Below are 55,443 nucleotides of genomic sequence, written 5' to 3'. Positions count from 1 at the left end.
GGTTTTATTATTGCGCTGGCGGTTTTGCTTTCGCATTAATTTGTCATGCCTTCCGCTTTTGAGTCAATATAATCGGAAGTAAATTTCACTAGTCAAAACACCATAGCAGCATAAGGCACAAAAATGAAAAATAACCTGAGCGACATGCCGGTGTACGCACCTATAACCCAGAACGAACCCATGGAGGCCATCGGACACCGGATACAGGCGTTTGCGTTCTCCCGCCCAGACCACCCGGCATTGATCAGTGAACAGGGCACGGTGAGCTGGCGAGCCCTGCTGGACCAGACCAACCAGATCGCCAACCGCCTGCGAGATGCCGGCCTGCAAACCGGCGACTCAGTTGCCGCGCTGTCGGAAAACAGTGCTGACTACGTTGCGCTGTATCTCGGTGTACTGACTGCCGGCGGCTGCATGGTGCCGCTTTCAGGCATGGCCAGTGCGGAAGCGCTGAACCTGATGCTGTCCGATTGCAGCGCGCAATTCCTGTTCGTGTCGCGGAAAAATCAGGACCTCCTTCGCAGCTTCCGGCCCGGACTGAAGGGATTATCGGGCGACCGCATTATTGCTCTGGATGAAGAGGGGGACGGGATTGGCGAGACACTGAGCTCCTGGTCAGGCCATGCCTCAGCATTACCCGCGCCCGCGGAGGTAACAATGGACGATGCCTTCAACATCATCTACAGCTCCGGTACTACCGGCACACCGAAAGGCATCCTTCACGATTATCGTTTCCGGCAGAGACAAATGGTACGCATGAGCCGCTTCGGGCTCGATGGGGAAGCAATTAACCTGGTCTCAACACCGCTGTACTCCAACACCACACTGGTTTCGGTATTACCCACGCTGTTCCATGGCGGCACCCTGGTCATCATGGCAAAGTTCGACGCCCGGCGGTTTCTGGAACTTGCCGAGGAACACCGTGTGACCCACGCGATGCTGGTGCCCGTTCAGTATCAGAGGATTCTGGCTGACACGGAGTTTGAGCGATTCGATCTCTCCAGTTTCAAACTGAAGCTCTGCACCAGCGCCCCACTGAGGCCGGAAGTAATAGCGGATGCCATGGCGCGCTGGCCCGGCAATATACGAGAAGTGTACGGCCTGACTGAGGGCGGCATTTCGACCAGTCTTGACTGTGCTGCGCACCCGGACAAGTGGAACACGGTAGGCGTACCCACAGAAGGTGCAGAAGTGCGGGTTATTGACGACGCTGGTCATGAGCTACCGCAAGGCGAAACCGGCGAACTGGTCGGCCGCGCCATTTCAATGATGCGGGGCTACGTCAACCGCCCTGAGCAGACCCGGGAAATGCTATGGAAAAGCCCTGAAGGTGATGTGTTTTATCGCAGTGGAGACATGGGGCGGATCGATGAGGACGGCTTTATTCATATTCTCGATCGCCGGAAGGACATGATCATTTCCGGCGGATTCAACATTTATGCGGTTGATCTTGAAAAGGCACTGCTGGCGCATCCGGCGGTGGACGATGCGGCGGTTATCGGCATCCCGAGTGAGCAATGGGGTGAAACACCTCTCGGCCTGGTCGTTCTCAAGCCCGGACACAAAGACTCCGGGCCGGCGATACTGGCATGGGCCAATAACAAACTGGGCAAGAGCCAGCGCATCTCTGCTATCGAATTCCGGGAGGAGCTGCCCCGCTCCACCATCGGCAAGATCCTCAAACGGGAGCTGCGCGAGCCTTACTGGCCAGCTATCCACCGCTAGTGTCCCGTCTGGCTAATTCCTTAATCTACTGAGCCAGTGGGAGCTTTGAGAGCTAGGCGTGGTGGCGAAGATTTGGTGGTTCCAAATCGAGACGACGCAACGCGGCTATCAAAGCTCCCAGTGGCTCCCGAAGGGCGCAGCGCTGAGGCTTCTGGCCGGTGTTGCCTGGCCTTGATATGGAGCCACCATACCTGCGGACAGGCGCCTTGGCCAGAAGCCTCAGCGCTACGCAGTAGGTTAAGGAATTAGCCAGACGGGACACTAGCCCACACTCATTCCGCTCAGCGCCGGGACAGCCTATTCAATGCGGCCCGGCAATCCTCGGAACGAAGCCGCTCCGTAAACACCGCTCTTTCCCGCTCCAGCGCTTGCTCTATCTGCTCTCGCCAAGGCGCCCGGATCAGTCGCTTACTGGCCCGCAGAGCCTCGCGGGGCTTACTGACCAGGTTTCCGGCAATCGCCAGCGCTTCAGACAAAGCCTGTCCATTACCCGCAATACGGCTGACAAGACCGCAATCCCTCGCGTCACTGCCGCTGATCACCTCACCCAACAGTAAAAGATCGGTGGCTTTGCGAGCCCCCAGATGCAGAGGCATGGTGACTGTTGAAGCAGCTTCGGGTACCAGCCCGAGATCCACAAACGCTGTCTTGAATTTTGCATTTTCTGCAGCGACCACAACATCCACGTGCAACAGCAAAGTGGTGCCGATTCCTATCGCCAGGCCTTCAACAGCAGCTATAACCGGCGTGTCGCAATTCATCAACGCCGTGATGAACGCCAGCCCCGCAGAGGGCTTTGGGTATTTATCTGTGGCGCGAGCCCGGAAATCATCCAGATCGTTTCCCGCCGTAAATACGCCACCGGCTCCGGAAATGACAATAGCGCTCACGCTCTCATCCTCGTTGGCACGGGTTACCGCGTCACTCAGTTGCTGGTACATATCCCGTGTCAGTGCATTTTTCTTTTCAGGGCGATTTATAACAAGCTGGAGCACGCCTTGAGACTGCTGAATGTCAATCATTGAACTATCCTTTTAAGAATATTCTGCTGCCTACACAGCAAACATCCTATTGCAAAAGTCCGATCTTGTGTTAGATTCAGAAAACATAAATTCACCCTGCAGTCGCCAGTTCTGCAGAGCGAAACAACAAGAAGCTTCACTACAACAACGAACGAGGCACAGTCATGAATCTCTTCGCTAAAACACGTAAATCCTTCACCATTTATGCGTCAGCCCTTACCCTCGGGGTTTCTGCCGCCCTAGCCGCTGCTCCTGCCGCAGCACAGGAAACTTTCACCTGGAAGGTACAGTCCCACTGGCCGGGTGCCAGTAGTTCCTACACTGACAGCCTGGTGAGACTGCAGCGAGTTCTGGACGAGCGCACCGACGGGCGCCTGAAGCTCAAGCTTTATGAAGCCGGCGCGCTTTTCAAGGCTCAGGAAACGTTCAATGCCGTTAGTCGCGGCATCCTTGAGATGGGCACGATTTCACCATCTTACGCTCAGGATAAAATCTCCCTTGCCGGCATTGCCTCCGGTCTGCCTTTTGCGTTCCGCAACGTCTGGGAAGCTGAGTACTTTCATCAGGGCATGGGTTTTGAGCAGATGCTCCGTGACGAAGCGGCAGAGCACAACGTCTACTGGGCGACCGACAAGGTCTACCCCACCGAGATGGTGATCAAAAAGCCCATCAACAACTGGGAGGATTTCACCAGCCTGAAGATTCGCTCCTCGGGTGTTCTGCAGAAATTCCTGACCGAAGCCGGTGCTGCTGCGTCTTATATTCCAGGCAGCGAGCTATACTCGGCACTGGACTCGGGCATTGTTGACGGTGCCCACTGGGGTGCTGCTCAGGGCGCCGCCAGCATGGCGTTGTATGAAGTGGCCAAGTACCACGTTCAACCAGCCCTTAATATCGCGGGCACTGACGTCATCATTGTCAGCATGAAGGCGCTGAACAAGCTGCCGGAAGACATGCAGAAGATCGTCAAGGATGCTCTCGATGAGCAATTCTGGATTCGTACCAACGAATACCTTTACAAAGAGCGCCTTACCCTGGCCAAGGTCATCGCAGAACAGGGTGTGCAAGTGAACGTTCTGCCCGATGAGGTTCAGGACAAGCTGGTAAAGGCCGCTCAGGGAATGTGGGACGAGGAAGGCGAGCGCAGCGACAACGCCAAGAAAGCGCTGGACATGCTGAAGGGCTACCTGGCCGAGCTCGGCTACCTCTAAGCCGCGAGATCAGATAAGTGACACAGGCCGGAGTCTTTGACGTCCGGCCTTTTTATCCCTGAAGAAACCCAACATCCTCCTGGAGAATGCCATGAGTGTGCTGACCGCATTCATAAGCGGGGTCACCCGTCTTAACGACTTTGTCGGGCGCTGGATAGCCTTGCTCGTTTTTGCAATGTTCGCGTTCCTGTTGCTGGAGGTGGGTTTCCGCTATCTGCTGAACGCACCCACAGTCTGGACCAACGAGCTCACCCAGATGGTGTTCGGCGTTTATGCGGTCATGTCCGGAGGTTACATCATGGCTCATCGGGGCCACGTCAATGTCGATCTTCTGCACTCGCAACTGCCCCCTCGCAAACGGGCAGTCATGGATATATTCACCTCACTGATCTTTTTCATTTTTACCCTTGCCCTGCTCTGGTTCGGCATTGATATGGCCAGCGAATCCATATCGAACTGGGAGACCTCCTACTCAGCCTGGAACCCTCCAATCTGGCCAGTCAAGCTGGCCATACCCGTCGGTACGGGGCTGCTGGTATTGCAGGGCCTGGCCAAACTCCTTGAAGACATTGCCATTGCCTTCAACCTGGACTACTACCGCCCTGATCAGAGCACTACCGAAGGAGAGCAGTCGTGAGTATTGAAATCCTGACCCTGCTGTTTTTCGGCTCGCTGCTGTTCTTCCTGATACTGGGCTTACCGCTGGCTTTTGTGCTCGGCGGCGTTTCGGTGATCTTCCTGTATTTCACCTGGGGATTTGATTCCTTCTACATGGTGGCCTCGCAAATCTGGGGCACCATGGGCAGCTTTACTCTGGTGGCCATACCCTTGTTCGTTTTCATGGCCATGATTCTGGAGCGAACGGGTGTCGCAAGGGATTTGTACCGGATGATGCACCTTTGGTTTGGTGGTCTTCGCGGCGGCCTGGCCATAGGAACCCTGGTTATCTGCGCGATATTTGCTGCCATGGTTGGCATCAGCGGCGCAGCCGTGGTTGCCATGGGGACCATCGCACTGCCCTCCATGCTGGAGCGGGGCTATGACCGCAAGATGGCACTGGGCGTAATCAATACCGGTGGCGGCTGGGGCATTCTGATACCTCCCAGCATCCTGATGATCCTCTATGCACTGATTACCGGCGTATCCGTAGGCCAGATGTTTGCTGCCGGCATCATGCCGGGTGTGCTGCTGATGGTCATGACCGTTATTTACATTCTCGTGCGATCTACCCTCCAGCCGCACCTGGCGCCCGCACTGCCGCCGGAGGAGCGTGGCACCTGGCCCGAAAAACTCCGGGCTCTGAGGGCTGTACTGCTGCCCATTGGTGTTGTTTTCATGGTGTTGGGCTCCATCATTGGCGGCATTACCACGCCAACGGAAGCCGCGGCCATGGGCGTTCTCGGCTCGCTGATTTCGGCGGCTGTTTATCGCCAGCTCAAATGGAGCATTCTGCAGGAAGCTGCCATACGCACGTTCAAGCTCACTGGCATGATCATGTGGATCCTGTTTGCCGCTCACGCCTTCAGCGCGGCATATCAGAGCATGGGTGCACAGGAGCTTATAGAAGGGTTGATGCAATACATTCCCGGCGGACCCTGGGGCATCATCATCGCGATGATGGTGATCATCTTCTTCCTGGCCATGGTGCTCGACCCGGTTGGCATCATGCTGATCACCCTGCCGGTATTCATGCCGATCGTGAAATCCCTTGGCTTCGATCCGATCTGGTTCGGCATCCTGTTCGTGATCAACATGGAGATCGGCTACAAGACGCCACCTTTCGGTTTCAACCTGTTCTATCTGAAAGGCGTGGTACCACCGGAAATCACCATGAAGGACATCTACACATCAGTGGTACCCTTCGTGATCATCGAGATCATCGCCATCGGTATCATTATGGTGTTCCCGGAAATTGCTACCTGGTTGCCAGGTGTGTTTTTCTGACCAGGCCTCAGACCAAAGGCAACAAAAGAGCTCTGGTCAAGGGCTGAACCGACAGCAAGGATGCCGTTCCAGCTGTGGCAAATAACCTATTTGTCGCCGGTCACGTAGTTTGAAACCTTGGCATGCCGATGCCAGGGTTTACTGTCAATAGCAGGTTGCACTGGCAAAGGCGTCCCGTGAACAGCCCATGTTTTTCACCCCCCCGCTCCATAAACATCCGGCGCCTGGATCTCGGCAATCAACCACTCTTTAAACGCTTTCATAGCCGCCGTTAATGGGCGGTGCTTCTGATGAACGAGGTAGAAGGCCTTCCGGGTGTCGAGGGGGATATTAAAGGGCACCACCAAATTCCCGGAACTGATTTCTCTTGAGGTCAATGTGAGGTCAGCAAGAGCAACGCCAAGATTTTCTTGCGCAGCGGCAGTAGTCAATTGGCTGCTAGACAGTTGAAGGCTGTCTTTTGGCGTAATGTATTCCGAACTGGCCACCTGAAACCAGTTCTCCCACTCCCACATGCGGGTGCTGACATAAATCAATGTGTGATGTCGCAAATCGGCTGGATCCAGCAAAGGATTTCTTCCTTCCAGGAGTTTGGGGCTACACACAGGTACGAGCATTACTTTTTGCAGGAAGTAGACCTCAATGTCGTCCCACTCCCCATTGCCGTAGTAGACCGCCATATCCGTACTCGACTGATTGAAATCGAGCAATCCTACAGAGGCACTTATCCGTAGCTCAATATCCGGAAACATCTCTCTGAAACGCGACATACGGGGCATTAGCCAGCGCGTCAGGAAATTGGGTGCGACGCTGATCTGGACCACATTCGTTTCTTTGCTGGCCGTCAGCCTGTGGGTTGCCACCTCAATTTCGTTCAGCGCATGCTTCACAGACACCAGGTACTGTTTTCCAGATGGCGTTAGCTCAACCGTGCGTTTGCTCCGGGTGAACAGTTTTATCCCCAAATACTCCTCAAGAGTCTTTATCTGGTGACTTACTGCGGATGCCGTGACAAACAATTCTTTTCCAGCGGCCGCAAAGCTGCCGTTTCTGGCGGATGCCTCAAACATTCTAAGGGCGTTTAGAGGGGGGAGTTGCCTCATAGGGCTTACTACCTATCATGAGTTTTTCTCAGCATTTTCGTTAGAAACGATCGCTTTCCCAAATATTAAGACTTAAGTAGCCTACCTCCCATAGCACTAATGTGGTGAAAACTCAGGAGACCATACAAATGAACACTCAAGCATCACACATTCCCAGCATTACAGAAATCAATCAGGCTGTAGAACTGGCTAAAAAAGAGCGCAGCGAATACATGGCAGAGCTGATAAGCGCGTTGCCTGCAAAGCTGAGCGCGATCTTTCGCTCTTTAGCTCAATCTGCAGCGTGCAAGGTTTCTCACAGCCACTAATAACGACAATCTCAGAAACTGAGTTCGTCCAGCAACTGGATGAAAGTAAATTTCATGTTGCGCGGCTAGTTGTTTAAGCTCGCCCTTTCAGGGCGGCATGCATGTTCAAAGTGACCAGCACCGTGTTCAGGTGTCGCTCTGCAATACCACGGTGCTTGGCTATGGCCGCCGCTACCTCCATAACCTCGCGCATCATTGCCCGCATTAGCTCCGCGCCTCCATCTGTGTCTACCAGGGTTCGCGTATCCGCACCATTGGCGATGACCGACAAGGTGTTAAACGGAGCATTCCAGAGACATTTCCGCCAACGCTTGCCCACCAGGCGCTCGGGCAGCTCGACATTGATCCCGCCATAACGAAACAATTCAGCATGCTTGGCTTTTTGGTCTTATTTTTTCACCATTTCCACAGCGAAGCTTGAGGGAGGCAAGGGGCCCAGCCTGCAAACGAAAGCCTTACACTGCCTGATACCACCGCACCCCTTCTGCATCAACCGAACAGGTGATTTCACCCAGCTCATACAAATAATTCAAACATGCTACGGCTTCTCCGGTCGCAAGATTAAGAATCAGAAGATTGTCTTCAGCTATGGGCCTTGAAAACAGCACTTCGAATAGGTCGTAGGCGCGTTTCGGGGACTCCTGGAGTGATTCCAGCAAGGCAGCAAACACTCGCGTCTGGGAATCAATCAATTCATCAATGCGGGCGTGCAGTCCGATAAAGCACTCTTGGTGGGCGGGCAGCACCATCACGTCATCCGGTATTTCCGTTTTCAGCTTTTTCAGTGAATCAAGCCAATCCGCCATAGGGTTAGCGAAGGGATCCAGTGGAGTGACGGACACATTTGAAGAAATTCGCGGCAGTACCTGATCGCCGGATATAAGCAGTTTTAGCTCCTCGGAGTAGAAGCAGGCATGCTCGGGAGAGTGACCGTTACCGACGACGACTTTCCAATCGGTGCCGCCGATTGCGTGGCGCTGCCCTTCAACCAACCGGCGATACGAAAAGGGAGGTTGGGATACTCTCCTCCGGTAGGAGCCATACCCCCGGGCGTAGGTTCCGATCGCTTTCTCGGGCCAGCCTGCACTGCGGTTAAACGCATCAAACTCCGGGGGCACACCGTCCTCGTTGATCTGGCTATACACGATGCGACATGTCATGTATTCCAGCTGAGTCATCCAGAACTGCCCTGAGCCTTCACGCACCAGCCAGCCCGCCATACCCACATGATCCGGATGGAAGTGCGTTGCATACACGGTTCGGACAGGCGCATTGTCAGGCAAATTACTCATCAGTTGTTGCCAGGCACTCACCGCTTCCTGGGTGTACATTCCGGTATCAATTACTGCATAACCGTCATCATTTTTCAGGAGCCAGATATTAATGTGATCCAACCCACCTGGCAGAGGCATACGGCTCCACAGCACATTGGGTGCGACTTCCCGCAACTCTCCAATATCAGGGGCGCGTTCCAGTGGATAGGCTATTCTGCCAGCGGTGATTATGCTCAATGCAGGTTCCTCTATAACGGTGTTCAGTGTTTTGCGCGTGCCTGATCCTGAAGCTTGCGCCACAGCACTTTTCCAGCTGCGGATTTGGGTAGCACATCAAGAAACTCAACGTGCGTGGGCACTTTGTACGTCGCCATGCTCTGTTTGCACCAGTCAATAATGCTCTCTTCCGTAATCGCAGCGCTGGCTTCGGGCTTTAATACGATCAAAACCTTGGCCGTTTCCCCGCGCTTTTCGTCCGGTATGCTAATCACGCAGGCCTCTTGAATATCAGGGTGGCCGTACATAATGCTTTCGACTTCGGCAGGCCAAACCTTGTACCCGGAGGCGTTGATCATGCGTTTGAGGCGGTCGACCATAAAGAAGTAGCCTTCTTCATCCAGGTAAGCGAGATCGCCGGTGCGCAGATAGCGCTTGCCATCACGGTGGATAAACACGCCTTCATTCGCCGCTGGCTTTTGCCAATACTCAAGCATCACTTGCGGGCCATTGAGGATGATTTCGCCGGTTTCCCCCTGGGGTAATTCCTCAAACGTGGCAGGGTCTATGATGCGGGCATCCACGTTAAACGTGGCGATACCCAGGCACTGCCGCTTTCCTCGCTCCACCGGGTTGGCGAGCACAAAGCCTGCGCTTTCGGTTAGCCCGAAGGCCTCGTTGTAAGTGAGCCCATACTCTTCGTTGAGCCTGCGGGATACAGCTTCCGGCATCGCCGCGCCACCGCCCATCAAGCGATGAAGGCTCGAAATATCGTGATCAGCCAGCGCCGGGTTGGCAAAGAATTCAACAAACATGGCCGGGGTTCCCGACCAGCTGGTAACCCGGTATCGCTCGATGAATTCCAGCGCCATTTGTCGATCCCAACGCTGCATGACAACCACCGTTGAGCCGCAAAAAATTGGCGTGTTCATTCCTGCCTGCATGCCCAACACATGGAACAAAGGGGCTATCGCTAACACAGTGGTTGCCGGGCTGTTGCCACGCCAGGCAGACGTTCCTGCGACAGCGGCCAATATCGTGTGATGGTTATGGACGCAGCCTTTCGGATTGCCGGTTGTTCCTGATGTATAGGCAATCAGGCACACATCTTTATGAGTGCCGGTGTAGGGCAGAGGCTGGCGCCCTGAATCCAGCGCGTCGCCCCAACCCACAACATTCTCACGAGCGGGGATGTTTCGAGGCTCGGTCAAGCTACCCGGTAGACGCGTCGCTTCCTCCGCACTCAGGTTGCCCAAATAGTCTGAGTATGTGTGAATAATCACACGGTCCAGACTTCCCGAATCCAGCACTGTCGCTGCATTCTTGTGGAGTTCCTGAGCTGCCAGAAGTGTCCGGGCGCCACTGTCAGTAATGCAATACTCGAGTTCGCCTGCCAGGTTCATCGGGTTGACGGGTACAACCACGCCCTGGGCACGCAAAATGCCATAGTACCCAACCACAAACTGGGGGCTGTTCTGGGAATAGAGCGCTACCCGATCACCTGGCTTCACCTTGCATTCTGCCTGCAAATAACCCGCTAAAGCCTCCGCCTGTTGCAGTAACTCGCCGTAGGTAAGCACTGAATCGTAGAAAACCACCGCGGGCTTGTCCGGATAACGGCTTGCGGACACTTCCAGGTTGTCGAAAAGGCTCGTCTCAGGAATGTCTAAAACGTGGGGAAGTCCTTGGGGCCAATATTTCTTGTCGCTCATTGCGTCTTATTCCTAAAGTCAGCAGCACAACCAGCACGTTGTTCAATGTCGTATGGAACTGTTTGGCAAACGGCACTCCAAGAGCTCACTGAGTGGTTTCCGATCAAAGCCTATAAAACGTGCCATACAAGTTATTAACTGGGCAACCGGAAAAATAACCGACCACTTGTTTTCACTGTTCAGAGCCCCTGATTTCATTCACTGAATAAAAGGTTTAACACTTTTAATTCAGCACCTTATATTACGCATGCAACATAAACTTGGTCGAGATATACAATCTGAACATAAGCTCTATCTAAATTGTGCTTTTCTCACCTTGTAACCAACTTGCTATGGTTTTGACTCAAAACATAAAAACTGACCAGCACCAGCCGAGCACAAGCACCCCAAACGAACTCTATACCTTCGGCTTTTTTCGGAGCCTCAAATGAATAAAGCTAACAATCCGGCGATGTCTTTGGCAGACGCAATCAATCACAGGCGTTCCATACGAGGCTTTCTGCCAAACGCGGTACCGGCAAAAACGATGAAGGCAATATTCGAGCTGGCACAAATGGCGCCATCCAATTGCAACACGCAACCCTGGCAGGTAGCTGTCGCCTCTGGCGGGTTGCGCGACCGGTTGCGCGACCAGTTCGTGGAGCGTGCCAAGTCAGGCACCCCGTCGACACCGGATTTCAATTACGTGTCGAGGTTTGAGGGTGACTATCGCGGCCGGCAGGTTGAGTGTGCTGCGGCGCTGTACGGTGAAATGGCAATTGCCCGTGACGACAAAGCAGGGCGCAATCGCGCTGCCCTGCGCAACTTTGAACTTTTTGACGCGCCACACGTGGCTTTTTTGTGCATGGACCGTTCTTTTGGCGCCACCATCGCTGTGGATGTGGGGATTTATGCACAAACCCTGATGCTGGCCATGACAGCCCATGGTGTGAGTTCCTGCGCCATGGGTAGCTTACGCTCGCACCCTGATCTTGTTCGCGACGCATTCGATCTCGATGACAACATGGGCGTGCTGTTTGGTGTGTGTTTCGGCTACGAGGATCCTGAAGTCCCAGCCAACAACACCCGCACCAGCCGGGTTCCTGTCAGTGAAGCCGTTACGTTCAAAGATCACTGACAAAGTGTTTTCCATGATTTTTAAACTGCAGTCATGCAACCGAGGGGCTAAGCAATGGATATCTCATTTTCTGCGGAAGAGCTGGCGTTTCGCGATCAGGTTCGGGACTTTTTCAAGCAGGCCCCTGTATCGGAAGTCACCGCACTGATAGCCCAGCCAGATACCTACAAAGAGGGAACAATTCGGTGGCAGAAACATCTGTTTGCCCAAGGCTGGATTGCCCCCACATGGCCAGTTGAGTACGGCGGGGCCGGGTGGACGCCAACCCAGATGCACATTTTTGAGAATGAGCGGGTGGCTGCCAATGCTCCCGATGTGCTGCCCTTTGGCCTGAAAATGGTCGGACCGGTCATCTACACCTATGGCACTGAGCAGCAAAAGCAACGATTCCTGCCACGCATTCTCGAATCCGATGACTGGTGGTGCCAAGGCTATTCTGAACCTGGCGCCGGCTCCGACCTGGCATCCCTGAAGACCCGTGCTGAACTGGACGGTGACCACTACGTTGTTAACGGATCCAAAACCTGGACCACTGGCGCGCATCATGCTGACTGGATCTTCTGTCTGGTCCGTACCAGCAACGAAGGTCGCCCCCAGCAAGGAATTTCTTTTTTACTGATCCAAATGAAAAGCCCGGGAGTCACGGTTCGCCCCATTCACACGATTAACGGCGAGCACTCACTCAATGAAGTGTTTTTCGACAATGTTCGGGTACCCGTGGAAAACCGGATCGGTGAAGAGAACAAAGGCTGGACCTACGCCAAATCCTTGCTGGCACACGAACGAACGGTTATTGCCCGGGTTGCCGATTCCAAACGTCGTCTTGAGAAGCTCAGACAGTATGCACTCAAGGAAACAGAAGGCGGCCAGGTTATGGCACAGGACCCGGTTTTCAGAGCCCGTTTTAGTGACATTGAAGCCGAATTGATGGCGCTGGAATACACAGGGCTGCGGGTACTGGCGGCCCAGGCCAGTGGCCAGGGGCCGGGAGCAGAGTCTTCATTGCTGAAGATCAAAGGCACGGAGGTTCAACAGGCCATTCATGAGCTGACCATTGATCTGGCTGGCCCCTATGGCGGCATTATCAATGACAGCCTTAGCTCGGGCGACATTGGCCACGAATTCGGGGATCAGGCACGGAAAGATTACATGTATGGCCGGGCCACCACTATTTACGGTGGCTCCAATGAAATTCAGAAAAACATTACTGCCAAGCACGTGCTTGGCCTGTAACCGGACTGATCTAACGCTGAGGAGTCATATCCGTGCACTTTAACCTTTCTGAAGAACAGGCAATGCTGCAGGCCAGTACTGCTCGTTTCATTGATCAGCAGTATTCATTTGAGGTCCGCGAAAAAGACGTAAGGCTGCCCGAGGGATTTAATCGAGATACCTGGGCAACGTTTGCGGAGCTTGGCTGGCTATCCGTGCCTATTTCAGAAGCCGGCGGTGGGTTCGGCGGAAACGCAGCAGACACCATGGTGATAATGGAAGAATTGGGCAAAGGCCTGGTGGCGTCGCCTTATATTCCTACGGTTATGCTATTCGGCAGCCTCGTCGATCTTGGTGCGCCGGAGGCATTGAAGCAAAACCTGCTTGAGCCCCTGATTGCCGGGCAACTGCAAGGCGCCTTCGCCTACCAGGAACGCCAAAGCCGTTACAGTATTACCGATATCAAAACAGCGGCCACCCGTGAGGGTGAAGGTTATGTGCTCAATGGTGAAAAGACGCTGGTAATAAATGGTGCTGCAGCAGATCAGCTAGTGGTCGCAGCACGCACAAGCGGGGAACAGTTCGACACCGCAGGCATCAGCTTGTTTGTGATTGATGCCAATGCCACCGGTGTACATAAGACAGCTTACCGGCTTATGGATGGGCAACTGGTTGCCAACATCCGGTTTGAAAGCGTGAGTGTAGCCAGCAGCCAGTTACTTGGCGATGAAGGCGACGGTTACAGCCTGATTGAAAAGGTCGTCAACAGCACCGTTCTTGCCTTGTGCGCCGAGGCGCTGGGCATTATGAACAAGCTCACCGACACCACACGGGAATACACCAAGGCCCGAAAGCAGTTTGGTGCGCCTATTTCGTCATTCCAGGTGTTGCAGCATCGCATGGTGGATATGTTCATGGCCTGCGAGCAGGCCCGCTCATTACTCTTCAGGGCTGTTTGCTCGGTAGGGACCACCGATGCCGATCGCAGCTTGCACGCCTTGAAATACATGATTGGCCGCAACGGCCGAATGGTTGGCAATGAAGCGATACAGTTGCACGGAGGCATGGGCGTTACAGATGAACTGGACGTTGGTCATTACGTAAAACGCTTGATGGTGATCAACACCTTGTTCGGTGATGCGGACCATCACCAACAGCAACTTGCTCAAATATCCTTACCCACGTGAGCACAACGACGGCCACCATAGAGAAACAGAGCGGCACTCTATGGCCTCTTAACCTCTCTGCCTTGTGTCTGGTGGCCGTTTCCCTGAGTGCCGTCGTTAGCGAATTCGGCGCCTCGCAAAGGGCTAGCCCCCTTGCAGCCGCATCTATTCTGTTATTTCTGGCACTTCAGTGGCGGCAAATACACAGGACCTTTCAGTTTTTTGTGGTGCTGGCGATAGGCCTTGGGCTTACACTCTGGTTCAATCATGACATCACTTGGCAAGAGCTGGCGGCAGCCATCGACCGAGGTGCTTTCTTTACATTTTTCCTGACATCCCTCGCGGTGCTCAGAGAAGCCGCAGGTAGTTCGCCCTTGGTGCGCCGGTGCGGCATTATTATGGTCAACCAGCCACCGGGACGGCGCTACCTGCTGATGTCCTTCGGGTCTCACTTGTTCAGTGTAATGCTGAATCTGGGCGCACTGAACGTGCTCGGCACCATGGTAAAGCGCGCCATTCACTATGGTGATACAGACGAGCAACACCGCATTGCCGGCATTCGCAGCCGGCGAATGCTGACAGCAGTACTGAGAGGCTTCAGCAGTATCCCACTGTGGTCACCAACCTCCGTTACCATGCTACTTGTGTTGTCCGCTATTCCGAGCCTGCAGTGGGAGCACTACGCGCCTGTGGGGCTTCTGTTAGCCGCCGTGTTTATTTTGTGGGGCGCGGTCCTTGACCGAATTTCCTACCCCCAGCGCAAGGTTACTCCTGGCGCCAATCATCGGCTGTACTATTTACTCCCTCTGGTTCTGTTGGTCGCCCTCATACCCGCAACTGCCATTGTCGTCTCAGTCCTCACAGGGCTACAGATGTTTTCTGCACTGCTCATGTGTGTACCCTTTATCGGAGTAGTCTGGATCACCTTCCAATACAGGCGCGCAAGTCCGCGCGTTACTGCAGCGCTGACTGCCAGGCGAATCACCCGTTCATTTCCTCTGACCTTCACTAACCAACGCAATGAAGTAGCCCTGTTTGCGTCTTCCGGTTTTATTGGCGTTATCCTTATTCCGCTGATCGATCCCGTCTGGATAAATAACTGGATCGAACACGCCAATATCGGAGATGCCTGGCTGATGATCATAATATCCCTGGCCATTCTCCTGTCATCTTTACTAGCCATTAATCCAATCATTACGGTCACACTCATTCTGGGTGTCTTGCAGCAACTACCGGATCTGACAATACCGCCAACCGTTCAGGTAGTTGTCATCTCGCTTACTTGGGCGGTGTTTGCCGGCTTGTCGCCCTTTACCGCTGCTTTGCGCTTTATTTCAAGTTTCTCCAACGTCTCACCTGCTGTTTTTGGATTTGTCTGGAACGGCATATTCAATCTGACGGTGCTAATTTCACTCTACGCAGCCCTCCTTATTTTCCTGTAATCATCCGAGATAAGAATATAAATAAGACTCCATACCGAAAAAGCCTACGACATAGAAAATAACGATAATAGCCAGCTAATTATTATTTGATAGATTGTAATCTGAAAATAAAATCGAGACAGGAGAGGAAGCTAAATGAGCCTACCGAAAATAATTAAAGACAATATAACCATACCGGTTATAGGGTCGCCTTTGTTTATTATTTCCAACCCCAAACTGGTGGTTGAGCAGTGTAAGGCCGGTATTGTTGGCTCTTTCCCTGCGTTGAACGCCCGGCCAGCAGAAAAACTTGACGAGTGGCTGACAACCATCAAGCAGGAGTTGGCCGCCTATAAAGAGCAAAATCCGGATGCCAAGGTTGCTCCCTTTGCCGTCAACCAGATTGTTCATCCTTCGAATGACCGTCTTGAGCATGACATGGCCGCTTGCGTAAAGCATAAAGTGCCTATCATCATCACCAGCCTTCACGCCCCGACAGAGGTTGTAAAGGCTGCACACAGCTACGGCGGATTGGTTTTCCACGACGTAACCAACGTGAAACATGCCAAAAAAGCACTCAGCGTAGGCGTTGACGGCTTGATTCTGGTGGCTGCCGGAGCCGGTGGGCACGCAGGAACGACCAACCCCTTTGCCTTGCTGACGGAGATTCGGCAATTTTACGATGGCACGATTATTCTGGCCGGCTCGATTACCCGTGGAAATCATGTTCTCAGCGCGGAAGTTATGGGGGCAGACCTGGCCTATATGGGCACACGTTTTATAGCGACTCACGAAGCTAACGCTGATGAGGCCTATAAACAGATGGTCGTTGATTCCACTGCATCCGATGTTATCTATTCAAACCTGTTCACCGGTGTTCATGGCAACTACCTGCGCGGCAGTATTGAAAACGTGGGGCTCGACCCGGACAACCTGGTTGAATCCGACAAGAGCAAAATGAAGGTTGGCTCCAAAGGAAGTGCCAAGGGCAAAGCATGGAAAGACGTTTGGGGCGCTGGCCAGGGCGTGGGTAACATTACTGCCATCTCCTCGACAGCCGACGTGGTATCGCAACTGCGGGATGAATACGCCGAAGCTCGCAATAAACTGAGCACTGCCCGTTAAAACGGCTTCGAGGGCAGCGATTCGTGAAAACGAATCGCTGCCCTCTCTTCTTTCTAACAAACCAGAACTAAACTACCTCGAACAGACCAGCCGCGCCCTGCCCGCCACCAATACACATAGTGACAACCACCAGCTTCGCACCGCGACGCTTGCCTTCCAGCAGCGCATGCCCTGTCAGGCGTGATCCGGAAACACCGAACGGGTGACCAATGGCAATGGCGCCACCGTTCACGTTCAGCTTTTCCATGGGAATACCCAGACGATCACGGCAATACACAACCTGCGACGCAAAGGCTTCGTTGAGTTCCCACAGATCGATATCGTCCATGGTCAGGCCGTTACGCTCCAGCAAGCGTGGAATCGCGAACACCGGGCCGATGCCCATTTCGTCTGGCTCACAGCCCGCCACCGCAAAACCACGGAAGATGCCGATGGGTTCAATGTTGTTCTTTTCCGCGTACTGGCTGTCCATAACCAAACACACCGAAGCGCCGTCAGACAACTGACTCGCGTTACCCGCTGTAATAAACTGGTCGGGACCGCGCACAGGCTCCAGCGAGGCCAGACCTTCCGCTGTTGTATCAGGGCGGTTGCACTCATCGCGATCCACCGTAACCTGCTTTTCGCTCATTTCGCCCGTTTCCTTGTCCTTCACCAGCATGGTGGTTTCCATGGGCACGATTTCGTCATCGAACAAGCCATTTTTCTGGGCAGCCGCGGCGCGCTGCTGGCTGATCAGAGAGTATTCGTCCTGGGATTCACGAGAAACACCGTAGCGCTGGGCCACAATATCCGCAGTTTCGATCATCGCCATGTACAGCTCAGGCTTGTGTTTCATCAGCCATTCGTTGGTAGCGCGATACTTGTTGAGTTTGTCGTTGATGACCAAACTGATCGACTCAACACCGCCTGCCACCATGGCGGGCACTTTTTCAGAAAGAACACGCTGCGATGCCAGAGCGATGGATTGCAAGCCAGAACTGCAGAAGCGGTTGATGGACAGACCAGCAGTCGTCACCGGTAAACCGGCCCGGATAGCCGCTTGCCGAGCCATGTTTTTGCCCTGCATACCTTCGTGGTACGCCGCGCCCAGGATGACATCTTCAACGACACCCGGATCGATACCGGCGCGCTGCACAGCATGTTTGATGACATGGGCTGCCATATCAAGGCTGTGCGTGTTGTTGAAAGAACCCCGGTATGATTTAGCCAGGCCGGTACGGGCTGTGGATACGATAACTGCATCTGCCATTATAAAATCCTCTTGCTTGAACGTTGATAACCGTGAATTCGGCTAAGTAAGCTTGAACTCACCCAATCGGCGCTCACCTACTGCACGCACGCCTTCCAGGTGGTCTTCGGTTTTTGCCAGCCATACCTGCCAGGCAAACTCGTGTATTACTCTCTCCCTGAACTCTTCAACCAGCCCAACTCGTGCAGTTGCACGAGTTGACTCCACGGCCAGAGGCGCACATTCGGCAATCTGCTGAATCAATAGGCTCGTGCGATAGAGGCCCAGGCACTGCCTTCATCGGTTGTGTGGACTTTGTTCGCAACATACTGCCCCAACCATTGGTTCCAATAGAATTCGGAGCCAAACTCCTCGCGCCAGCACCAAATCCGACGACTGTATTGCTGCAATGGGTATTCGTGACTAAAGCCCATGGCTCCATGGGCCTGATGCGCCAGTTGCGCGACTTTCCCGGCAGCTTCGCCGGTCACAGACTTTGCGGTCGCAATGGCCATTAACGCATCGTCCAGCTCACAGTGAGACTGAGATACCATTCGGGCAGCTTGCTCGACAGCCGCGTTTGCCAAAGCACTCTCACCGGCAATATCCGCAACGCTGTGCTGAATTGCCTGAAACCGTGACAAGGCCCGACCAAACTGATTCCGCTCCTGCACGTAATTTACGGTGAGTGTCACAATGTGCTCCATGGCGCCTGCAATCTGATGAGCCCTGGCGAGTGCGGCAACGCCCCGCGCCAACTCAATTGAAGCTCCGCTGTGAACCGCCCCGGAGACAAGAGGCACTGCACCATTAAAATTAACAGTATTCCGGGGTTCCCCCGCCAGACTCCGCTGCTCGCTGATCTCGCAGGCATTAACGTCAACCAGCGCAATCGTCAACTGACCAGATTGCAGGCAGGGCACAACCAGTTGCGATACCTGAGAGGCAAAGGCTACCCCTCCAACAACGCCGTGTAGCTGCCCATTATCCAGAACGGGCAAGGCTTCCATCCCTAACGCAAAACCACTGCTCTGTCCTGCATTCGCAAGCCCTGCCTGGGCCAATAACCAGTTGGCCACCAGAGATTCGGCCAATGGCACGGGTAAGGCATAGCGAGCGGCCTGCCTTATGAGCAAGAACCCAAGCCCCATGGAACCACCCACGCCACCATCTGCCTCCGGCATCCAGACCAGCAACAGCCCCGCTTCATCCAAGGCCTGCCACAGGGCGTTCGGGTAGTCTCCCTTATCGGCTGCATTCACCACGCCAGAGCTGCAGTGGTCGGCAAAAATACGCTCTGCGGTATCCAGAATTAACTGATAAGACTGCTCCATCGGATGGCTCTCTCATAGTCAGTTTTCACTTACGGCCTGCGCCTTTTATAACACCTCAGCGCAACCCTAGGCCCCGCGCAATAATGCCTTTCAGAATTTCATTGGTACCGCCGCGAAGCGTGAACGACGGTTGCCGCAGCAGGCTCTCCGACAATAGATTCTGAAATTCGTCGCCGCTGGTTTGCGACATAGCGATTGGCCAGAATTCCCTTAATTTGTCGATGATCTCCTGCTCAAACCGAGTACCCAGGTCTTTTACAATTGCCGCTTCCACATCCGGCGACTGTCCATTTTGCAGCAACGTCGCAATCCCCAGAGACATAGTGCGCAACGCGCGAATCCGGGCCACCAACCGACCCATCACGGCTTGCTGGTGAGCATTTTCCGGCATTGCAGCCATTTGGGAGAACGCCCTCTCCAGAGCTATAAACGTACTCAAAAAACGTTCAGGGCCAGAGCGCTCCATAGCCAGCTCCCCGGTGATCTGCTTCCAGCCATCACCGACAGCACCCAGCACCGCATCTTCCGGAACAAAGACATTTTCAAAATTGGTTTCGTTGAAATGCTCAACGCCACTCATATCCCGGATGCCGCGAATACTGACGCCGGGAGAATCCAGTCTGACGAGAAACTGTGTCAGCCCTGCATGACGATGCTCTTCATCAACCTTGCTGGTTCGGGCCAATACCGTCATGTATTCGCAAACCTGGGCTCCCGAAGACCAGAGTTTGGTTCCGGTAATACGCCAGCCCCCTTCGGTGGGTACCGCCCGCGTTCTGACTGCCGCCAAATCGGAGCCAGCGCCTGGCTCGCTTAGTCCGAGCGCAAAGTAACAGGTGCCTTCGGCGATGCGTGGCAAGATTCCTTCCTTCATGGCTTTGGTGCCGGACTGCAGGATAAGCGGGCCACTCTGGCGATCAGCAATCCAGTGAGCATGCACAGGGGCACCTGCCACCAATAGCTCTTCGGTGATGACGTATCGATGTAGAGCAGTTAATTCCTGGCCCCCGTATTGTTTGGGCCAAGTGACGCCAATCCAGCCTTTTTGCCCCAGCCTGTGAGTAAAGTCCGTATCAATGCCTGCGCACCAACAATCCGCTCCCGGTTGGAACGTGCCCTTACGTCGCTCATCCGCGAGAAAATGGCGTACTTCCATCCGTAGTATTTCAACACTCGGATCAACAATCGGTGCAGGAAAATTAAAGTTGATGCTCTGCATATCGAACCACCCCTGAACCAACCACTAGAGGATCTGATGCTATAAATAAAAAAGGGTTTTCTTTTTCAAGAAAACCCTAACCCGAAGTACGGAGAAAACTTCAACAACCTACAAAATCAATAGTATCAAGAATAAAAATAACAACAAATACACTTTATATATACCACGGATACCGTAAACATATATGACAAGTTACACCGAGATTATTTATCGCCATAACTTTTTCTAAGTTCAGTTTTAAGTATCTTGTTAACACCGGACATTGGCATGGGCTCTTCCCGAATAGTAATCCCGGTTGGGCATTTATAATGTGCAATACGGTCGCGGCAATACTGGATCAGCTCTTCTTCTGTCACTGAACCGCTGCCATCGCGCAGGCGAACAACCGCATGAACCGACTCACCCCAAATTTGATGCGGTACGCCAATAACAGCGCACTCAATAATCGCAGGGTGATGGGACAATACGTTCTCAACTTCAATTGGATAGACGTTTTCGCCACCGCTGACGATCATGTCCTTTATTCGACCCGCCAACACCAGGTAACCGTCTGCATCGAAATAGCCGCTATCTCCAGTGTGATACCAGCCATCACGCAAAACAGCCTCTGTTTGCTCAGGTGCTCGCCAATACCCCTTCATTATGTTTGGCCCACGCACCACTATTTCACCTGTTTCTCCCTGGGGTACGCTGCGGCTCATGGCATCAACAACCTCCAGTTCAACGTAGGCTGTTGGCCGCCCCACGGTATGCAATTTCGATTCGCCACCGCCGGAAATCACATGGTCCTCGGGTCCAAGGGTTGTAATAACCGGCGACGCTTCCGTCATTCCGTAGGCCTGACAAAAGCGAATGCCCGGAAATTTATCAATGGCGCGTTGCAGTAAGGCGACCGGCATAGGCGATGCACCGTAGCCAACCATTTTCAAAGAGGACAGGTCGAATTCATCGAGTTTCGGGTGATCCAGAATCATCTGAAACATGGTAGGCACTAACTGCAAGCCATTGATCTTGTACTTCTCAATGGTCGCCATCACCTCTTCGACATCAAACTTCGGCAGCAGAATCGTATGGGTACCCAAGGTTACTGCGGTATATACCCGGGAACCGGCTGCAGTGTGAAACATCGGGGCAACCAGCAAGTAGCGCCCAAGCTCTACCAACTCATACAGAGGAATGGTGCCACGGCTGTTTGCCAGCAGGTTAGCGTGGCTCAGCATTACGCCTTTGGAGCGCCCGGTGGTTCCACCAGTGAAAAACAGCACAAGCGTATCTTCACCGCCACTGCGCTCGCCCATAGGCTCGGCGCTGGTTTCTTCAATCAATGCCTCATACGAGAGCTGGTTTTCCGGCGTGCTCAACTCACTGGCATTAATAACGATCTCTACCGCGGGGCAAGCCGCAACTAACGCCTCAGCCTGACCAAGATGATGTCCATCGACAACCAATACCCTTGGCTCCGAGTCTTCAAGGCACTCAATCATCTCCCTCTGCGATAAGCGGAAGTTGATCGGCACCACAATGGCGCCGATAAGGGATGGCGCAAAGAACATCTCGAACAACCGGTGTGAATTGAAACCGAGATACGCAACCCGGTCTCCGGCCCGGATACCTCGCAGAGCCAGCGCGTTAGCAAGGCGGCGGCAACGATCAGCGGTATCTTCCCAGGTATAGGTACGACCTTCATCCGTGATTGAAGGCGCATCTGGCCAGCGCGCAGCTGTGGTTTCCAGAATCTCACCAAAACTCATGGACGGTTCATCGTTTCGCGTATTAGCCTTGGCCAACATAATAACAACCCTGCTCTATTCTTATAGATTTACAATGTTCAGTGACGATCGCTTCCAATCGCTATGACATGCTCATTGGCAATAGCAGTGAAATAATCGGGAAGGCTAACAACAAGCCCACCACAATCAAATCAACAACCATAAACTTCATTACACCGAAGAAAATCGTATGCACTGGTATCTCTCGTGAAATCACGCTTTTAATAACAAACACGTTCAATCCAACCGGGGGTGTTACCAGTCCCACTTCCAGCAGTTTGATAACAATGACGCCAAACCAGATCAGGTCGAGGCCCATGTTTTCAACCAGTGGAATGACGAACGGCAGGGTCAGCAGCATGGTGCCAAGTGGGTCAAGGAACATACCCAGGCCGACATAAAGCAGCACGATGCACAGCAACACCATCCAGTTTTCAAACCCGGCCGCAGCTACCGCTTCTACAAGCACGCCGGTCACGCCGGTGAGCGACACAAAGGAAACGAAAATCTTGGCACCGACAGCGATAAAGAAGAGGCCTGCAGACTGATACGCCGTCTCACGCATAGACGCCATAAAGTCAGCCCAGGTCAGGCGACGGGAAAGAACACCAAACCCCAAAGCAAACGCCAAACTGATGGCGGCGGCTTCTGTTGCCGTAAATAGCCCACCGTATATGCCACCAATGATGATGATCATCAGCATCAGAGCAGGCCAGGCCTTAATCGCGGCGTTAAGCCGTTCTTTGCGTGTGAAGTTCAGATCTTTTGGAACAGGCGCGGCCGAGGGCCTTACCAGCGACCACACCACAACCACCAGAATAAAACCAGCCAGGCTCAAAAGCCCTGGCAGGATACCGGCCAGAAACAGCTTGTTGACGGATTGCTCGGTGAACATGCCATAAATAATGAACAGTACACTTGGCGGAATCAGTGCGCCCAAGGTGCCGCCCATGGCAACAGTAGAGGTCGCGAGTTGCTGGCTGTAGCCGAAACGCAACATTTCAGGAACACAAATCCGGCCCATAGAGGAGGCGCACGCAAGACTTGAGCCGGTGATCGCGGCGAAGCCACCGCAACCGAACAAGGATGCAATAGCGAGACCGCCCGGAAGCTTGGCAAGCCAGACTCGCATGGCTTCATAGATATCCGTGGTTATGCGCGAATGATAGGCAATGTGCCCAGCGGCAATAAACAGCGGAATCATGCTCAACGGGTACGAATGGATAAAGTCGTATGCGTTGGACTCAATCAAACCCAACGCCGGCCGCAGCCCGCGCATGAAGGTAAAATCACCACCAGGACGCCAGGCGTAAGCCACCAGTGAGCACACGGAAGCCACGCTTACCAGCACATACCCGATGGGCACCCGCATGGCTAGTAGCACAATCGCGGCACTGAAACCGTACATGCCAATTACTGAAGGTTCCATTGTGCTTACTCCTCCGCCTGCTCAGCACTGTGTGGACGAATTACCCCACACAAAACCAGTGTTTCAAAAATCGCCAGATCAATAAGCCGAATAAAAAAGAGGCCATAGCCGATGAAAAACGCGATGCGTCCGGGCCATTTCGGCAACTCCAGCAACCCAAAGAAATAAGAACCACTATCGATGGCGTCGACCATCGATATGTATGCGGCGTATGCAATTGGCGCCACGGCACACAAACCGACGACCGCACTCAGAATGTTCAACGAAATCTGGACCCGCGGGCCGAAGCGATTGGTAAATACTTCTACCGCAATAAACCCGCGGTCCGCCGCCACGTAGGCCAGCGGCAAAATTAGCGCACCAATCATCAACTCCCCAACGATAACGACCTCATCGGAGACGCCTGAGTAGCCCAGCTCGCGCAACACAACGCTCGCCAAAATGATGGCGCCAAGTGCAAGAATGCAGAACACGGCTATGTACAACAGTATGTTTTCAAGGCCAGCCAAAAATCCCCGGGCGCGCGTTACGCCCTTGGAACAGGCCATGCCTATACTGCGCCCGTGATAACCCTCTAACGATCCCATGGGTAGCCTCGCTCATCTCGCTCAGTTTCATACTTTTCCAACAAAGCGGTGTACTGATCCCAGATTCCCTGGCCATCCAGGCCCATCTTGTTGGACTGCTCGATCCACTCACGAACGTACTTTTCAGTGGCGCCGAACAGCTTCTGCCGATCCGCCTCAGGCAACTTGATCATTTCGATTTTGTTGCCCAACTTACCTGTGGGCAGGTCAGCGGACACTTCATCTATTTCTTCCAAAAGCAGGCGAGCGTAATGGTCCGTCATAGCGATACCGGCATCACGGAAAACTTTCTGCTGTTCGGGCGCGAGGTCTTCCCAAACGTAACGGTTCATCACCAGGGCAAACCCCATGATCTGGCCCCAGTCGACCCTGGTAACAGAATGGGTAACTTCCGGCGTTTTAAAAGCGCGCATGGCGTAAAAATACGCCGCAGAACAATCTGCAAGCCCTGTTTCAAGTGCCTGATAGATGTCTGAATAGGTCATATTGATTAGATTTGCACCCAGATCCTGGAGAACCTTGGCGTAGGTCACCGAGGCCCGCATACGCTTGCCTTTCAAGTCCTCGAGGGTGCGGATCTCGTTACCTTCTGTACACTCGAACTGAACACTTGTGGTGGTGTAGTTGCCAAGGTAAACCAGGTCATGCTTGGCAAGCGCCTGCTTCATCTGCTCATTTTGGGTCATCAGGTCGTACATCGCATGCAGGCCAACCCATGGGTCCGAATTGGCCAGTGGCAAATCGCCGATGGCCAGCGCTTGCAGCTTTTGTGGCTGGTAAGCAGCCAGCACGGTGCCAAGGTCTGCGGTGCCCGCTGTCACGCCGTCCAGGATGGCGCTGTACTTCAGCAGCACTCCGCCCCAATGGATGTCAATCCGCATCTCCCCACCGGATTCACGCTTGACCTCTTCCGCGAAAAACTGCAACGCTTCGGCTCTGGTGCCGCGATTTGGTGTGCCCTCGGCATAGCGGAACGTGGTTGCCGCTACAGCCTGACTCACTCCAACCAACCCCAGCGCCAGGCAAAAAATCATTTTTTTCATAGCTTTAACAAGCTTCATTGTTATTGTCCTCTCGTGTCTATGATGAACAGCTACCCCGGCGACTCAGCGCTCCCAGGGGTAACCATCCTGATCCCGTTCCTGCTCATACTTCTGCACCAGCGCCAGGTAGCGATCCCATATTCTCTGCCCATCCAGCCCGCGCTCAGTCGCTTCCTTGATCCACATATCACGATACTTGGTTGTCGCATCCAGAATTTTTTGACGCTCTGTCTCATCCATAGCAGTCACCGGAATGGTAGGACCCCACTCTCCGGACGCCAGGCTTTTGGCAGCCACTTCAATCTCTTCAATCTGCAGTTGCGCAAAATGATCCACCATGCTGGAACCCGCCTGGCGAATAACATCCTTCTGGTCGTCCGTCATGTCCTCCCAGGTGTACTGGTTCATGGCAATGGCAAACCCCATTAACTGACCCCAGTCAGCACGGGTCACTGTGCTGATCACTTCATAGGTCTTGTAGGCGCGCATGGTGTAGAAATAGCTGCCCAGGCAATCCACCAGCCCGGAATCCAGTGCCTGATAAACATCGCCGTAGGTCATGCTGACCATGTTGGCTCCAAGGTCACCCAGAACGTTGCCGTAGACTGCAGACGCGCGCATGCGCTTGCCTTTAATGTCCTCGACGGTACGGATTTCATTGCCCTCGGTGCATTCAAACTGCACGCCTGTGGACGTAAAGTTACTCACGTACACCAGGCCCTGATTCATCAGAGAGTCCTTGAGCTGTTGCTCTGTGGTTTCCAGCTCATACATGGAGCGCATACCCACCCAGGGGTCAGAGGTAGCCAGAGGAATGTCCCCAATACTGAGGGCACTGAGCTTGCGCGGATTATAGGCAGACAACACTGTCCCCATATCAACCGTGCCTGAAACAACGCCATCCATGATGGCGCTGTACTTCAGCAGGGCACCGGCCCAATGTATCTCAACCGTCATCTGACCATCAGACAGCCTCTTTACCTCACTGGCGAAGTATTCCAACGCCTCTGCCCGCGTCCCACGGTTCGGGCTGCCGTCGGCATAACGCAAAACCAGTTGGGCCGAAGCCTGGGCGACCAGAGCAAAGACAAGAACTAAAACGATACTGACGAACCTGAAAGGGTGTTTCATGGTCGTGACCTCATGCGATTGCTTAAAATTTTTTGTTGTCACCAGGGTTGCCAGAATTGGGGATTTAGCGTTCCAACAAATGAAACTCACCTACCGACGCTATTCGCCCTGCTCTCCAACCCACTCTTTAAACGACACTAGCACCGGCAAAAACCACTAACAATTATATATATTTTATATAACGTATACTTTTATTCGATAATGTCGGCCCGCAAGCTACTACACCGGCGCCCCTAGTTCATCTTCACCACCGGCAACATAGCGAAACGTGCCAGAGGCCGTTGCGACCAGTACCTCCTGATGAAGTACACGGGCGTCTACGAAGAAAATTTTGCGCCCACTGCTCACCACTCGCGCCTCAGCGCGAAGCACCCCTTCGGAGACAGGCTTCATGAAACTGGTATTCATTGAGATGGTAATGCAGCGCCGGAGATTGCCTGGCACCTCACAATACACACCACTAAAACCACAAGCGGTATCCAGCAGTGACATAACCACACCACCATGGACATACCGGTTGCGGTTATGGTGGGTTTCATTGAGCTCAAGTTCGACGACGGCCCAATCCTTGCTCCACTCGACCAGCTCAAAACCAAGCAGATCCCGGAAGCCCATGGAGGTCAATTTCGGAACGGCGGTCTTTTCAGACATCTGATCCTCATTAATCGGTCGCGTTGACATATCCGGCCCCGTCGAAGTGTTGTTTTTTAAGGACGTATCACGATAGCAGCACCAAACACCCCGAACCATTATCTATATTGGATGCAATCCATACAGAAAAGGCATGGCACATGTCAGCGGCAAATAGGGAGGGAGTTGCGGCGAGCCGTGTTTCTCGGCTCGCCTGTCAGAGCGGGCTCAGTTTGTGTCGTGGACATTCATCAAGCAGCATAAGACGGATCGATGCCGTCGAGCATTCGCAGCAGAGCGGGCCACTCACGCTTGCCCAACAGGCCTCGCTTACTCGGATGCAGCACGTCTGCCGTCACATCGCACGCTTGCTGGGTTGGCATGTTAAGCTTCCGCCCCATCGACAAGGCGTCGACCTGGGCTTTGCACGCCATTTCCAGCCAATAAATGCGACTGAACGCCTCTGCTACCGAGGGCCCAACGGCCAGTAGGCCGTGGTTTCGCAGGATCATCACATTATGTTCACCCAGATCCTGCTGCAACCGGGCCTTTTCAGCCGGATTGAGCGCCGGGCCTTCATACTCGTGATACGCCACTGCGTTGTAGAACCGCATGGCACTTTGGGTCAAAGGCAGCAAACCCTCCTCGATGGCTGACACCGCCATACCAGCGCGCGTGTGGGTGTGAATCACACACATGGCGTCATGGCGCACTTGATGCACGGCTGTGTGGATGAGCGCGCCGGCTTGATTAACGCCATATCCATGAGGGCTCTTTGGCTCCATTACCACATCACCCTGCAGATCGATGGTTACCAGATTGGATGCGGTAATTTCGTTATACAGATACCCATACGCGTTGATCAGCAAATGCTCTGTGCCGGGGATTCGTGCCGAAATATGGTTGTAAATCATATCGGTCATCCCACAGTGGTGGAGCAACCTGTAGCAGGCCGCCAACTCCACTCGTGCCGACCATTCTTCCTCAGATACCGCCTCTCGAACCTGCTCTATCGCTACTTGCACGGTATACCCCCGTTACCATCAAATTTCATCAGGCTCTTCATCCGAGCATCGCCACCTGCACGTCGCGACTTCCCTCAAACGGGTTGCGGCCATGCCATACCTGCAAATTATCGATAATCATCACGTCACCGTCCTTCCATTGCCAGGCTCTTTCTTGCTTATCGAGATGCGTAGTGAACTGCAAGGCTTCTTCTTCGGTGAGGGGCTCTCCATTACCCAGGAAGGTGCCCGAAGGGCGCTCCTGAGTTTCTTGCAATCGCTGGATGATTTCAGGGTCCAGGCCTGCCATATTGCTATTGACCCGGTAAATGTGGAGGTTAGACCTGTAGAGCTTTTGTCCCGTCTGGGGATGCTTAACCACAGCCGCAGTGTGGTTCACCATCGTCAAACTCCCGTCTTTGTTCCATATCGGCTCCAGCCCTCGTTCCTTACACCGCACTGTTACTTCGTCCCGGTCTTCCGTTTCGAAGGCAACATTCCATCCGCGCAGATCCACATGCGGAACCGACGCTTCCAACTGCCCCGTCGGAGCCGCAAAGTTGCGCACCGTCATCACGCCGTGGGTTTCAAGTTTTTCCTGCAAATCGGATGGAAGTGATTCAAATAAGCCTCGTGTATCCGCAACAATGGTTGCGCCACCTGTGTGCGCTGTTTTCTTGCTGAAAAAAGCAACCCGCGGCGGGAAGCTCTGCATGTAGGCCATTTCCGAGTGCAGGCGGATCTTTGCATTTTTGTCGAGCCGGGTTGCTTCCATCACTTTCCCTGCTATCTGACTTCGCGGCGCGAGCCCGCCCAGGTAGTCACCGTCGTACGACGGAAACACACCAACTATCGCGCCGAAGTCTTCGGTTTCGCGAACAGGAAAGCCGCGCAAGATAACTCCGCCATGGGTGATGATGAGCTTGTCGAGCACGTCGCGGTGAGACGCCACCCAATCAATGAAAGCGTGCCGAGACTGCAGCAGCTCTCCAGCTGGCTCTATAAACAGCAGGGGAGAACTTTCCTTGGGTGCATGGCAGATGACATCCTGGCCAAGCGGTTTCACGTCTTCCGAATTTTCGATGGTCATATTCATAGAAAAAATCCTTGCTCTATTGTTTTTATACAAGATAAAAGTGCGATCAAATAGCGTCACCCAGGCTTAATAAAATACTAAAACAATCTGAAAATGAGTTTTTAAATATTAAATTCCATAAAATCCGAGAAACCTTTTTCAAGTAAAAGCAAAAACCATTAAATACTCAACGCCAACCTGAAAACCAAAGTATCGAAATTAGTTTCTCAGCAAATTCAAGAATTCAGAAATACATTTTTGGCATACAGCATCAACAATATTTTTATCAGATGAAGTTCTCACACATTTATTTGGCAGACAAAAAAACAGACTAAAAAATTCAACATATAAAATCAGCATCGACCGTATACAACATTGCTATTTGCCGGTAAATATACGGGGTGATAGATTGCCTAATGCCTGAGCCCTAAAATTAAGATAAAAATGATAAAACTTAGGTATCCCGCAACACCCTTATACCAGTGCAATAAAAACAAAATGGAACATATAATGATAAATAAAGTTTCTGATCACATCGCAGCCGCTATTTCAAAGGTTCGTGACGGGGACGTTGTGGCAATCGGTGGGTTTGGTGGTGCGGGTGCACCGCTGACACTTATCAATGCATTGGTTGAACACGGAGCAAAAGATCTTACGCTGGTGAGCAACAATGCTGGAGAGGGTGAATCTGGCATTGCTGCACTGCTGAAAAACGGGCAAGTGTCCCGCTTTCTGTGCTCGTTCCCACGGGTAAAAAATGCCCATATTTTTGAAGGCTTGTACAAATCGGGTGCCGTTGAACTTGAGTTGATCCCTCAGGGGAATCTTGCGGAAAGGTTACGGGCTTCCGGCGCAGGAATTGGTGCCTTCTATACCCCAACGGGTTTTGGTACAGAGCTCGCGAAGGGTAAAGAGGTTCGCACTATTGATGGCAAGAATTACGTGCTGGAATTTCCGATTCATGTGGATGTATCACTCATAAAAGCCACGAAGGCCGACCGGTATGGCAATCTTGTTTACGACCAGACCGCGAGAAACTTCGGTCCGGTTATGGCTATGGCCGCCAAAATAACCATCGTTGAGGTAAACCGGGTCGTTGCCCTTGGTGATATACCCGCCGAAAACGTCATTACGCCCGGCATCTTTGTAGACCATGTTGTCGTGGTCTAACGAGCGCTCAGATCAACTATTCGCAGGTCTATTTCTATGAACAGTGCCACCCGCAATGAACTGGCTATACGAATAGCCAACGATATACCCGCAGGTTCTTATGTCAATCTGGGAGTTGGTATACCAACGCTGGTTGCCAATCATCTGACGGAGGAGAAAGAAGTCATCCTGCACACCGAAAATGGCGTGCTTGGCCGGTGGATTGACGCCCCTGAGGGCGAAGAAGATGGCAACCTGATTAATGCAGGAAAAGTTCCTATCAAGCTTTTCCCCGGAGCCGCATTTTTTCATCACGCGGATTCCTTTGCCATTATGCGTGGCGGCCATCTTGATATCTGCGTTTTGGGAGCGTTTCAGGTGTCAGCGCAAGGTGACCTGGCTAACTGGCATACCGGTGATCCGGAAATGATGCCTGCAGTGGGTGGCGCGATGGACCTAGCTGTCGGCGCAAAAAAAACCTTTGTGGTCATGGATCTTCTGGACAAACGAGGTCAGTCGAAACTGGTGCCATCATTGACTTATCCGCCTACGGGGCTCAAATGCGTGAACCGGATCTATACCAACTATGGAACATTTGAAATCCGAGACAACGACGTGCCGCTGGTTACGTATGTTGCTGAAGGGATAACAAAGGACGAACTGGAGAAAATAGCGGGCGTGGATCTCAAGTTTGTAGATTCATACTGAAATCCAGCAACGTGCAGACATCGCCGATGCCTGCACGTTACCGCTCATCCTGCCATTCGGTTTAGCGCTCCCAAGGATACCCCAGGGTATCAAGCTCATTTTGATATTTTGCCAGCATTGCGGTGTACTCATCCCAGATTTTCTGACCGTCGACGCCATCTTTATTTGCCCGGTCAATCCATTCTTGTATGTATTTTTCACCAGCTTCAGCAAGTAAGGTCCGGTCCTCTTCCGCCATCTCGTATACGTTCGCCTTTTTGCCGATGTCGCCTGTGCGCAGGCCGTCAACAACAAGAGCCATCTCTTCTATCTGTAATTTTGCAAAATAGTTGATGGCGCTGGAGCCGGCTTTTTGCAGAACGGCTTGTTGCTCTTGGGATAAATCATTCCACACATCAAGGTTCATCAGTGTTGCAAAGCCAAGGAGCTGTCCCCAATTGGCGATAGTATAATTGTCAGCCACCTCGAACGTTTTGAACGCTCTCATGGTGTAGAAGTAAGAAGCGCCGCAATCAATCAAACCAGTGTCGTAAGCCTGATAGGCATCGCCCTGGTTCAGGTTCACCAAGTTGGCGCCCAGATCGTCCAGAATCTTTGCATAGTTGCCAACGGCACGGATCCTTTTACCCTCGACGTCCGCAACAGTTCGGATCTTGTTGTCTCCGGCACATTCAAATTGCACCCCGGTGCTCGAATAGCCGGTCAGGTAAACGAAGTTGAGCTCCGCAAGCAGCCTTTCCATGTCTTCATTGGTTGTCATCAACTCGTACATGGCCCGCATTCCGACCCAGGGGTCGGAGTACTTAGTGGGTAAATCACCTATAGTCAGCGATCTGAGCTTCTGCGGATCATACGCAGCAAGCATGGTGCCCAAGTCTGCGGTGCCGACCGCCACTCCGTTAGCGACAGATTTGTAATCCAGCAGCGCGCCCCCCCAATGCATGTCAAAGGTCAAGTCACCATTCGAGAGCTTGGTAACGTCTTCCATAAAGTGGATAACGGCGTCCGCCCGGGCGCCCCGGTTCGGCGATGGCTCGGCAAATCGCAACTCTGTCGCTGCGGACACGGTGGTGGTTATCGCCAACGAGAGGACAGCGGTGGAAATCAGGGTTCTTATCATTATTGTCTCCAAAGATTGTGGTTTACAATAATGAAGTTAACACTCCAGGATTGGGACAACCAATACAACTATTGCATCCGTTGCATGCCACAGGTGTATATGTAAGGAGAGCATTATCGACTTACCAATATATAATGTCTTTTTAAAACATATATAATACGCAGCCTACATTTATAACAGTGAGCTGTTTTTCAAACGATTATCGCATAACAAGGGTCAACCGGTTAGCTATACCGGGGTCAGCGATGAAAGCTGGAGACCTTTTGATGAGCTGAAAATAAAGGAAATTGCCAACCCCTGGCCCACATCGGATCAGGATGCAACGCTGGCAAGTCTCGGGTTTGTGGATTCATACTGACGACCGGTAGCGTGCGAACAACACTGGTGCTCACACGTTATCACCTTTCGGGCTTAGCGTTCCCAGGGATAGCCTTTGGTATCACGCTCTTGCTCATACTTCGCTAGCAGAGCTTGATATTCGTCCCATAGCTTTTGGCCATCCACACCGTCTTTAGTAATGCTATCAATCCAGTCACGGGCGTATTTCTCAGCTGCTTTTTCCAGCTTGGCCTTCTCTTCTTCGGCCATTTCATAAACCGTCACTTTTTTACCGATCGATCCGGTGCGCAGGCCATCGACCACCAGTTCCATTTCTTCGATTTGCAACTTCGCTGCATAGTCGATGGCGTTAGACCCAGCTTCACGCATGATGGCCTGTTCTCCCTTGGAGAGATCGTCCCAGGTGTAGAGGTTCATCAATGTGGCAAACCCGTTAATCTGCCCCCAGTTCACCAGAGTGACGTTATCAATCACCTCGAATGTTTTCATGGTGCGTATGGTGTACAGGTAGCTCGCGCTGCAATCGACCAGCCCGGTATCAATCGACTGATAGAAGTCGCCAGCCGTGAGGTTGACCAGGCTCGCGCCCAGCTCGTCCAACACCTTGGCATAGGTCGCAATCGCGCGAATCCGCTTACCCTTGATATCCTCTACAGTACGAATCTCATTACCCTTACCGCATTCAAACTGAACTCCGGTGCTGGAATACCCTGTGATGTAGACCAAACCCTGACGCTCTAACAACCCTTGCATCACCTCGTTCGTCGTCATCAATTCGTACATGGCCCGGGTACCCACCCAGGGATCTGAAGAACCTACTGGCACATCGCCAATCGTAAGAGCTTTCAGTTTCTGGGGCGTGTAGGCTGCAAGCATGGTACCCATATCAGCCGTGCCACGAGAAATCCCGTCGGTCATGGTTTTGTAGTCGAGCAACGCACCACCCCAGTGCATATCGAACTTGAGTTTCTCTCCAGACAGTTGCTTCACTTCTTCCATGAAGTGTTCTACTGCCACAGCACGACTCCCACGGTTGGGTGAGCCCTCAGCAAAGCGCAGTACCATATCTGCAGATACCGTCCCTGCCATAGCACACATCAAAACTGCACCTGACGCCAATTGTTTTAGCATTATAATCTCCCCAGCGAATTTCATTCGACCATAGCACCGCCCCCACACCCGAACCATTACAACTTATGGCTACTGGCCATGCCCAATAACTATAAAAGAACACATTTTACCCGTGTGCCAAAATCCTCTTAACTGGTCATATATTAAAATCGCATACCCCGGCATAAATTTATCTATTGGTCGCCAAGCTGGCCACGTGCCAACCTTAGTACACTTCCTACGTTTAAATTGTGTATAGGCAAAATTCCAATGAGCGATTTATTAACGGAATGGCAGGACAACCTGCTCATACTGACACTTAACAGGGCAGATAAACTAAACGCTCTAACAGAGGAAATGCGCGAAGGATTGATTAGCGCACTTGCCGAGCAAAAAGATGAGCCGAAAGCCCGCGCTATCCTCATCCGGGCAGAAGGGCGTGGTTTTTGCGTTGGGGCCGATCTGCAGCCCGACAAGATTCTTGCCCGGAGAGACACGATTCAACAGGAGATGGAAGACGGTATAAACAAGCTTGTCTCTCTGATGCGCAGCCTTCCAATGCCAGTTATTGCCGCAGTAAACGGGCCCGCCGCTGGCGCAGGGTTCAGCCTCGCCCTTGCAGCGGATATTGCTATTGCCAATGAATCCGCAAACTTTAGTTTGGCGTTTGCGCGTATTGGTTTGGTTATGGACGGCGGCGCGTCTTTCTTCCTGTCACGAGCAATAGGCGCTGCACGTACCCGCGCTCTGGCGATGCTGGGTAAGAGCATTTCTGCATCAGAGGCTCTGGATATGCGACTCATTTACAGCATCAGCGAAGATGCCAGCCTTCAGGATGATGCCCTGGCGCTGGCGCTGAAGCTTTCCAAAGGCCCCACAGTGGCGCTCGGTTTGATCAAGTCAGAAATCGAGATGGCACAAACGGCAACATTGGAGGAGGCGCTGGCGTTTGAAGCCATCTGTCAGGGCAAGGCGTTCAAAACGGACGATTTCGAAGAAGGCATAGGTGCCTTTCAAGAGCGGCGATCTGCAGCGTTCAAAGGGCAGTAACCGACAAGCAGAGTCTTTTGAAAATGCCCCAACCCTGCTGCGATAGCGCCTTTAAGTATGCTATCGCAGCAGGGTTTGTTGGTTTTATTGTCAGATACTTCGCCCGGCAGCCTGCCAGTATTTATCTCTCAGGCGGCGCTTGAAGATTTTGCCTGAATCCTCACGGGGCAAGTCGTGCCCGACTTCAATATGCCTAGGTACCTTATAGCCAGCGAGGTGTTCACGCAGATAGGCCTCCACACCTTTAACGTCGATGGTATTGCCATCGTCGGTCTCGATAACCGCCATCACTGACTCACCAAACTCTGCATCGGGAATCCCGAATACCGCGCAATCCTTGATGCCCGGGCAGTTATGCAGCACCTCTTCAATTTCGGCCGGATAAATATTAACGCCACCGGAAATAATCATGTCCTTGATGCGATCGGCAATGAACAAAAAGCCGTCTTCGTCAAAATAACCCATATCGCCCGAGGTGATGTAGCCATCCCGGTCGATTGCGGCACGTTCTTCCGGTTTCCGGTTGTAAGTGAAATCCATATTCGGGAAGCGCGAGTAAATCTCACCAATCTGACCTGGAGGTAGAATATTACCCTCAGCATCCAGGATACGGACATCCGCTTCCGGTACTGTCGTGCCTACGGTACCCGGCTTTGCCAGTGCTTGCTCTGAGGTGCACGCCGTAACGCCACTGGATTCCGTTGAACCGTAAAACTCGTTGATAACCGGGCCAAACCACTCAATCATCCGGGTTTTTACGTCAGCGGGGCAAGGCGCGGCCGCATGCACAACAAACTCGAGACTGGAAAGGTCATATTTGTTACGCACATCGGCAGGAAGCTTCAATAACCGAATAAACATAATCGGTACCATGACCGCCGCTGTGATTGCGTACTCCTCAACCATTGTCAGAAACGACTCCGCATCAAAGCGCGGGACAATCAACAGCAGGTCTCCCACCCTGGACGACTGCATGGCGAAACCATTGGGCGAACTGTGATAAAGCGGGCCTGGCACCATGGCGCGCACGCCTTCTTTACAGCCGTATACACGAGACCGGAACGCCTGTAATTCTTTGGCATTTTCAGGCGGCAGCGGCTTTCGCCTTACGCCTTTGGGATGCCCGGTGGTGCCAGAGGTATAGATCATCGATGACGGCCCCTCCTGTGGAGGATCGGCAATCGGGTCAGATTCCGCCAGCCACTGCGCGAAAACGATTTGATCGCTTGGCACCTTGCAGTCTTCAGGTGTGAGATTAAACGCCTCGCGTAGCGCCTTGGGTGTCTCTACCAGAATGCACTGGACACCTTCTGGAATCTCGTCTTTGACCTTGCGCCAGAGGTCGGCGTGGATGACCAGAATTTTTGCCGCGCAGTCGTGGAGAATGTACGTCAGCTCTTCACCTACCAGGTGCCAATTGATTGGCACCGCATAACCACCGATATAGGCTGTGGCTCTGGACAGGGTCATAAACGGAATATCGTTGCGCATGAAAATAGCAACACAATCGCCCGGTTTAACGCCAGCCTCTCTCAGCCCACTTGCGGCGCGCTTGATATCGTGCTGAAACTCTTCATGGCTGAGATGCTCGTCTCCGCAAACTATCCCGGTCAGGGCACGTGTATGTTGTTTTTGGGTAGTCATAAATCCGGGGTCTCCTGTAACACTGCTGACTGGCTAGGAATAAGGTGGGGTTATTTACCGGTGTACTGAGGTTTGCGCTTTTCGTTGAACGCGCGCACCCCCTCCACCCAGTCATCGGTTGCAGTGCAGTCACCAAAGGATTCCGCTTCTGCTTGCAGTTGCGCTTCCAGCGAAGAACTCAGTGATTGCAGGATCAGGCGCTTGGTGTTGCCGTAGGCGTGTGTGGGGCCTTTTGCGAGACGCTCCGCCATGACTTTGGTGCGCTCTTCCAGGGTGCCTTCAGGCACTACCCAGTTGATCATGCCCATGTCGGCAGCTTCTTGTGCCGAAAACCGATCACCCAGCAGCGCGAGCTCCATAGCTTTTTTTACACCGACAAGTCGTGGCAACTGGTAAGTCCCGGCGCCGTCGGGGGTGGTTCCTATGCCCGTATAGGCCAGGGTAAAGAACGCCTTTTCACAGGCCATTACCAAGTCGCAGCACAATGCGAGGCTCACCCCGGCGCCGGCAGCGGCACCTTGAACACTGGCAAGAATCGGTTTGTTCAGGCTGCGCATCAAATACATGATGGGGTTCAATTCCTGAACACGTCTGGTGAAGCGGGCCCGCCGTTGCTCTGGTGTCCATTCCGTAAATTCCATGAACCCTTTTACATCGCCACCGGCTATAAAATGCTTACCAGAACCTCGCAGCACTATGCAGCGAACCTCATCGTCGCTTCTGATCTGTTCCAGGCGCTGGCGTATCTGCTCACGCATTTCGGTGGAGAGTGCATTACGGGCTTCGGGGCGGTTCATGGTGAAGTACGCCACCCCATTCTCAACGCTGTAAAGTAAATCGCTCATTGTTTTTGTTGCCTCGCAATATCAGGAATTGCAGAGCGTTCTAGTTACACGCTTTGCCGACCCGTAGCTGACCAATCTCTTCCGCGCTGTAGCCGATCTCCTGAAGCAGAGCGTCAGTGTCTTCACCATAGGGTTTGGCCGCAAACCGGATGTGCGCTTCTGTACGGCTGAACCTTGGCGCAGGCGCAGGCTGCTTCATGCCGCCAATCTCCACGTAGGTATTGCGCTCAAGATTATGGGGGTGTGATTGCGCCTCGATCAGATCCAGCACCGGCGCAAAACAAATGTCGCTGCCTTCCATCAACTCACACCATTCATCGCGGGTTTTCTGTTTAATGGTGTCGGCGACAATCTCTGACAGCTCAGGCCATTTGCTCTTGTCCATCTGATCGGCAAACTTGTCTGCCGGCAGGCCGGCCACTTCGATCAGCTGGGCGTAGAACTGGGGCTCAATGGAACCCAGGGAAATGTATTTGCCGTCGGCGGTTTCGTAGGTGTCGTAAAAGTGAGCACCGGAATCGAGGCGGTTTACGCCACGTTCAAGGCTGTGGGTGCCGCGTTCATGGGCCGAATTGAACATCGACATCAGCACCGCGGAGCCATCGGTCATGGCGGCATCAATCACCTGCCCTTTGCCGGATTTTTGGGCTTCCAGCAGCGCGCATACCATGCCGAACGCCAGCATCATGCCACCACCGCCAAAATCACCCACCATGTTCAGCGGCGGCACGGGCTTTTCTCCCTTGCGACCGAATGCGTGTAACGCGCCGGTCAGCGAGATGTAGTTAATATCATGGCCTGCCGCCTGCGCCATGGAACCGTACTGGCCCCAGCCGGTCATACGGCCATAAACGAGCCGCGGGTTTACCGCCAGACAGTCATCTGGCCCAACACCCAGCTTTTCAGTCACGCCGGGGCGAAAGCCTTCAAGGAGGGCGTCGGCGGTCTCAACCAGTTTCAGCAGGGCTTTAACGCCTTCGGGGGTTTTCAGGTTGAGGGCTACCGAACGCTTGCCGCGCCGGCTGCAATCCAGCTCCGGTTGGTCGGCGGTCACGCCAACCCGCTCCACACTGATCACTTCCGCGCCCATGTCCGCCAGCATCATGCCGCAGAAGGGCCCCGGGCCTATGCCCGCCAGTTCAACAATACGAACGCCGTGTAATGGCCCCATCAACTCTGTCCTCCTGATATCAGCCAGCCCCTGCAGGCCTGGTCAACCTGCGGTATGCGCTGCGACGATTTTCTGATCAAACAAGCGCCCGATTTCGGTGTTACTCAGCCCCAGGGTTTCGGCGAGTATTTCTTCGGTATGCTCGCCCAGATGGGGCGCCCTGCGTACTGGTTCCTTTTCGACGGAGGTAAACTGCAGAGGATTGCCCGGCATCAAATAGCTGCCAATACCCGGCTGCTCCACCATTTCAAACAATGGGTTATCCACCGAGCAATCGCGGTCGTTCTCCACCGCTTCTTTTACGGTCTGGTATTTCCCCCAGCACACACCGCCGTTATCCAGCGCGGTTTGTACGTCGGAAAAATTGCGGGCGCGGAACCAGGGCTCCAATATCGAAGTAATCTCGTCGCGGCCTTTGTAGCGGTCTCCTTCCTTTTTGAAGTTAAGACCGGAACGCGCCTCCAATTCACTGATCTGCGTTTCCGTTTCCGTAACACTCACAATGGCCCGCCACTGGTTAGGGCTAACGCCAACGATCATGATCCGCTCACCGTCTTTGCACTCGAAGTCGTGGCCATAAGTGCCGTAGATATGATTGCCAATGGCATCACGGTCGGCGCTGTTGATCATGGCTTCAGCGATATACCCAAGATTACCGAGGGTTGCCCAGGCCACGTCGGCCAGGGCGATTTTCACCAACTGGCCTTGCCCGGTGCGGGAGCGGTGCCGCTCAGCAGCCAGCAGGCCCAGAGCAATCTGCTGGCCGGTAATCACATCCCACGCCGGCATTGGGTTATTCAAAGGCCCGGCCTTGCCATCTCCTGTCAGCGAAGGAAACCCGACCTTGCAGTTCACCGTATAGTCCAGTGCACTGCCGCCGTGGCGATCGCCCGTGAGGTTCAGGTAAATCAGGTCTTCCCGGTGCTGGCGCAGGCGTTCATAGGCCATCCAGCCTTTCGCCGGGAAGTTGGTCAGGAACATGCCGGCCTGGTCACCCGGAGCAGCCACCAGCCGTGTAAGCAACTCCTGGCCTTCAGGCTTACGGAAGTCCACCGCAATCGAACGCTTGCCTTTATTCAAGCTGTGCCAGTAAAGGCTGCGCTGATCGGATGTGACCGGCCACCGGTTGTAGTCAATGCCACCGCCAATTGGATCAAAACGAATCACGTCGGCACCAAGCTGAGCCAGTGTCATGCCACCTGAAGGCGCGGCTACAAAAGCGCTGCCCTCAATTACCCTGAGTCCCGACAAGATGTTCTGCATATCCATGCTCCGTGTTAATACGTTATTGCTAATGCTCAGCTAACTTCGGCGTAACCGTTGTTAATCACCACGATATCCCGCTCCACAGAGCGGCAGCGGAAGGCGATCTTGTTGCCGTCACGCCACATTTCAGTGCGGATGGTTTCGCCCGGATAAACCGGTGCAGAGAAGCGCAGACGCATGCGGTGGAAGCGCGCTGGATCATAGTCACACAAGGTTTTCAGCAGCGCGTGATTAGCTACACCAAAGGTGCACAGGCCATGAAGAATCGGCTTTTCGAACCCGGCCTCACGTGCAACGCTGGGTGATGCGTGCAGGGGGTTGAAATCACCAGACAGGCGGTAAATCAATGCTGCCTGATCCAGCGTTGGCAGGTCGCATACCAGGTCCGGCTCACGCTCAGGAATACGATCCGGAGTTGAGGTAGACGCAGAAGGGCCACCGAAACCACCATCACCTCGCGCCATTGTGGTGCTAAGCAACGTGCACAAATCTTCGCCTGTGGCCTTATCGCGGACAACGCGCTCGGTGATGACCAACGCACCTTTGCCTTCGCCTTTATCGATAACCTCGGTGATCTTGGTGGTGGCTTCGACCACACCGGATGCGGGTAAAGGTTTATGGATGATGACTTCCTGACCTGCGTGCAGCACTTTCACCCAATCAATGCCCGTATCCGGTTCGCGCGCCCAGAATCCAGGGTAGGCCAGCACAACAGACATGCTTGGCAATGCCTTGAGGCCATCCTCATAAACAAACTGCAGACAGTCTTCGTTCAGCGGATCGTTGCCCAAGCCCACACCCAGCGCATAGAGCATGCTGTCTTTTTCGGTGTAATCGTGGGTCAGTGTTTCAAACTTGCGGTTAAGCAGATGTTCGTAATTGATTGCCATGATGGGTTTCCTGTTAATGGCCGGTGCTGGCGCAGCTTCCCCAAGAAGAAGCTGCGCCATGCTCAGTCGTCAGATTCAGGTTGAGAGAATCAGAACGGGTCCCAGCTGAAGACGTCAGCAGAACGATCCAGCTTGTAGAAGTCGCTTTCAAATGCAGGCAACACGCGGCTCAGAACGGTTTCTGGCGTCCAGCCTTCCAGAGTGTGGGCTGAACGGATTGGCCGTGGCTGGCTGAACAGGAAGATTTCGTTGTTGCGCACACCGAAAATCTGACCGGTCACGTGCTTGGCGGCATCGCTGCACAGAGTCACTGCCAGAGTGGCGATTTTGTCTGGCGTCATCTGCTGAATCTTCGCAACGCGGGCTTTCTCTTCTTCGGTTTCTGTCGGGATGGTTCCGATCAGACGGCTCCAGGCAAACGGCGCGATGCAGTTTGAGGTCACACCAAAGCGGTTCATGTCGAGCGCCAATGACTTGGATAGCCCCATAATCCCGGCCTTGGCGGCTGCGTAGTTAGCCTGACCAAAGTTGCCAATCAAGCCAGACGTGGACGTCATGTTTACAAAGGTACCGCTGCCCTGTTCGCGGAAATGCGCAGCAGCTGCACGGCTGACATTAAAGCTCCCCTTGAGGTGAACCGCGATAACGGAATCCCAGTCAGCTTCAGACATTTTGTGGAAGATACCATCCCGCAGATTGCCGGCGTTGTTAACAACACCGTCGATGCGGCCAAAAGTATCGATGGCTGTCTGGATGATGTTATGAGCGCCGTCCCAATCGGTCACACTGTCGTAGTTGCTGACGGCTTCACCACCGGCTTCTTTAATAACAGATACCACTTCATCCGCAGGGGTCTGGTCGCCGCCCGACCCGTCGCCGGCGCCGCCCAAATCGTTTACAACCACTTTGGCACCGTGCTCAGCCAACATAATCGAGGTGGCACGACCAATACCACGACCGCCACCGGTAACAACGATGACTTTACCTTCCAATAACTTTGAATCGCTCATAATAAGCTCCGATTTATTAGATTTACTTTCGGTTTTAATGAATGCGGCATCAAACGACCGCTATTTTTAAATCGTGACAGCCGTTATGGCTGCGATTACTGCGCCTGTGCTCTGGCAACCAGCTCACGGGCAATAACTTTCAGCGCCAGGGTCTCCTCAGCGCCTTCAAAAATAGACAGCACTCGGGCGTCTACAAAGTAACGGCTCACGTCGTATTCCTCGGCATAGCCCATGCCACCGTGAATCTGCATCGCTTCGCGGCTAACCCACTCTGCCGCTCGACAAGAGAACAGCTTGACCAAACTGGCTTCCATCTGGCCTCGGCCCTGATCCATCTCTCTGGCCACCGCATAGGTGAACTGACGGGAAGCAATCAGAGTTGAGAACATCCGAGCCAGCTTCACTTGAGTAAGCTGGTACGCCGCGATGGGCTGGCCAAACACTTTGCGGTCACCGGCATACTTAAGCGCCTTTTCGCTGGCGGCCTCCATCACACCGTTAGCCCGAGCCGCGGTCTGAATACGTCCGCCCGAGAAGCCCGCCATGGTGAAGTAGAAGCCTTTGCCCTGGCCTGCTTCTTCACCAATCAGGTGATCTGCCGGTACAAAGTAATCTTCGTAGGACATATCGAAGGAGTGCATGCCGCGGTAACCCAGAGTGGCAATCGCCTTTCCGGAAATCTTGCCGCCGCCAGGCTGCTGATGGCTGAATTCATGACCAGCGAATGCGGGCTTCTCAACCAAAAACAAACTCAGACCTTTATGACCCAGTGATGCATCCGGCTCAGATCGCGCGATAACCACCAAGAGCTCCGCTTTGCCAGCGAATGTGCACCAGGTTTTGCTGCCGTTCAGCAACCAGCCACCCTCAGTAGACGTCGCCCTTAACCCCAGAGATGCCACATCCGACCCGTGGTTGGGCTCGGTAATGGAGATCGCGCAAAGAGTCTCGCCAGACGCCAATTTGGGCAGCCACTTTTCCTGCTGAGCCTCAGTGCCGCCGCTCAGCAGTGCCTTCGCTGCAATTTCAGGGCGCGTAATGAGGCTGCCTGCCGCTCCCAGAGATGCTCTGGAGAGCTCTTCGGTAACAACAATCATGCTGAGGCTGTCGTCATGATCGTCTGGTTGCAAGCCACCGAACCGCTCAGGAATACTGATACCGAAGCTGCCTAACTCTGCCGCAGGCTTCAGGATCTCGTCAGGAATATCCAGGTCATGACGATGGATCTTTTCCGCCAAAGGCATCACAACATCTGTTGCAAATCGTGCGAAGGTTTCACGCACCATTTCTTTGTCATCGTCAAGCATGGCCGGCAGGTACAGACTGTCGCGTAAAGACAACTGTGCTCCCAGAGCCGCCATATACTCAGCAGCGCCGTATGTGCGCACGAATTCGCCAAATTCGGCTCCGCCGCACAAACCCAGCACGTCTGCGCGCTCAATTTCCTGCAGCGTCAACAAGCGCTGTGGAACTTTTTGCAGGACATCTGCACTGAACGCCAGCGCAACTGTCATGGCCAGGGAGTCTTGCTGTTGTGCTTTTTCCGCATACCGGTTAACAGCATCGGCAGCACTCAATTCCGCGACACAGAATGCGAGCTCATAGCAAGACAGCTGATGATCATCGAGACGCCCGGCACTGAGCTTGCCATCCTCGCTGCAGAGCGTTTTCAGGCGCCCCAAAACCAGGTCAACAAGTTCCCGGGCCTTGCCCAAATGCCGGTCGGCTACAACTAGCGAATCTGTCGCGTTCATAGTGCTCTCACTCACATGCTTGCTGCTGGCGTTCATCGTTTAACCTTTTGCCTCCGGTCGGCTATGTCTTACTTCTCGTACCGACCGATAATGGAAATACTGCAAATGTTCTGGTGCGGGAAGCCACCCAGGTTGTGATTCAGGCCGATACGCGGGTCCGCCAGCTGACGGTCGCCTGCCCTGCCACTGAACTGCAGGTAGTTCTCGTAGATCATCCGCAATCCGGAAGCGCCTATCGGATGACCGAAGCACTTCAACCCGCCATCAATCTGGCAGGGGATACGGCCGTCAGCATCAAAGTCACCGTTGAGCACATCGCGCACGGCTTGCCCTTCTTCGGACAACTGAAGGTCTTCCATGGTCACCAGCTCGGTAATCGAGAAGCAGTCGTGCACTTCTGTCATGCTGATTTCTTCACGGGGGTTCTTGATGCCGGCTTCATCGTAGGCACGCTGAGCCGCAACACGGGTGGTCTTCAGGTAAGAGCCGTCCCATTCACCGTAACCTCCTTCATATCCGTTCGAGGCTGCCAGCTGCAGCGCCTTGACCGATACCAGGTTGGCCTTCTGCAGGCGCTTGGCGATTTCAGGTGTGGTAACAATCGCGCAGGCCGCACCGTCACTTACGCCACAGCAATCAAACAGGCCGATAGGATCCGCAATGTTGGGCGCATTGATGGCCTGCTCCATGGTGATTTCACGCTGCAAATGCGCTTTCGGGTTTTTTGCGCCGTTGGCGTGGCTCTTCACCGAGATGTGCGCCATGGCGCGCTTCAGATCGTCCTTATTAATGCCGTGCTTGGCGCGATAGCCTGAGGCCAGCTGCGCAAAAGCACCGGGAGCCGACACGTTCGGCCAGAACATATCGTTCTCAACACCCCGCGTGCGCTGTGGCAAACCGCCGTAGCCGATGTCTTTCAATTTCTCGACACCCAGCGCCAGCGCTATGTCGCAGGCACCGGAGGCCACTGCATAGACCGCACCGCGAAACGCTTCGGTTCCGGTTGCACACATGTTTTCAACCTTGGTCACACCGATATTCGGCAGGCGCAAGGCGATGGACAGCGGCAAGCCACTCGGGCCTACGTTATGTGCATCCAAACCCGCGCCAAACCAGGCTGCCTGGATCTCGCTCTTATCGATACCCGCGTCTGCGATGCACTCTTCGAACGCTTCCGACATCAGGTCTGCAGGACTGCAATCCCAGCGCTCACCAAACTTGCTGCAACCCATTCCGAGAATCACAACTTTATCTTTGATTCCACTAGCCATTTTCATTCACCTTGTCTTAGCGCGTGTATTACTGCTGTGATGGAATAGCTTTCCAGAAGTACTTCCGGAAACCGCGTTGGTTATCGAACTGCTTGATCCGGAAGTGCGACGTTACCGTCACGCCGGATTCCACTGTCCCTTCCTCAACCTCGGTGAAATCCATCATCAGGCGGCCACCACCTTCAAACTCGACCAGTCCGAAATAGGCCGGTGGGTTCCAGTCAAATGTCAACCGGTCCGCAGTCCAGGTCTTGATCCGACCAGGCACCTGAGACAACGCGTAATCATCCTGACTGTGCAGGGCACCGCACGCGGTGTTAACGCAGTAGTTTTCTTTCGGGATCTGAATGGTGTTGCACTCGCGGCACTTGCCACCGATGAACCCATTGAGCAGACCTTTCTTGCGGTGCATGGCTGCAAGATAGCTCTGCTTGTCCAGCTCACCGCGCTTGCCGATATCACGCTCTACCAGGTTGTTAAAGCTCAGGAACCGGTTGTAGTTGGTTTCCGGGCGACGCTTTTCCAACGCACCGTTAAAGCCGGCTTTTGGACGCCTGGAGGCAATCGCATCGGTAACACGGAACAGCACGGCATCCGTGCCTTGACCAAACCCGGCCAGCAATACCAGATCACCAGCTTTGGCTTTATCGAGAACCGCCGTCAGCAGCAGGATCGGGTGCGCAGCACCCGCCACACCCAGGTTGTTGATGTGGCTGTCCATCACCGCTTCAGCGGCAATACCCAACGCCTTGGCAACGGCGGCCGGAGTGCGGGCCTGGTCTGATGGCAACACAAAGTGGGCAACGTCCACCCCTTTGGTGTTGGTGCTTTCGAACAACTCGTTAACGGCGGCAGGGACGCTGTTCAGGTAACCTTCGTCACGAATCCAGCGCTCTTCCCAGTCGTAGTTGAAGGTTGCGTCTTCACCACGGTAATGATCGACAAAATCATCCGCGAAACTGGCACTGCCCAGGTATTCAGCGATAACGCCTTCAGTACCAACGCCCAGTGCCGCCGCGCCGTCACCCCAAAGCATTTCCTGACGTGAGCCACACTTGGTACGACGATGCTCAGAAGCCACCAACAGCGCTGAACTGTTATCTTTACCACCAGCTTCCAGCAAACTGATCAGAGCCGAGGTTGCCGCGCGCTGTGAGGCGGTGACATCCATGGTGCGCAAACGGTTGCCCAGATTCAGCGCTTCGCTGACTACCACGGAATTCTGACGATCCAGAAACGGCACAGTGGTTGAGGCCAGGCTTAGAGACTTGACTGTTTCACGGTCGAGAACCGTCAGGCAGTCCTGAGCAGCCTCAACGGCCATGGTGATGACATCTTCATCCCAGTTGCACATGCTGCGCTCGCCTTTGGCAAGGCCACGAAGGCTGGCATCAAACCAGTCGTTGGCATCTGCAATGGCACTTTTTTGGAGGCGGCTGCGGGGAACGTAGGCGCCGTAAGCAGTAATCCCGAACATAGTCTTGTTTCCTTTCGAGCTGAGCCAGTAGTTAAAGCGTACGAGCAATAAGCAACTTCATGATTTCACTCGCACCGCCGTAGATCCGGCGAACCCGTGCATCCACAAACAGACGGGAGATCGGGTACTCTTTCATGTAGCCCCAGCCACCGAAGAACTGCAGGCACCGGTCTACAATTTTGCCTTCAAGTTCAGCCGTCCACAGCTTGGCCATCGCTCCCTCATCGGCGGTCAAGGTACCGTCGTTAGCCTTCTGCAGGCACTGATCAAGGAATGCCCAACTTACGGCCAGCTCCGTCTTAATATCGGCCAGAGTGAACTGGGTGTTCTGGAAATCACCGATTGCCTGACCAAACGCCTTGCGCTCTTTTACGTACTCGGTGGTCAGATCAAACGCGCGCTGAGCCTCGGCCAGGGCACGGCAGGCAATGGTAATTCGCTCACGAGGCAGTTCCTGCATCATGATGACGAAACCTTCACCTTCATTACCTACCAGGTTGGTTACCGGTACACGCACGTCCTGGAAAAATAGCTCTGACGTATCCGCCGCCTTCTGGCCGATCTTTTCCAGATTACGGCCACGGGCAAAGCCCGGGCGGTCGGTCTCAACGATAATCAGGCTGATGCCCTTTGCGCCTTTGCTCGGATCGGTGGAGCAAGCCAGCAACACGAAATCGCAGTTCTGGCCGTTGGTGATAAAGGTCTTCTGGCCGTTAATCACGTATTCGTCGCCGTCGCGAACCGCCGATGTACGCATGGCTTTAAGGTCACTGCCACAGCCAGGCTCGGTCAGGCCGATAGAGGCAATGCTTTCTGCTGTTACCATGCGTGGCAGCCAGTACTTTTTCTGCTCTTCAGTACCTGCGTGCAAAAGGTAGTAGGCAACGATATCGGCCTGTACCGAGAACCCGACGCTGGCGCCGCCAAGGGCGTAACCGGTTTCTTCCGAGAAAATCATGTTGTAAAGGAAGTCTGCACCCGGGCCGCCGTATTCTTCCGGCACGCCGCAGCACAAGAAACCGTTGGCGCCGGCTTTTTCCCAAAACGACCGGGGCATGATTTCGTCTTTTTCCCACTGATCAATATTGGGCTCCAGTTCTTCCCGGAAAAAGCGCCGCGCGTTGGTGCGGAAAAGCTCATGGTCACTGGAATAGACAGCTCTGTTTTCAATAGTCATTACACTCTCTCCTTTAACTGGTTGAGCAATCGAACCGCCCGTTCCACAACCGGCTTGTCGATCATTTTTCCGTCGAGTGAAAATACGGCTTCACCCTTCTGTTCATGTTCCCGGGAGCTTTTGACAATATCCCGGGCTTTCTGGATTTCTTCTTCGGAGGGCATAAAGCCTTCATTCATAATGGTCACTTGCGACGGGTGTACCGCCAGGGCCCCACGAAAGCCCAACTGCCGTGCGCGCTTGATGGTTGCCGCAAACCGCTCCTGGTCACTGTAATCTGCAATCGAGTCCACAAACCCATAGGGCAATACCCCGGTGCGGTTGGCTGCAAATACAATGGCCTGACTCGGAACCAGCAAGGTATCCGGATTAGGATCCATGCCTACCTCGGAGCAAAAGTCCTCGGGGCCAAGGGTCAGCCCCACCACTCGCGATACCGATGCAATGTCATCCAGCTTCAGCAGCGCTGCCGGTGACTCAATCTGTACCATCATCACAACGCTGCCGGGTGTCAGGCCGCGCTCAATCTCCAGTTCGGTGACGACATCAGCCAGCGCCTGTAATGCCGCTGCGCTTTCTACCTTGGGAACAACCAGCCCACGCACACCGTTGATAACCGCAGCCTCCAGATCACGCACGGCCATTCGCAAGGGCTGATTAATTCGTACCAGCATGTCGGCGCCTGACTGGGTTACCTGGTGTACGACCACTGGCAAATAATCCCGTGCGGACTTTTTCTCCCCGACAGGCACACTGTCTTCAAGATCAACGATGATTGCGTCGGCGCCACGGGAGTGGGCTTTTTCCAGAAAACGACGGTTATTTGCCGGAACAAACATCAACGAGCGCCATACCGGCATGTTGAGTGAAGTCATACTTGGCCTCCCGGCAATGCCTTGTTGGTTTCACTTTTCAACTCCACTTCCAGAGACATGGCAAGCTGGTTTTCGGGTGTCAAAGCCCAAAGCTTCACCGTGTTGCCATCCCGGGCGCCGTTAACCGTAAACGGCTCCAGGTCGAACAATGGCTGCACTCCGCGGAACTTGAACCGGGCAATCTCGACTTGCCCCAGGTTGCTGTACATCAGGTCAAGCAGCAGGCTGGCAACCAGCGGTCCGTGCACGACCAAGCCAGGATAGCCCTCTGCTTCAACTGCCCAGTTGCGGTCGTAATGAATACGGTGGCCATTGAAGGTCAACGCGGAATAGCGGAACAGCAAAACCGGGTCCGGCGTGATTGTTTTGCTCCACTGGAGCCCCAGCTCCGGCGTGTATTCCGGCGCAACGGGCGCCGGGCCAGTTGGCATTGCACGGTATACGATGTCCTGAATCTCGGTGAGCACAGGCTCCTGTTTGCCCTTGAACAAGCGATGAGCGACGCTTACAAACACCAACTCACCCTGTCGCCCACTCTTGGGAACAACCGACTCGACGGTCGATTTGCACGTGAGCTGATCACCGACATGAAGAGGCTGATGACACTCAACCTTGCTCCCCGCCCACATGCGCCGTGGCAGAGGCACCGGCGGCAAAAAACCGCCTGTTTTAGGATGCCCATCCTGGCCAGTAGCCGACGCTTGCGGGGTTGGTGTGAAGAACAACCAATGCCAGGGCAGTGGCAGGAAGCTAGCTTCTGTTAGCTGTGGGTTCTGGTGATCCAACGCCGCTGCCATCTTGGCCACGACTTTGGCACTGACCAGATCAGACGATTCCTGGGTTCGCCCTACCCACTTCTGCAGTTCATCAAATTGTGATTTTTCTGCCGCTGGCTTTACGGTCATGACTGCGCCTCCATGGCATCTGAATTTCTGGCATCAAACTCACGCCTTAGCTTTACACCGTGCTCCCCAAGTGCAGGTACCGGACCCAGCCCATTGTGTTGGTGGCGGGTAACTGCGGGAGGCGCAACAACACTGACCGGGCCAGATGCCGTAGCAACCTGAATGCGCCGTAACTGCGGATGCTGGCTGAACTCCTCGACCGTTTTGACTTCGCCGTAGGCGATGCGGGCCTGATTCAGGCGGTCTACCAGTGTGTGCCGGCTCATCGCAGCGATGATGGGTTGCACCACCTGATTGAGCGCGTCGCGATGCATGCAGCGCGCGATGTTACTCTCGTAGTCTGGGCTTGCTTTCAGCTCCGGAGACTCCAGCACCTGGTCACAGAACCGCTCCCACTCCCTCTGGTTCTGCACTGACAACACCACTTGATGTTGATCGGCACAGGAATAGACTTCATACGGAGTGATCGCCGGGTGCCTAAGGCCAGCGCGCTCAACCGGAATCTGCCGGGATTCACTCTGCAATAAAGGTACGGTCATCCAATCTGCGATCGCATCGAACAGGGACACCTCGATGCTCTCTCCCTCGCCTGTACGCTCGCGGGCGATTAATGCACGCAGCACTTCCGCGTGGGCGTACATGCCGCAAGCGATATCACAAACAGAAACCCCAACCCGCGCCGGCTCGTCTGCGGCACCGGTAATCGAAGCCAGGCCGGATTCACACTGAACCAGCAAGTCATAGCCCTTCATATTCTGGTAAGGGCCTCTGCTTCCGTAGCCGGTGATATCAACGGTAATCAGCCGTGGGTTATCGCGGCGAAGTGCTGCCGAGCCAAAACCTGCGCGCTCGGCAGCTCCCGGGGCCAGGTTCTGCACAAACACATCGGCTTCCTTCAACATCTTCAGCAGTAACTGTTGATCGGCGCTGTCTTTAATGTTCAGGCAGATGGATTCCTTGCCACGGTTGAGCCACACAAAATAGGAGCTCTCTCCGGCGGCGGCCTGATCGTAATACCTGGCAAAGTCTCCCTCATCGCGCTCCACCTTTATTACACGGGCACCAGCATCGGCGAGCCTTGATGTGCAATAGGGTGCGGCCACGGCCTGCTCCAGAGACACCACCAACAATCCTTTAAGCGAGGATGTATTCATTAAAAGGACCTCGGCATTCCAAGATCATGGGTGGCAAGGTGGGAGAGAATCAGGTTGGTAGAGATAGGTGCGACCTGATACAAGCGGGTTTCCCGGAACTTGCGCTCAATGTCGTATTCTTCGGCAAAGCCATAACCACCATGGGTCTGGATGCAGGTATCACCCGCCTGCCAGGAGGCCTCCGATGCAAGCATCTTGGCCATGTTTGCCAGCGACCCACAGGGCTGCCCGGCTTCAAATGCCAAAATAGCCTGATCGACAACAGCGGCGGCAGCTACCGTTTGGGCATAGGCTCTGGCGATCGGGAACTGGACACCCTGATTTTGGCCTATCGGCCGGCCAAACACTTCTCGGCTTTTTGCGTAAGCCGAAGCCTTTTCAATGAAATATCGGGCATCACCGATGCACTCAGCCGCAATCAAAATCCGCTCAGCGTTCATGCCATCAAGGATGTAACGGAATCCGGCGCCTTCCTCACCAATAAGGTTCGCTGCCGGCACACGCACATTGTCGAAAAACAACTCAGTGGTCGCGTGGTTCATCATGGTTTTGATCGGACGGATAGACAACCCACCCGCCAACGCATCCTTCATATCCACCAGTAACACCGACATACCATCTGTGCGCTTGGCGCAGGCGTCACGCGGGGTAGTGCGTACAAGAAGGATCATCAAGTCAGAATGTTCAGTGCGGGAAATAAATACTTTCTGGCCGTTGACCACATAGTCGTCGCCGTCTTTCACCGCTTTGGTGGTGATACGGGTGGTGTCTGTTCCACTGGATGGCTCAGTTACACCAAACGCTTGCAGCCTCAGCTCGCCGGCGGCGATACGGGGCAGATATTTCTGCTTTTGCTCTTCACTACCGTGGCGCAGCAGGGTGCCCATGGTGTACATCTGGGCGTGACATGCGCCGCCATTACAGCCGGAACGTTGTACCTCCTCCAGCACTGCGCACGCAGCCCCCAGAGACAGTCCTGACCCACCAAACTCCTCCGGAATCATCACAGAGAGGTAGCCTGACTCACTCAATGCGTTGACGAATTCCGTCGGATACTCATTCTGCTGATCCAACGCCCTCCAGTAGCCACCAGGAAAGCCGGCACATAAACGTGCGGTGGCCTCCCGGACATCCGGATACGATGACGATGAATACATGGAACTCTCCTGTTAACGGGCAAGCGCATCGGCCAATGCCAATATCACAACCAGAAAACTCACCCTATCAGCAAGAAAATCCTTCAACAATTATATAGTTTTTATATCGGCCATCACTTTATTGGATACCTAAACATGACCGCGCTTCACTCTTCCACAACAAACATGTTATACAGCATCAAAACAAGATCACTTTTTGGCATACCACGGAGCACACTCATGGCTACTAACCTCAATGTAGATCTGCGACAGCTCAATACCTTCCTTACCGTCGCAGACACAGGAAGCTTCAGCCGGGCGTCGGAAAAGCTTTTCGTTGCCCAACCGGCGTTAAGCCGCCAAATCCGGATGCTGGAAAGTGCGTTGAATGTGGAGGTATTTGTGCGTCATGGCCGAGGCGTTGTACTGACGGCACCCGGAGAACTGCTCTACGATCGCGCACGCAAGATCATGCAGGATCTGGAACGGACACTGGCGGACGTAACGGCCATTGCCGGAGAAGTGACCGGCCAGGTTACGCTGGGAATACTTCCAACTGTTGCCCACATCTTTTCAGGTACGATTGTCGAAAAATACCGCAAGAAGTTTCCGCAGGTTAATCTTGCAGTCAAGTCAGCAATGAGTGGCACTCTGCAGCAGATGGTGGCCCAGCACCGGCTGAACCTTGCTATCACCTATAACCCCAGTAGCCAGAGAAACCTGCGCTGCAAGCCCTTGCTCGAAGAGCCGCTCTACCTGATCGGGCCAAGCAACAGCCCTCTTGCCAAACAGACAGAAATCACGATGGACGACGTGCTGAAACAGCAGTTGATACTTCCTGAAGAAAAGCACGGCCTGAGACAAGCCGTAGAAAGGGAAGCGGCGCAACGTGGGACGACGATTAATCTGGCGCTCGAGGTGAGTGCATGGCCACTACTGACAGATACAGCACGCCGGGGTCTTGGCTATACCATTCTGCCTTCTGCTGCCGTTCACGAAATGATGGCTCGCAATGAAGTGATGGCGATTCCGATAACCTCGCCGGAATTGACCAGAACACTCTCACTGGTTACGCCGGCAGATCTGCCTGCCTCCGTCGCTACGGAAAAGCTTTCCGAAATGATTTTGAGGCAAGTTGCCCAACATGTTCAAGATGGGCTGTGGAAAGGACGTTTGTTGTTTGAGATTGACAATTCCAAGGCTCACGATCGCAAGTAAACTCTTGAAGTAGCCGGGTACAGCTGAATGTAGCCTAGCCATTCATTTACGTTATACATAATATCCAATATAGATAATTGTTAGCATTCTTCCCCGCTGCTAGGGTGATTTCCGTCGCAAGCGCTGCGGCATCAGGGCTACCTGAAATCACCCCCTTCAGGCTGAGTTTTCTCTGACAGCAGAATTTTAAACAAGAACGGAGAATGCGATTTATGCTACGCAACAAATTATCCACAGCAATTAAAGTAACCAGCTCCCTGCTGGTATTCGGCTTGGCTAGCCAGGTTAACGCAATCGAATTTCAGGCAGGAGACGCAAAAGTTGAGATCTCCGGCTATGCCCGCCTGAACGCGTCTTACGACATTGATGAAAACATTGCCACATCCCGGGGCACCCGTTCCGGTAACTTTTCTCTGGTCAACACAGGCACCGGCAAAGAAGCAAAGGGTCACTTTGGTGCAGATGCATTTCAATCCCGCCTCGGCATCAAAACAACATTGCCACAAGGTGTGAAAATCAATGTGGAAGGTGACTTCCGCAGCATCAGCGGCACACCCGGTCAATTGCGCATTCGTCATGCATACGGCGAATACAACGGCGTGTTATTGGGCAGAACCTGGTCCAACTTCAACAGCTTCGTAGGCAACACCTCAGGGCTGGAATTCGATGGTATGGCAGGCGCTGCTGGTTACCAGGGCCGTAATTCGCAGGCCCGTTATACGACTGGAGCCTTCTCCGTTGCATTGGAAGACCCGAGAACCAGCGTCTTCGGCAGCAGTGACGAGAAGAACGGAATACCAACACTGACGGCACGCTATGAGACCTCATCCGGAGCATTCAGCTATTCAGCAGCAGCATTGCTGCAAGAAGTCGCGATTGATAACGGCACAGCGGATGACAGCGCTCTCGGCTACGGCGTATTCGGCGCGGCCAAGCTGGCACTGACCGACGCTTTTTCCATCCAGGGCGCATTGAATTACAACGATGGTGCCAACGGTTATTTGTGGCGCTCGGGTAACAACTATTCCGGTGCAGATGCCTATGTTAATGGCGGCAGCCTCGAAACCATCAGTGGTTATGGTGGAGTCATTGGTGCCAGCCTGAAAATGGGACCTGGTTCTATTAACACCGCTATTGGCATGACGGAGATGGATTGGGATGATGCCGTAGCCGATGGTATTGCTGGTGTGGGCGCTGAGCATGAGCGCAACACCAACGCCATGCTCAACTACCAGTGGAGCGTAGTAAAGGCTGTCAAATTTGGCGTCCAATATACCTACTTCAAAGTCAAGAAAGTGAGTGGCGATGATGGCGACGCAAGCCGGTTGCTGTTTGCAGCTCAGTACAACTTCTGAGCCTAGGCCGAAATAGCTTTCAAAAATGTTAAACCAGCCTCTTTTCCCTACTGTGCAAAAAACCAGTTATACCTGTGGGGAAAAGAGGCGCATAAGAATTCGCCAGATTTAATTCGGGAGGCATAAATGCGAATACTGGTCGCTGTAAAACGAGTAATCGACTACAACGTAAAGGTACGCGTCAAGCCGGATAACACTGGTGTTGATCTCGCCAACGTCAAAATGGCAATGAACCCATTCTGCGAAATCGCTGTTGAAGAAGCGGTTCGACTGAAGGAAAAAGGTGTTGCCAACGAAATCGTCGTGGTTTCCATTGGTCCCAAGGCGTGTCAGGAGCAGATTCGTACTGCGCTGGCGCTGGGTGCTGACCGTGGCATCCACATTGAAGCCGATGAGGAAGTTCAGTCTCTCGACGCAGCCAAATTGCTGAAGGCCGTTGTTGAGAAAGAAGAGCCGAAACTCGTCATTCTTGGCAAACAGTCTATCGATTCTGATAACAACCAGACAGGCCAGATGTTGGCTGCACTGACCGGTATGGGGCAGGGCACCTTTGCTTCTGAAGTGGTTGTTGATGGTGAAAAAGTCAATGTTACCCGTGAGGTAGACGGTGGTCTGATGACCCTTTCCCTGAACCTCCCTGCGGTTGTAACCACCGACCTGCGTTTGAACGAGCCGCGCTATGCGTCCCTGCCAAACATCATGAAAGCCAAGAAGAAGCCTCTCGATGTTATGAGCCCGGCTGATCTGGGTGTTGAGATTGCGTCGCGCCTGACCACTCTGAAAGTGGAAGCACCGGCTGCCCGTTCAGCAGGCATCAAAGTGGCTGACGTAGCCGAGCTGGTCGATAAACTGAAGAACGAAGCGAAGGTGATCTAAATGAGCATCCTTGTAATTGCTGAACACGACAACAGCAGCCTGAAGCAGGCGACTCTAAGCGTTGTAGCGGCTGCCAAGGCCATCGGTGGCGATATTGATGTATTGGTTGCCGGCGAAAACTGTGGCGCTGTTGCAGAAGCCGCCGCCAAGGCTGACGGCGTTGCAAAGGTACTGGTTGCCGACAATGCAGCTTATGGCCACTTCCTGGGTGAGAACCTGAGCGAGCTGGTTGCAGAAGTGGGTAAGGGCTACAGCCACATCCTGACTTCTGCGGGCACCACGGGCAAAGACTTCATGCCGCGCGTTGCAGCGCTGCTGGACGTTGCTCAGGTATCAGACATCATTCGCGTGGAATCCGAAGATACCTTCGTTCGCCCGATCTACGCTGGCAACGCCATTGCGACGGTCAAGGCCAGCGATGGCATCAAGGTTGTCACCGTGCGTCCGACTGGTTTTGATCCTGTCGCCGCTGAAGGCGGCTCCGCTTCCGTTGAGCAGCTGGACGTTGTAAAAGACGCTGGCCTCTCATCGTTTGTCAGTGAGGAGAAAGCCAAATCTGACCGTCCTGATCTGGCCAGTGCCGGCATCGTTATTTCCGGTGGCCGTGGCATGCAGAACGGCGAGAACTTCAAGATGCTGGAGCAGGTTGCTGATCTGCTGGGTGCCGGTATGGGCGCCTCCCGTGCTGCGGTCGATGCAGGCTTTGTGCCGAACGACATGCAGGTCGGACAGACTGGCAAGATTGTTGCGCCGCAGTTGTATGTAGCTGTGGGCATCTCCGGTGCCATTCAGCACCTGGCGGGCATGTCGGATTCCAAGGTGATCGTTGCGATCAACAAGGATGAAGAAGCACCGATTTTCCAGGTTGCCGATTACGGCCTGGTGGCGGATCTGTTTGAAGCAGTACCGCAATTTGAAGAAGAGCTGAAGAAAGT

The 55,443-nt window shown here is 53.8% G+C and carries 50 protein-coding genes; 17 read left to right on the top strand and 33 right to left on the bottom strand.

What is annotated here, in order from left to right; genetic code table 11:
- The first annotated feature begins 123 nt into the window (after positions 1–123).
- Positions 124–1,725, top strand: coding sequence for a class I adenylate-forming enzyme family protein (locus ACN0RL_RS16300; RefSeq protein ID WP_417518705.1), 1,602 nt, complete (start codon positions 124–126; stop codon positions 1,723–1,725).
- Between the two features lie 281 nt (positions 1,726–2,006).
- On the opposite strand, the gene ACN0RL_RS16295 is transcribed toward ACN0RL_RS16300, so the two are convergent.
- A complete protein-coding gene (locus ACN0RL_RS16295) occupies positions 2,007–2,747 on the bottom strand; it encodes an enoyl-CoA hydratase/isomerase family protein (protein ID WP_417518703.1) in 741 nt (246 codons plus the stop codon).
- A gap of 164 nt (positions 2,748–2,911) precedes the next feature.
- Here ACN0RL_RS16295 and dctP point away from each other — a divergent pair, with 164 nt between their 5' ends.
- The 3 genes from dctP (at position 2,912) to ACN0RL_RS16280 (ending at position 5,902) form a co-directional block, all read left to right on the top strand.
- A complete protein-coding gene (gene dctP, locus ACN0RL_RS16290) occupies positions 2,912–3,958 on the top strand; it encodes a TRAP transporter substrate-binding protein DctP (RefSeq protein WP_417518701.1) in 1,047 nt (348 codons plus the stop codon).
- 91 nt (positions 3,959–4,049) lie between these two features.
- On the top strand, positions 4,050–4,595 hold the full coding sequence (locus ACN0RL_RS16285; RefSeq protein ID WP_417518699.1) for a TRAP transporter small permease subunit: 546 nt from the start codon (positions 4,050–4,052) through the stop codon (positions 4,593–4,595).
- Entirely contained in the window at positions 4,592–5,902 is a 1,311-nt protein-coding gene (locus ACN0RL_RS16280) for a TRAP transporter large permease (protein ID WP_417518697.1), read from the top strand. Before ACN0RL_RS16285 ends, ACN0RL_RS16280 begins: the two co-directional genes overlap by 4 nt.
- Positions 5,903–6,096: 194 nt before the next feature.
- On the opposite strand, the gene gcvA is transcribed toward ACN0RL_RS16280, so the two are convergent.
- Positions 6,097–7,005 (bottom strand): transcriptional regulator GcvA, encoded by a 909-nt coding sequence (gene gcvA / locus ACN0RL_RS16275; RefSeq protein WP_417518695.1) that lies wholly within the window; start codon positions 7,003–7,005, stop codon positions 6,097–6,099.
- A gap of 128 nt (positions 7,006–7,133) precedes the next feature.
- On the opposite strand from gcvA, the gene ACN0RL_RS16270 reads away from it, so the two are divergent.
- Positions 7,134–7,313, top strand: coding sequence for an RSP_7527 family protein (locus ACN0RL_RS16270; protein WP_417518693.1), 180 nt, complete (start codon positions 7,134–7,136; stop codon positions 7,311–7,313).
- 73 nt (positions 7,314–7,386) lie between these two features.
- On the opposite strand, the gene ACN0RL_RS16265 is transcribed toward ACN0RL_RS16270, so the two are convergent.
- The 3 genes from ACN0RL_RS16265 to ACN0RL_RS16255 all read right to left on the bottom strand — a co-directional run bounded on the left by ACN0RL_RS16265 (position 7,387) and on the right by ACN0RL_RS16255 (position 10,515).
- On the bottom strand, positions 7,387–7,677 hold the full coding sequence (locus tag ACN0RL_RS16265) for a ketopantoate reductase family protein (RefSeq protein WP_417518691.1): 291 nt from the start codon (positions 7,675–7,677) through the stop codon (positions 7,387–7,389).
- 91 nt (positions 7,678–7,768) lie between these two features.
- On the bottom strand, positions 7,769–8,824 hold the full coding sequence (locus tag ACN0RL_RS16260) for an MBL fold metallo-hydrolase (protein ID WP_417518689.1): 1,056 nt from the start codon (positions 8,822–8,824) through the stop codon (positions 7,769–7,771).
- Positions 8,825–8,847: 23 nt separating this feature from the next.
- Positions 8,848–10,515, bottom strand: coding sequence for a long-chain-fatty-acid--CoA ligase (locus ACN0RL_RS16255; protein WP_417518687.1), 1,668 nt, complete (start codon positions 10,513–10,515; stop codon positions 8,848–8,850).
- 427 nt (positions 10,516–10,942) lie between these two features.
- On the opposite strand from ACN0RL_RS16255, the gene ACN0RL_RS16250 reads away from it, so the two are divergent.
- From ACN0RL_RS16250 to ACN0RL_RS16230, 5 genes are all read left to right on the top strand, one after another.
- The gene (locus ACN0RL_RS16250) at positions 10,943–11,632 is read left to right on the top strand and encodes a nitroreductase (RefSeq protein WP_417518685.1); all 690 of its coding nucleotides are present in this window, start codon (positions 10,943–10,945) and stop codon (positions 11,630–11,632) included.
- A 54-nt stretch (positions 11,633–11,686) separates the two neighbouring features.
- The gene (locus ACN0RL_RS16245; protein WP_417518683.1) at positions 11,687–12,865 is read left to right on the top strand and encodes an acyl-CoA dehydrogenase family protein; all 1,179 of its coding nucleotides are present in this window, start codon (positions 11,687–11,689) and stop codon (positions 12,863–12,865) included.
- A 32-nt stretch (positions 12,866–12,897) separates the two neighbouring features.
- Positions 12,898–14,031: an acyl-CoA dehydrogenase family protein gene (locus ACN0RL_RS16240; RefSeq protein ID WP_417518681.1), complete on the top strand. Its 1,134-nt coding sequence runs from the start codon at positions 12,898–12,900 to the stop codon at positions 14,029–14,031.
- Complete coding sequence (locus ACN0RL_RS16235; RefSeq protein WP_417518679.1) at positions 14,028–15,452, top strand: hypothetical protein; 1,425 nt, start codon at positions 14,028–14,030, stop codon at positions 15,450–15,452. The genes ACN0RL_RS16240 and ACN0RL_RS16235 overlap by 4 nt, the downstream gene beginning before the upstream one ends.
- 135 nt (positions 15,453–15,587) lie before the next feature.
- A complete protein-coding gene (locus ACN0RL_RS16230; protein WP_417518677.1) occupies positions 15,588–16,556 on the top strand; it encodes an NAD(P)H-dependent flavin oxidoreductase in 969 nt (322 codons plus the stop codon).
- Between the two features lie 67 nt (positions 16,557–16,623).
- Here ACN0RL_RS16230 and ACN0RL_RS16225 read toward each other — a convergent pair whose 3' ends face one another.
- From ACN0RL_RS16225 to ACN0RL_RS16170, 12 genes are all read right to left on the bottom strand, one after another.
- Positions 16,624–17,808, bottom strand: a complete 1,185-nt coding sequence (locus ACN0RL_RS16225) for an acetyl-CoA C-acyltransferase (protein WP_417518675.1) — start codon at positions 17,806–17,808, stop codon at positions 16,624–16,626.
- 42 nt (positions 17,809–17,850) lie between these two features.
- The gene (locus ACN0RL_RS16220) at positions 17,851–18,051 is read right to left on the bottom strand and encodes a hypothetical protein (protein WP_417518673.1); all 201 of its coding nucleotides are present in this window, start codon (positions 18,049–18,051) and stop codon (positions 17,851–17,853) included.
- A complete protein-coding gene (locus ACN0RL_RS16215) occupies positions 18,048–19,121 on the bottom strand; it encodes an acyl-CoA dehydrogenase family protein (RefSeq protein WP_417518671.1) in 1,074 nt (357 codons plus the stop codon). Before ACN0RL_RS16215 ends, ACN0RL_RS16220 begins: the two co-directional genes overlap by 4 nt.
- A gap of 55 nt (positions 19,122–19,176) precedes the next feature.
- Positions 19,177–20,340 (bottom strand): acyl-CoA dehydrogenase family protein, encoded by a 1,164-nt coding sequence (locus ACN0RL_RS16210; RefSeq protein ID WP_417518669.1) that lies wholly within the window; start codon positions 20,338–20,340, stop codon positions 19,177–19,179.
- A 203-nt stretch (positions 20,341–20,543) separates the two neighbouring features.
- A complete protein-coding gene (locus ACN0RL_RS16205) occupies positions 20,544–22,130 on the bottom strand; it encodes a class I adenylate-forming enzyme family protein (protein WP_417518667.1) in 1,587 nt (528 codons plus the stop codon).
- A 61-nt stretch (positions 22,131–22,191) separates the two neighbouring features.
- Complete coding sequence (locus tag ACN0RL_RS16200) at positions 22,192–23,538, bottom strand: TRAP transporter large permease (RefSeq protein WP_417518665.1); 1,347 nt, start codon at positions 23,536–23,538, stop codon at positions 22,192–22,194.
- Positions 23,539–23,543: 5 nt separating this feature from the next.
- Positions 23,544–24,125 carry a TRAP transporter small permease gene (locus ACN0RL_RS16195; protein WP_417518663.1) on the bottom strand — a complete coding sequence of 194 codons (582 nt, stop codon included), beginning with the start codon at positions 24,123–24,125 and terminating at the stop codon, positions 23,544–23,546.
- Positions 24,113–25,186, bottom strand: a complete 1,074-nt coding sequence (locus tag ACN0RL_RS16190) for a C4-dicarboxylate TRAP transporter substrate-binding protein (RefSeq protein WP_417518661.1) — start codon at positions 25,184–25,186, stop codon at positions 24,113–24,115. Before ACN0RL_RS16190 ends, ACN0RL_RS16195 begins: the two co-directional genes overlap by 13 nt.
- Before the next feature lie 45 nt (positions 25,187–25,231).
- Positions 25,232–26,299, bottom strand: a complete 1,068-nt coding sequence (locus ACN0RL_RS16185; RefSeq protein WP_417518659.1) for a C4-dicarboxylate TRAP transporter substrate-binding protein — start codon at positions 26,297–26,299, stop codon at positions 25,232–25,234.
- A gap of 219 nt (positions 26,300–26,518) precedes the next feature.
- Complete coding sequence (locus tag ACN0RL_RS16180; RefSeq protein WP_417518657.1) at positions 26,519–26,950, bottom strand: PaaI family thioesterase; 432 nt, start codon at positions 26,948–26,950, stop codon at positions 26,519–26,521.
- A 230-nt stretch (positions 26,951–27,180) separates the two neighbouring features.
- Positions 27,181–27,954 carry a class II aldolase/adducin family protein gene (locus ACN0RL_RS16175; protein ID WP_417518655.1) on the bottom strand — a complete coding sequence of 258 codons (774 nt, stop codon included), beginning with the start codon at positions 27,952–27,954 and terminating at the stop codon, positions 27,181–27,183.
- A gap of 37 nt (positions 27,955–27,991) precedes the next feature.
- Positions 27,992–29,029 (bottom strand): TauD/TfdA family dioxygenase, encoded by a 1,038-nt coding sequence (locus ACN0RL_RS16170; protein WP_417518653.1) that lies wholly within the window; start codon positions 29,027–29,029, stop codon positions 27,992–27,994.
- Between the two features lie 489 nt (positions 29,030–29,518).
- On the opposite strand from ACN0RL_RS16170, the gene ACN0RL_RS16165 reads away from it, so the two are divergent.
- Both ACN0RL_RS16165 and ACN0RL_RS16160 read left to right on the top strand, forming a co-directional pair.
- Complete coding sequence (locus ACN0RL_RS16165) at positions 29,519–30,178, top strand: 3-oxoacid CoA-transferase subunit A (RefSeq protein WP_417518651.1); 660 nt, start codon at positions 29,519–29,521, stop codon at positions 30,176–30,178.
- 36 nt (positions 30,179–30,214) lie between these two features.
- On the top strand, positions 30,215–30,865 hold the full coding sequence (locus tag ACN0RL_RS16160; RefSeq protein ID WP_417518649.1) for a CoA-transferase: 651 nt from the start codon (positions 30,215–30,217) through the stop codon (positions 30,863–30,865).
- Positions 30,866–30,926: 61 nt separating this feature from the next.
- Here the strand turns inward: ACN0RL_RS16160 and ACN0RL_RS16155 are convergent, their stop codons facing one another.
- A complete protein-coding gene (locus ACN0RL_RS16155; protein ID WP_417518647.1) occupies positions 30,927–31,985 on the bottom strand; it encodes a C4-dicarboxylate TRAP transporter substrate-binding protein in 1,059 nt (352 codons plus the stop codon).
- Between the two features lie 411 nt (positions 31,986–32,396).
- The gene (locus ACN0RL_RS16150; protein ID WP_417518645.1) at positions 32,397–33,455 is read right to left on the bottom strand and encodes a C4-dicarboxylate TRAP transporter substrate-binding protein; all 1,059 of its coding nucleotides are present in this window, start codon (positions 33,453–33,455) and stop codon (positions 32,397–32,399) included.
- A 249-nt stretch (positions 33,456–33,704) separates the two neighbouring features.
- On the opposite strand from ACN0RL_RS16150, the gene ACN0RL_RS16145 reads away from it, so the two are divergent.
- Positions 33,705–34,484, top strand: coding sequence for an enoyl-CoA hydratase-related protein (locus tag ACN0RL_RS16145; RefSeq protein WP_417518643.1), 780 nt, complete (start codon positions 33,705–33,707; stop codon positions 34,482–34,484).
- 90 nt (positions 34,485–34,574) lie between these two features.
- Here the strand turns inward: ACN0RL_RS16145 and ACN0RL_RS16140 are convergent, their stop codons facing one another.
- The 14 genes from ACN0RL_RS16140 to ACN0RL_RS16075 all read right to left on the bottom strand — a co-directional run bounded on the left by ACN0RL_RS16140 (position 34,575) and on the right by ACN0RL_RS16075 (position 51,080).
- Positions 34,575–36,128 (bottom strand): acyl-CoA synthetase, encoded by a 1,554-nt coding sequence (locus ACN0RL_RS16140; protein ID WP_417518641.1) that lies wholly within the window; start codon positions 36,126–36,128, stop codon positions 34,575–34,577.
- 50 nt (positions 36,129–36,178) lie between these two features.
- Positions 36,179–36,973, bottom strand: a complete 795-nt coding sequence (locus ACN0RL_RS16135) for an enoyl-CoA hydratase/isomerase family protein (RefSeq protein WP_417518639.1) — start codon at positions 36,971–36,973, stop codon at positions 36,179–36,181.
- A 40-nt stretch (positions 36,974–37,013) separates the two neighbouring features.
- Entirely contained in the window at positions 37,014–38,144 is a 1,131-nt protein-coding gene (locus ACN0RL_RS16130; RefSeq protein WP_417518637.1) for a CaiB/BaiF CoA transferase family protein, read from the bottom strand.
- 42 nt (positions 38,145–38,186) lie between these two features.
- Entirely contained in the window at positions 38,187–39,407 is a 1,221-nt protein-coding gene (locus tag ACN0RL_RS16125) for a CoA transferase (protein ID WP_417518635.1), read from the bottom strand.
- 35 nt (positions 39,408–39,442) lie between these two features.
- Positions 39,443–40,300 (bottom strand): MaoC/PaaZ C-terminal domain-containing protein, encoded by an 858-nt coding sequence (locus tag ACN0RL_RS16120; RefSeq protein ID WP_417518633.1) that lies wholly within the window; start codon positions 40,298–40,300, stop codon positions 39,443–39,445.
- Positions 40,301–40,389: 89 nt separating this feature from the next.
- Complete coding sequence (locus ACN0RL_RS16115) at positions 40,390–41,310, bottom strand: SDR family NAD(P)-dependent oxidoreductase (RefSeq protein ID WP_417518631.1); 921 nt, start codon at positions 41,308–41,310, stop codon at positions 40,390–40,392.
- Between the two features lie 95 nt (positions 41,311–41,405).
- Entirely contained in the window at positions 41,406–43,100 is a 1,695-nt protein-coding gene (locus ACN0RL_RS16110) for an acyl-CoA dehydrogenase family protein (protein WP_417518629.1), read from the bottom strand.
- 32 nt (positions 43,101–43,132) lie between these two features.
- Positions 43,133–44,335, bottom strand: coding sequence for an acetyl-CoA acetyltransferase (locus ACN0RL_RS16105; RefSeq protein ID WP_417518627.1), 1,203 nt, complete (start codon positions 44,333–44,335; stop codon positions 43,133–43,135).
- A 28-nt stretch (positions 44,336–44,363) separates the two neighbouring features.
- The gene (locus ACN0RL_RS16100; protein WP_417518625.1) at positions 44,364–45,812 is read right to left on the bottom strand and encodes a 3-oxoacyl-[acyl-carrier-protein] synthase III C-terminal domain-containing protein; all 1,449 of its coding nucleotides are present in this window, start codon (positions 45,810–45,812) and stop codon (positions 44,364–44,366) included.
- A gap of 31 nt (positions 45,813–45,843) precedes the next feature.
- Entirely contained in the window at positions 45,844–46,989 is a 1,146-nt protein-coding gene (locus tag ACN0RL_RS16095; protein WP_417518623.1) for an acyl-CoA dehydrogenase family protein, read from the bottom strand.
- Positions 46,989–47,864 carry an HpcH/HpaI aldolase/citrate lyase family protein gene (locus tag ACN0RL_RS16090; RefSeq protein ID WP_417518621.1) on the bottom strand — a complete coding sequence of 292 codons (876 nt, stop codon included), beginning with the start codon at positions 47,862–47,864 and terminating at the stop codon, positions 46,989–46,991. Before ACN0RL_RS16090 ends, ACN0RL_RS16095 begins: the two co-directional genes overlap by 1 nt.
- Entirely contained in the window at positions 47,861–48,769 is a 909-nt protein-coding gene (locus ACN0RL_RS16085) for an FAS1-like dehydratase domain-containing protein (RefSeq protein WP_417518619.1), read from the bottom strand. The genes ACN0RL_RS16090 and ACN0RL_RS16085 overlap by 4 nt, the downstream gene beginning before the upstream one ends.
- Entirely contained in the window at positions 48,766–49,923 is a 1,158-nt protein-coding gene (locus ACN0RL_RS16080; RefSeq protein WP_417518617.1) for a CaiB/BaiF CoA transferase family protein, read from the bottom strand. Before ACN0RL_RS16080 ends, ACN0RL_RS16085 begins: the two co-directional genes overlap by 4 nt.
- Positions 49,923–51,080, bottom strand: a complete 1,158-nt coding sequence (locus ACN0RL_RS16075; protein WP_417518615.1) for an acyl-CoA dehydrogenase family protein — start codon at positions 51,078–51,080, stop codon at positions 49,923–49,925. Before ACN0RL_RS16075 ends, ACN0RL_RS16080 begins: the two co-directional genes overlap by 1 nt.
- Positions 51,081–51,299: 219 nt before the next feature.
- Here ACN0RL_RS16075 and ACN0RL_RS16070 point away from each other — a divergent pair, with 219 nt between their 5' ends.
- From ACN0RL_RS16070 to ACN0RL_RS16055, 4 genes are all read left to right on the top strand, one after another.
- A complete protein-coding gene (locus tag ACN0RL_RS16070; protein ID WP_417518613.1) occupies positions 51,300–52,277 on the top strand; it encodes a LysR family transcriptional regulator in 978 nt (325 codons plus the stop codon).
- Positions 52,278–52,489: 212 nt separating this feature from the next.
- Complete coding sequence (locus ACN0RL_RS16065) at positions 52,490–53,632, top strand: DcaP family trimeric outer membrane transporter (RefSeq protein WP_417518611.1); 1,143 nt, start codon at positions 52,490–52,492, stop codon at positions 53,630–53,632.
- A 126-nt stretch (positions 53,633–53,758) separates the two neighbouring features.
- Positions 53,759–54,508, top strand: coding sequence for an electron transfer flavoprotein subunit beta/FixA family protein (locus ACN0RL_RS16060; RefSeq protein WP_417518609.1), 750 nt, complete (start codon positions 53,759–53,761; stop codon positions 54,506–54,508).
- Positions 54,509–55,443, top strand: a 935-nt coding sequence (locus tag ACN0RL_RS16055; protein WP_417518607.1) for an electron transfer flavoprotein subunit alpha/FixB family protein, incomplete at its 3' end; no start/stop codon positions are given.

It is taken from the genome of Marinobacter sp. (genome assembly GCF_048259445.1).
In the GTDB taxonomy this organism is placed as follows: Bacteria; Pseudomonadota; Gammaproteobacteria; order Pseudomonadales; family Oleiphilaceae; genus Marinobacter.
The sequence above is the reverse complement of the archived record's forward strand: the minus strand, read 5'-3'. Positions and strand labels throughout refer to the sequence as shown.

Coding starts and splice junctions, on each gene's coding strand:
- ACN0RL_RS16065 (WP_417518611.1), top strand. CDS start 52,490: ATGCTACGCAACAAATTATCCACAGCAATTAAAGTAACCAGCTCCCTG.
- ACN0RL_RS16270 (WP_417518693.1), top strand. CDS start 7,134: ATGAACACTCAAGCATCACACATTCCCAGCATTACAGAAATCAATCAG.
- ACN0RL_RS16300 (WP_417518705.1), top strand. CDS start 124: ATGAAAAATAACCTGAGCGACATGCCGGTGTACGCACCTATAACCCAG.
- ACN0RL_RS16255 (WP_417518687.1), bottom strand. CDS start 10,515: ATGAGCGACAAGAAATATTGGCCCCAAGGACTTCCCCACGTTTTAGAC.
- ACN0RL_RS16145 (WP_417518643.1), top strand. CDS start 33,705: ATGAGCGATTTATTAACGGAATGGCAGGACAACCTGCTCATACTGACA.
- ACN0RL_RS16230 (WP_417518677.1), top strand. CDS start 15,588: ATGAGCCTACCGAAAATAATTAAAGACAATATAACCATACCGGTTATA.
- dctP (WP_417518701.1), top strand. CDS start 2,912: ATGAATCTCTTCGCTAAAACACGTAAATCCTTCACCATTTATGCGTCA.
- ACN0RL_RS16285 (WP_417518699.1), top strand. CDS start 4,050: ATGAGTGTGCTGACCGCATTCATAAGCGGGGTCACCCGTCTTAACGAC.
- ACN0RL_RS16135 (WP_417518639.1), bottom strand. CDS start 36,973: ATGAGCGATTTACTTTACAGCGTTGAGAATGGGGTGGCGTACTTCACC.
- ACN0RL_RS16130 (WP_417518637.1), bottom strand. CDS start 38,144: ATGGGGCCATTACACGGCGTTCGTATTGTTGAACTGGCGGGCATAGGC.
- ACN0RL_RS16075 (WP_417518615.1), bottom strand. CDS start 51,080: ATGTATTCATCGTCATCGTATCCGGATGTCCGGGAGGCCACCGCACGT.
- ACN0RL_RS16190 (WP_417518661.1), bottom strand. CDS start 25,186: ATGAAGCTTGTTAAAGCTATGAAAAAAATGATTTTTTGCCTGGCGCTG.
- ACN0RL_RS16210 (WP_417518669.1), bottom strand. CDS start 20,340: ATGCAGAGCATCAACTTTAATTTTCCTGCACCGATTGTTGATCCGAGT.
- ACN0RL_RS16180 (WP_417518657.1), bottom strand. CDS start 26,950: ATGTCTGAAAAGACCGCCGTTCCGAAATTGACCTCCATGGGCTTCCGG.
- ACN0RL_RS16200 (WP_417518665.1), bottom strand. CDS start 23,538: ATGGAACCTTCAGTAATTGGCATGTACGGTTTCAGTGCCGCGATTGTG.
- ACN0RL_RS16245 (WP_417518683.1), top strand. CDS start 11,687: ATGGATATCTCATTTTCTGCGGAAGAGCTGGCGTTTCGCGATCAGGTT.
- ACN0RL_RS16070 (WP_417518613.1), top strand. CDS start 51,300: ATGGCTACTAACCTCAATGTAGATCTGCGACAGCTCAATACCTTCCTT.
- ACN0RL_RS16110 (WP_417518629.1), bottom strand. CDS start 43,100: ATGAACGCCAGCAGCAAGCATGTGAGTGAGAGCACTATGAACGCGACA.
- ACN0RL_RS16120 (WP_417518633.1), bottom strand. CDS start 40,300: ATGGCAATCAATTACGAACATCTGCTTAACCGCAAGTTTGAAACACTG.
- ACN0RL_RS16060 (WP_417518609.1), top strand. CDS start 53,759: ATGCGAATACTGGTCGCTGTAAAACGAGTAATCGACTACAACGTAAAG.
- ACN0RL_RS16165 (WP_417518651.1), top strand. CDS start 29,519: ATGATAAATAAAGTTTCTGATCACATCGCAGCCGCTATTTCAAAGGTT.
- ACN0RL_RS16090 (WP_417518621.1), bottom strand. CDS start 47,864: ATGACTTCACTCAACATGCCGGTATGGCGCTCGTTGATGTTTGTTCCG.
- ACN0RL_RS16225 (WP_417518675.1), bottom strand. CDS start 17,808: ATGGCAGATGCAGTTATCGTATCCACAGCCCGTACCGGCCTGGCTAAA.
- ACN0RL_RS16095 (WP_417518623.1), bottom strand. CDS start 46,989: ATGACTATTGAAAACAGAGCTGTCTATTCCAGTGACCATGAGCTTTTC.
- ACN0RL_RS16100 (WP_417518625.1), bottom strand. CDS start 45,812: ATGTTCGGGATTACTGCTTACGGCGCCTACGTTCCCCGCAGCCGCCTC.
- ACN0RL_RS16160 (WP_417518649.1), top strand. CDS start 30,215: ATGAACAGTGCCACCCGCAATGAACTGGCTATACGAATAGCCAACGAT.
- ACN0RL_RS16105 (WP_417518627.1), bottom strand. CDS start 44,335: ATGGCTAGTGGAATCAAAGATAAAGTTGTGATTCTCGGAATGGGTTGC.
- ACN0RL_RS16085 (WP_417518619.1), bottom strand. CDS start 48,769: ATGACCGTAAAGCCAGCGGCAGAAAAATCACAATTTGATGAACTGCAG.
- ACN0RL_RS16205 (WP_417518667.1), bottom strand. CDS start 22,130: ATGTTGGCCAAGGCTAATACGCGAAACGATGAACCGTCCATGAGTTTT.
- ACN0RL_RS16195 (WP_417518663.1), bottom strand. CDS start 24,125: ATGGGATCGTTAGAGGGTTATCACGGGCGCAGTATAGGCATGGCCTGT.
- ACN0RL_RS16295 (WP_417518703.1), bottom strand. CDS start 2,747: ATGATTGACATTCAGCAGTCTCAAGGCGTGCTCCAGCTTGTTATAAAT.
- ACN0RL_RS16170 (WP_417518653.1), bottom strand. CDS start 29,029: ATGAATATGACCATCGAAAATTCGGAAGACGTGAAACCGCTTGGCCAG.
- ACN0RL_RS16185 (WP_417518659.1), bottom strand. CDS start 26,299: ATGAAACACCCTTTCAGGTTCGTCAGTATCGTTTTAGTTCTTGTCTTT.
- gcvA (WP_417518695.1), bottom strand. CDS start 7,005: ATGAGGCAACTCCCCCCTCTAAACGCCCTTAGAATGTTTGAGGCATCC.
- ACN0RL_RS16080 (WP_417518617.1), bottom strand. CDS start 49,923: ATGAATACATCCTCGCTTAAAGGATTGTTGGTGGTGTCTCTGGAGCAG.
- ACN0RL_RS16215 (WP_417518671.1), bottom strand. CDS start 19,121: ATGGAGCAGTCTTATCAGTTAATTCTGGATACCGCAGAGCGTATTTTT.
- ACN0RL_RS16150 (WP_417518645.1), bottom strand. CDS start 33,455: ATGCTAAAACAATTGGCGTCAGGTGCAGTTTTGATGTGTGCTATGGCA.
- ACN0RL_RS16140 (WP_417518641.1), bottom strand. CDS start 36,128: ATGACTACCCAAAAACAACATACACGTGCCCTGACCGGGATAGTTTGC.
- ACN0RL_RS16115 (WP_417518631.1), bottom strand. CDS start 41,310: ATGAGCGATTCAAAGTTATTGGAAGGTAAAGTCATCGTTGTTACCGGT.
- ACN0RL_RS16125 (WP_417518635.1), bottom strand. CDS start 39,407: ATGCAGAACATCTTGTCGGGACTCAGGGTAATTGAGGGCAGCGCTTTT.
- ACN0RL_RS16155 (WP_417518647.1), bottom strand. CDS start 31,985: ATGATAAGAACCCTGATTTCCACCGCTGTCCTCTCGTTGGCGATAACC.
- ACN0RL_RS16250 (WP_417518685.1), top strand. CDS start 10,943: ATGAATAAAGCTAACAATCCGGCGATGTCTTTGGCAGACGCAATCAAT.